This window comes from Bacillus sp. SJ-10, assembly GCF_002843505.1.
Classification (GTDB): domain Bacteria; phylum Bacillota; class Bacilli; order Bacillales; family Bacillaceae; genus Bacillus; species Bacillus velezensis.
The window spans coordinates 2,418,483-2,475,072 of record NZ_CP025258.1 but is presented as its reverse complement, the minus strand read 5'-3'; the positions used below and the strand labels follow the sequence as shown (position 1 = coordinate 2,475,072).

The window sequence follows — 56,590 nt, the reverse complement described above, 5'->3', positions numbered from 1 at the left end:
CACCTTGCTGCAATGCTTTATAGATCATCGGCGCTTCTTTGCGTTCCTGCTCAGTCAGATAGACGTTGCGAGAGCTTTTGGCAAGTCCGTCTTCTTCTCTGACCGTGTCCACTGCAACCAATTCGATATCCATAAAGAAATCCTCAATCAATCCGTCCACAACCGCTGCCTGCTGGGCATCTTTCAGGCCGAAGTAGGCGCGGGTCGGTTTAACGAGATTGAAAAACTTCGTCAGCACAGTGGCCACTCCGTCAAAATGGCCGACGCGGGAGGCGCCGCACAACACGTCAGTTCTCCTTTTCACTTGCACGGCAACATTTTGCTCGCCTTTATACATGTCACTTGGAGACGGCGTAAACAAAACATCTGCCCCCGCCTGTTCTGCAAGCCGGGCATCGCGCTTTAAATCCCGCGGATATGCTTCGTAATCCTCGCCCGGTCCGAATTGAGTCGGATTGACAAAGATGCTCATCACGACAATATCGTTTTCTTTGCTTGCTTTTTCAACCAGCGTCAGATGTCCTTCATGAAGAAAACCCATTGTCGGGACGAATCCGATCGTCCGGCCTTCTGAGCGGTATTGTGCAATTAATTCTTTCAGCTGTTGAGTTTCTGTCAGTTGTTTCATCGCTTACTTTCCTCCGTACAAGCCTTGCAGCACAGTTTGGTTTATCTGAAAGGAATGCTTTTCTTCCGGGAAAACCCGTTCTTTCACATCACGGACATAATCACTGAGGGCCGACTCAATCGTGCCGTCGATTTTGGCGTATTGCTTCACGAACTTGGGTGTTCTGTCCACGCCGTGGCCGACGACGTCATGATAAACAAGGACTTGGCCGTCCGCTTTTGAACCGGCTCCGATTCCGATGACGGGAATGGATACTTCTTCTTTTATTTTAGCAGTCAGTTCAGCAGGCACGCATTCAAGCACGAGCATCATCGCTCCTGCCTGCTCGCATTTGATGCTGTCTTCAATGAGCTTTTTCGCGCTTTGCTCATCTTTTCCCTGCACTTTATATCCGCCTAATACGCCGACAGACTGCGGTGTGAGGCCTAAATGGCTGACGACGGGAATTCCGCCGAGAGTCAGCGCACGGATGGATTCGAAAACGCCGTCTCCGCCTTCCAGCTTTAACGCGTCCGCGCCGCTTTCCTGAATAATGGCCGCGGCGTTTTTCAATGTATCTTCTTTTGAAAGGTGGTAAGACATAAACGGCATGTCAGTTACGATAAACGTATTTTTCGCACCGCGTTTTACCGCTTTTGTATGGTGAATCATGTCACTGACCGTTACGCCGACTGTTGAATCGAGTCCGAGCACGACCATTCCGAGCGAATCCCCGACTAAAATCATGTCGACTCCCGCCTGTTCCGCAAGCTTTGCCTGCGGATAATCGTAAGCGGTCAGCATCACGATCGGCTCTCCGTTTTCCTTCATTTTCATGAAATCCAGTTTTGTTTTCATTCTGTTTCTCCTCCTCTAAACGGTGAGGAGATGAGCCGCCAATTCTTCGCAAGCAAAAAAGCCTTCTGTAAAATAAGAAGGATTCCCACTTGTTTAACGTTCGGCGAATGTCATCCCTCTGTCCCAGTCCTTTTTTGGATCAAGGCAGACTTTTCGTAATCTCTGTTCTGCTGATCAGGTGCAGTTCATTATGATACTGCCCATAGGAAGTATACCAAATTCACGAGGCTTGTACCAACTAAGATTAATTGAGCTCAATATCGGCAGAATAGATCTTCTTTATACCGTCTCTCGTTTCCAGGAGAAGAACTCCCTCATCATCAATGCCGAGCGATTTCCCGTAAAACGTTCCTTGCAGCGTTCTCGCTCTGAGCTCGTTCCCCAGTCCGACCGCATAGCTTTCCCATAGCAGCTTGATCGGTGTAAAGCCGTGGTTCAAGTAATCCTGATAGCGTTTTTCAAAAGTCAGCAAAATCTCTTGTATCAGACCCGCTCTGTCAATTTTTTCGCCAGCTTCCATGCTCAGGCTCGTCGCAATGTCCTGAAGCTCGCCGGGAAAATCGGCTTCCTGCTGGTTCACGTTGATGCCGATCCCGAGAATAACCGAACGGACACGGTCTTCTTCCGCCTGCAGCTCAGTTAAAATCCCGACGGCTTTTTTGCCGTGAATCATTAAATCATTCGGCCATTTAATGGCGGGCTGTATACCTGTAAAAGCCTCGATGGCCTGAACGACCGCAACGGCGGATAACAGGGTGAGCTGCGGCGTTTTTTGCAAAGGAACGTCGGGTCTCAGAATGAGGCTCATCCAAATCCCGTTTCCCTCCTGTGAATGCCACACTCTGGCCATTCTTCCTCTGCCTGCCGTTTGTTTATCGGCGACTACGAGCGTCCCTTCCGGCGCACCGTCATTGGCAAGTTCATGAGCGGTTTTTTGGGTGGACGGCAGGACGTCCCGGTAATGAAGCTGTTTGCCCAAAACCTCTGTTTTCAGCCCGAAACGGATTTCGGATTCACTGAGTTTCCCCGGTTTTTTAATGAGCCTGTACCCTTTTCGTCTGACCGCCTCAACCTCATAGCCCTCTTTGCGGAGCTCCTCTATATGTTTCCAAACTGCGGTTCTCGAGCAGCCGAGCGCGTCACTTATTTTCTGCCCGGAGATAAAGCCGTCACCCGCCTCAGAAAATAAATCAATTAATCGGGTTCTTAATGTTGATCCCATGATGCGAGCCACTCCTTTATGTCATGTTTTCGGTTAGGGAGCTTCCCTGCCAATACCGCTTCTTCAATCCGGCGAAGTTCTTCGGCCACCCATTTACCCGCGCGGCGGTTTCTGAGCTCCATCAGATCAGCGCCTGAAATGTCGAGGTCTCGAAGGCTTTTGATCGGCAACTGCTCATACAGGCTCTGAACCTCTTTCAGCTTTTGTTCATCAATCGTCTTATGCTTTTTCAGCATCCCGATTTTAACGGCTGAAAACAGCGCCTCTCCCGCCCGGTACATCGCTTCCGCTTCCAGCTGCGCCGGATAAACGCTTATGATCTGCACCGCTTTTTTTATGACTTTTCCCGGCAGTTTCCACTGTTTTAAAAACGCCTCGGCGCTTTTCGGACAAAGACCGAGAAACAATAACAGCGCTGCCCAGCGTTCTTCGCGTGCATCTAAAGAAGAAAACGGAAATCCGCTCGCTTCAAGCATTTGCTGCTCATAACCGGAAAGGCCGGGCAGCTCTTGTATCAGACCTGTTTGCACCATCGTTTGGATCGCTTCTTGTGAGGAAGCGCCCTGCAGCAGCTTTTCAAATTCGACGGTCTTTCGTTCTACTGATACATGTGCCAAAAGCTCCCTGTCTTTTATGACGGCCTCTCTTGTTTCTTTTTCTAACAGAAAGCCGAGCTGACTCATAAAGCGGACGGTTCTCATCATCCGCAGAGCGTCTTCCCGAAAACGGTCTTCAGGATTACCCACCGTACGGATCAGCTTTTGACCGATATCATGCGCGCCTCCGAAATAATCAAGCAGCTCTCCCTCGGCAGACATCGCCATCGCATTTATCGTTAAGTCTCTCCGCTTTAAGTCTTCTGATAAAGAAGTAATGAACCGCACAGCTTCAGGGCGCCGGTAGTCCTTATATTCTGATTCGGCGCGAAAAGTGGTGACTTCATAGGTTTCATCTTCCCACAAGACGATTACGGTGCCGTGCTCTTTTCCTACATCGACAGTCCGCTTAAAGAGGCGCTCCACCTCATTCGGCGAAGCGCTGGTTGCGATGTCCACATCACCTATTTTCCGTTTCATATAGCTGTCTCTGACGGCTCCCCCGACAAAGTACGCCTGATGACCCGCCTTCATCAGATGATGAAGGATGGGGAGAGCTTTGACAAATTCCTGTTCCATAAGATCACTCCGGTCCTGCCAATTCGTCATAAATCCGTTCATACTGACTGACGATTCTTTGCGAAGAAAAGGCGGTCTCCACCATTTTCAGCGCATGGTCAGTCAATCGTTTGCTGAGCTGTTTATCTTCTAAAACGGCAAGCGCTTTTTCAGATGCCGCCTGAATATCGCCGACTTCCACCAGAAAACCGCTTACTTGATCTTTAATCACTTCCGGGATTCCGCCGATATTTGTTCCGATGCACGGCACGCCGCAGGCCATCGCTTCAAGGAGGACGAGTCCGAAACTTTCTTTTTCAGACAGAAGAAGCTTAAGGTCGCTGATGGAATACAGCTCTTCCACCCTGTCCTGATTTCCGAGGAGCAGCACTTGATCCTGCAGTCCGTATTTTTCGACAAGCTGCCAAGCGACGCACTTTTCCGGCCCGTCGCCGACAAGCAGGAGCTTCGCCTTTGTTTTGGCTGCGATATTACGGAAAACACGGATGACATCTTTAACACGTTTTACTTTTCTGAAGTTCGAAACATGGATGACGACCTTTTCATCCGGCAAAATGCCATGTTTCTCTTTTATACTCTCTGTATTTTTCTTAAGATAAACACGTTCATCAATAAAGTTGTAGATGGTCTCAATTTTTTTATCCGGCTTGATTAAGTCATATGTTTCTCCGGCAAGCGCGGTTGATACCGCCGTCACTCTGTCGGACGCTTCGATGGCAAAACGGATTAAATCCTTTAATGACGGATCATATCCTAAAACGGTGATGTCCGTACCGTGAAGCGTCGTCACGATGCCGATGTCGCGCTTGAGCATCTGCTTGGCGAGATAAGCGCATACCGCATGCGGCAGCGCATAATGCGCGTGAATGATATCAAGATTTTCCCTCGCGGCAACCTCGGCGATTTTGCTCGCCAGCGTAAGGTCATAAGGCGGATATTTAAATACCGCGTATTGGTTGACTTCCACCTCATGAAAATGAATATTCGGATGATATGTATTTAATCTGAACGGGATGCTTGATGTGATGAAATGAACCTGGTGCCCTTTTTCCGCAAGCAGCTTGCCGAGTTCCGTCGCAATAATACCCGAGCCTCCGACACTCGGGTAGCATGTAATCCCTATTTTTAATGGTCTCATTGTCCGCCCCCAAAAACATCATCATTCAAAACGGGAAGCTGTTTTGAAAAGAAGCCTTCGGCATACCCCGTCCCGGCTTCTTTGCCATACAGTCTTTCCCTCGCTTCCACCATTTCGATATAACCGTTGGTCAGCGGTGTGTTCACTGACTGCGCCGTAGGAATAAACTGGCTTTGATAGGCGTGCAGGCTTTCTTTTTTCAGATCGATGGTTTCCGTTATGTCGATTACAAAGTCCGGACGGTGAAACCCGTTGATCATATAATAGTATACGCGCTGAGCCTTATGAGCCGGCAGTTCCTGGTGATCTCTGTATTTATGAATTCCCGCCGAGAACACCGCTTCTTCGACCAAAGCCGCCGCATTGCCGTGGTCAGGATGGCGGTCTTTCGGATAAGGCATGAAAACGGTTTTCGGCCGGCAGGCTCTGATGACACTGACAATCCGGCGGATGCCGTCCTCACTTTTCAAAAGCCCGCGGTCGGGAAGCGTAAGCTGGATTCTCTCTTTTACGCCAAGAATTCGGGCCGCCTTTGCCGCTTCTTCTTTTCTTATCCCTACCGTTCCGTTAGATGATAGTTCGGCCTCGGTCAAATCGCATATCACCGCGGTTTTTCCTTGAGCCGTAAATTTTGCGATCGTGCCGCCCATACCGATCTCGACATCATCACTATGGGCGCCGAACGCCAGAATATCAACGTGTTCAGACATTCGGCTCTCCTCCGCGCACAAGATTGCGGAAATCAAATGCCCCGCCATCCAGCGTCCGGACGAGGATTTCCGCTGTTCCCATATTTGTGGCGAGCGGGATCGCGTATACGTCACACAGCCGGATCAGCGCCGAGACATCCGGTTCGTGAGGCTGCGCAGTTAACGGATCGCGCAGAAAAATGACGAGATCCAGGGCATTTGCTGCAATCAATGCGCCGATTTGCTGATCTCCGCCGAGCGGGCCGGATTGAAAACGTTCAACAGACAATCCGGTCGCTTCCTGGATTTTCAGGCCCGTCGTACCTGTCGCGTATAACTCATGATGGCTCAGTATATCTTTATATGCGGTCGTAAACTGAACCATATCCTGCTTTTTTTTATCGTGAGCAATCAAAGCAATTTTCATTTGATGTTCTCCCCCTTGCCGATTCAGTCGATAATATTTTCGAGTCCGTATACAAGCTGGTCGATTTTCATCACTTGCTCCACTGACAGCTTCACTCCTGACATAAAGGAAGCCCGGTTATAGGAGTCATGGCGCAGTTTCAGCGTCTGGCCGTCCATGCCGAACATGACTTCCTGGTGGGCGATAAGGCCCGGCAGACGCACGCTGTGAAGGCGGATGCCGTTTAATTCAGCACCGCGGGCGCCCGGCAGAATTTCTTTTTCATCAGGATGGCCCTGCTGCTTTTCTGTACGGACGCTTGAGATCATTTCCGCTGTTTTCAGCGCCGTTCCGCTCGGGGCATCCAGCTTTTGATCATGATGAAGCTCAATGATTTCTACATCTTCAAAATAGTTGGCGGCCATTTGTGAGAACTTCATCATCAGCACCGCGCCCAATGCAAAGTTCGGAGCGATGATGGCGCCGATTCCTTTTTCTTCAGTCAAGGCTTGAAGCTCCTCTAAATCCGCTTCAGAAAATCCGGTCGTTCCCACAACGGGGCGGACGCCGTGTTCAAGAGCGGCTTTCGTATGTTTTTTGCCGATTTCAGGCGTTGTCAAATCGATCAGCACATCCGGTTTTGTTACTTGGAAACATGTGCGGATATCCGTATAAATAAGAGCGTCTGAATCAGCTGACATCACTTCCCGCAATGTTTGCTGATCGTATGTATGGTCAATGGCGCCGACAAGCTCAAAATGAGGCGTGCGGACGGCAAGTTTTACGGCCTCCTGGCCCATTCTGCCTCTCGGTCCGGCAATGACGACTTTAATGGTTTCATTTGACATGGTTTCTCCTACTTTCCTTCTTCTTTTCTAGTCCAGCGGTCTTTATCACGTGTATTAAATTTATGCATGACGCGGTTATGAGCTTCCTCCAATGAAATATCAAGGGAGTTGGCGAGGCAGATCAGGACGAACAGCACATCGCCCATTTCCTCTTCCATGCTTTTCTCATTTTCCGTCGTTTTCTTCGGCTTTTCCCCATAATAATGGTTGACTTCTCTTGCAAGTTCGCCCAGTTCTTCCGTGAGACGGGCCATCATGGCAAGCGGGCTGAAATAGCCTTCTTTGAATTGGCCGATATATTCATCGACCTCAGCTTGTAAGTCTTTCATCGTTTTGTCACTCACTGTGCGAATACCTCCTGTCATCTCTTCCATGTTAGCTAATTCAAGTACATTTGACAAATGTTAAAAACGGCAGTTTGCTGTTTTCTTTTGTATCCACTATAATATTTACGCAATCTTATGGAAGGAAAAGGGGTTTGATGCAATGCTTGGAGAAATCAGAATCAAAAACATTTGCTTTATTTTAATCGGCGCCGCTGTTTTTTCATTCGGACTGGTTCACTTTAATATGCAGAACAATTTGGCGGAAGGCGGATTTACCGGCATTACGCTGCTTTTATATGCGTTATTCCACATCAGCCCTTCTATTTCCAACCTGGTATTGAACATTCCTATCTTTTTCATCGGCTGGCGTATGCTCGGCCGGACGATGTTTGTCTATACCCTGATCGGCACCGTCTCTCTTTCTGTTTTTCTGAGTGTTTTTCAGCGCTACGAAATTCATATGCCGCTGTCCCATGATTTAGCGCTGGCCGCCTTGTTCGCCGGTGTATTTATCGGCGCGGGTCTCGGCATTATTTTTAAATACGGCGGCACGACGGGCGGGGTCGATATCATCGCCAGGCTGATCAACAAATTTTTCGGAATCCCGATGGGCCGGACGATGTTTGCCTTTGACGCCTGTGTCATTCTTCTTTCTTTGTTTACGTATCTTTCTTACAAGGAAGCGATGTACACGCTTGTAGCCGTTTTTGTCGCTGCGAGATTGATTGATTTTATACAGGAAGGCGGCTATGCCGCAAAAGGGGCAACGATTATTTCTTCGAAAAACGATTTGATCCAGCAAAAAATCATTGAAGAGATGGAGCGCGGCGTCACCGTTTTGAAAGGACAGGGATCATATACAAAAGAAGACAGGGACGTTCTTTACTGCGTCGTTCCGAAAAACGAAATTGTGCTTTTGAAAAGCGTCATCACTTCCGTTGACCCGCACGCCTTTGTTGCAGTAAGCGACGTCCATGATGTGCTCGGCGAAGGATTTACGCTTGATGAAAATAAAAATCCGATCAGACGATAATAAAAAGGCGGCTTTTGCCGCCTTTACTGTTCGTGTTTCCATTTGACAACCGGTGATTTTTTCTTTTTCAATCGGCGGGCGAATGCCGGACTGACATTGAGCGTCTGCTCGACGAAGCGCTGCGGCGTCAGTGCCAGCCATTGGTTTAAAGAGACGTCTTCGAAACGGTCGCTTTTGAAGATTTCCAGAAAGCGAAGCACGGTGTCACCGGTATTCTGAACATAATGTCCCATTGCAAAAGGAACATATCCTACGTCACCCGCTTGATAGTTAAATGTCCGCGCTCTTCCTTCCGCCGCAAACACCGTCATTTTCGCTTCTCCTGAAAGATAATACTGCCACTCGTCCGTATTCGGATGCCAATGCAATTCTCTCATGCCCCCGGGTTCGACCTCCACAAGAGCTGCGGCAATCGTTTTTGACACCTTAAACGTTTTTGAATCGACAATCTTTACTCTTCCCCCGCTGGTAACAAGGGGCTCCTGCCGGGAAAGCTTGTAGCTGAACGGCTCCAAAACGGTGCCTTCCGGGGAAGAAACTGCTGCCTGCTCGATAGGTGGAGGAGGTTCCAACTGGAACATGTAACGCTCTTTCTTGTGAATATAAGCCAACTCATATCCGGGAACACCGAAGTTCGCCTCCAGCACGCTGCGCGGGGTATGGGCAAACCAGTCCGTTACTGAAAAGGTGCTGTTTTCTGAAAAAGAGCCGTCATCAAAGACGAGCAAAAACTCACTTCCCTGCTCTAATCCTTGAATGGAATGAGGAATGCCGGAAGGAAAATACCACAGATCCCCTTCACTGACATTATCAATAAAATTCCGCCCATTTTGATCGACCGCAGTTAAACGGACTCCTCCGTTAATCACATATCCCCATTCGGCTTCTTTATGCCAATGAAGCTCCCGCACAGCTCCCGGCTTCAGTCTCATGTTCACCGCCGCGATGTTTTTGGATACCGGCAGTTCCCTGACCGTCACCTCTCTGGACCATCCTCCGTCTTCAAGCCTCATATGCGTATCAGAAAATGAGAATTTCAAATTTTGAACCGTTCCTGCATCCGTTGAAGGCGGAACGAGCATGTCAGGATTCTGGAAGTCACGCGGGAGGTTTCGCGGTCCTTCGTCAGTCGCCCCTTTTCTGCCTCTGATCGGCTGCGGGAGGTGTTTTGAAGCCAATTGCTGGATGAGTTTTTTCACTGGCTTAGCTCCTTTACAGCAATTTGTGTTTATTTAGACTTAGGATACTCACGCTTTTTCTCTTTCTTTTTTTCCGCTCTGTATTTTCGGTAGCCGACATATGTCAGCGCAGTAATAATGATACCGCCTGTTGTCAGAATGACCCAGAGCAGCGAAGGATCAGCGTCATCCCGCTCCACCTTGTCAAAAACCCGCTTTAAATCCTGCTGCAGGAGCGTCAGACGCTCAAGCTTTGTTCCTTTTGTCATCTGCTGAAACCCTTCCTGCTCAATTACCTCGATATGTTTCGCCACCGTCTCAAGCTGGCCGGCCGACACATCCATTGTCAGGCTGGGATAAATTAAATCATATAATGATATAAATTCATTCCACTTTTCATTGAAATTTTCACTTCCGTTTCCGCTGACATCTTCTTTTAAGGCGCTGAATGTCGCCATAATCGGTCTTTCAAGCGAACCCCACAGCGGATCGGAGTGGTCTTCCATCGCATCCATTACCAACCTGAACTGGGCGGCTGCCCGGATTTTTTCGTTATCTGAGGCGTCTGCCTGTTTCAGAACGCGCACTAAATCATTGAAACCCAGAGTCACCTGCCTGACTTCGGCGCCGTTCAGTGAGTTTACGTGTGTCATTTTTTTCTTAAAGTAGCCAAGCACTTGCAGAGCCTCATCATACTGCGAATGCCGCGTCATTTGGAAAACGGTATCCGAAAGGTCGTTCAGTTCCTTGAGACCGCCCTCATCTTCAGCTTTGGCAGTTGTGATGAAACACATAAGAGCAAGTAAAAGACAGATCGTCAGCTTTCGTTTCATAGAGGTCCCTCCCACTCCTTCTCTTTACAGAATATGAGGAGCGGGACAAGGTTAGACCAAGATTCTATCAGTGTAAGTCAAGCTTTATCCGTCTTTTGGAAATCACCAAATAGTATGCAAGGCTGAGTGAAAATATGCTCAGCCAGAATGTAGCATAGCCGATCTCTTGCATATAGTCATTGAGCATTGAGTAGCGGGGCATCATGCCGAAAAGATAATCAATGACATCATTATGAAGCGTCCAAACAGCGGCAGCGGCAAGATGCCATAACCGGAACCGAAAATACGGGCTGTATAAAACGCCTTGAACGGCCATGGCAAAATGTGAAGCAATCAGCATGTACCCTTCCCAAGGCATCTGCCCCATTTTGGCCAACACAAAGACATTCATTCCGACCGCCCACAGCCCGTATTTTACAAGAGTTACAAGAGCCAGCGCTTCAAACAGCGGCGCGTTTCTTTTCATGAGAAATGCCAGAAGCACGAACAGGAAGAAAAACGTCGCCGTCGGGCTGTCAGGCACAAATATCAGAAATCGGAACGGCGTGTCCGCAAGCTGAGGCACATACCAATAATAGCCGTACACCGTACCGATAAAATTAACGGCAAGAACAAGCAGAAGCATGCCGCGCAACCCTAAAAGATAAGAAATCCACCTCATACCATCAACTCTCAGTCCGTAAAAAGTATGTATCATGCAAAAAAAGCTGACATCCGGTCAGCTCTTTTCATAAAAGTATATCCTGCTATTATCTGCTTCACAATACGTTATTTCGCTGTCGTTTCAGAAATGAACTTCGCCAGCTGATCAAGCTGTTTGTCATTCCCTTTAAAAATGCCGGCTGGCATCTGCCCTTTCCCTTTGACGGCGATTTTTTTAATTTCTTCCGGGCTCAGCCCGTTATCGACCAGGGACGGACCGGCGCTTCCGCCTTGAAGATTATCCCCGTGACAGGAAATACAGCCTTGTTCTTTAAATACCTTATAACCGTCTGATTCAGTATCAATGGCGGCTTCTTTTTTGATTTTCCCTTGCTCCTCCGCCTTCGCCCAGTCATGCGTCGCGACTGACTGCCACGTTAAAAAGACCGTAGCGCAAAGCGCTAAAAGCATCATGCCGACCGCAACCGGACGCTTCCACGGCCTTCTTTCAGACCCCCTGTCGAGAAACGGAGCCAAAAGCAGCGACCCGAAGGCAAGACCCGGTATAATCATCGCGCCGATAACGGTGTAGCTCCCTGCGGCATATTCATATTTTAATAGCTGGTATAAAAATAGAAAATACCAATCCGGCAGCGGAATATACCCTGTATCCGTCGGGTCCGCCACCCGTTCCAAAGGCGGCTCGTGCACAATCGTTAAAACGAGAAATCCGACGAGGAAAACGGCCCCGACCATCCATTCTTTCAGCAGGAAGTTCGGCCAAAACGCCTCTGTCTTTCCAGGATACTCTGAATAGTCTTTCGGTATATTCGGTTTTTTTTCAGCCGGTATCCTTGAATCTCCTACAAACTTCATTCCTTTCCCCCGGTGCATGTCATCCCCTCCCTTTTATATCAGATTAGTATTAAAGCGGTCCTGAAATTCCCTGCTTGCGGATCATGACAAAGTGGGCGCCCATGAGCGCAAACAAAGCGGCAGGGAGAAAAAATACGTGAATCGCAAAAAATCTCGTCAGCGTTTGGGCGCCGACAATATCGTGGTGGCCGGCAAGAAGAGTTTTCACCTGCGCTCCGATCAATGGCGTCGCCTCCGCAATCTGAAGACCTACCTTTGTCGCAAACAGCGCCTTCATATCCCACGGAAGCAGATACCCTGTAAAACCGAGACCGAGCATCACAAAAAAGATCAGAACACCGACGATCCAGTTCAATTCCCGAGGCTTTTTATAAGCTCCCTGAAAGAAAACCCGCAGCGTATGTAAAAACATCATCACAATGACTAAACTTGCGCCCCAATGGTGCATACCCCTTACAATCTGCCCGAAAGCGACTTCATTCTGCAAATAATACACAGATTCCCACGCGTTTTTTATATCCGGCACATAATACATCGTTAAAAACATCCCGGACAGCACTTGGATAACGGTTACAAAAAACGTCAAACCGCCGAAACAATAGACAAAAGCCGAGAAATGGTGAGCGGGATTTACATGTTCCGGCACTTCATGGTCGGCGATATCCCGCCACATCGGCGTAATATCGAGACGTTCATCCACCCAGTCATAAATTTTATTCAGCATGTCACCCTTCCCCCCTAGGCTTTGCTTTTCCAAGATACAAAAAGCCGTCCTTTACTTTTTGCTCATAACGGTCAAGAGGCGCGAGCGGCGGCGTGCCCGGAACGTTCGTGCCGTCTTTTTCATACAGCCCGTAATGGCAGGGACAAAAGAACTTGTTCGGATTTTTAGGATCATTGTTCCAGTTTACGGTGCAGCCCAAATGCTTACAGATCGGAGAAAGCGCTATAATTTCATCCCCGTGCTTGTAAACCCAGGCTGACCTGGATTCTTCCGATTCGTACCAGGCGTCGACTTGATGAATTTTAAAGTCAAACCGCTTTGGCTCCTTCGTCAGCTCATCCACACTGACAACCTGCACCATTTTTTGATCTCCCGTCGGTTTTAATACCGGGTCCAGCGCAAAACGGACCATGGGCATAAGCGCACTGGCGGCCATAAATCCCCCACGCCGGTGAGCGCATAGTTTAAAAATTGTCTTCTTGATATATCTTGTTTTCCGCCCATCTCTTCCCCCCCTAAAGATTGACCAAAAATTAACTAAAATAGAAAATAATTCAGAGATTTGACACCCTCATAATATATGAATCTTTCAGCAAGGTCAACAGAGGCAAAACGGGTGTTTTGCGGGATGTATGGAGTTTTTAAGAATTGTTCCACTTCTGTAACAAAACGTTCAAAATTTCTCCGCACTTGTCATCCGCTATTTTTCTCTTTAAAGAGTCTTTCATATGTTCAAACGGAACGGCAGGTATGTATATGACATCAGACCCTATTTCAGAATCCTTCCATTTTTCGTCTGCCGTCAGGAACAAGGCGTGCCGGAAGTTGGTCATCACCTCTTCTTTAAGTTTTTGAAGCAGGGCGATTTGTGATTGGTCTATATCAACATATGTATAAGAGGGGAATAAATATACCCGTCCCTTCAATTGGCGCTCAAGCTCTTCAGAAAGCAATTGGGTGCTTTCCCCCTGTTCAACGGCCTCTTTTAAGCCTCCTGAAGATGTTATGGAAATTAACGGAATGACAGCGGTATCAATGTAATCCGCAGATTGTAAATAGGCATCGGCATCAGCGGCCCTCCATCTCATGTCTCGTTCCTCCTCTTTACGCAACAAGCCTTGCATACTCTGCAAGGCTGTCATTTATGTGAGCTGATTCAATTGGCGGGAAAGCTTTTCAAATGTTTCTTTGTCGTGGCGGTCCAGCGCCTCGTCGATATCTTTAAGCAGCTTTTCCCGCTGGAAAGTGGAAATGGCATGTTCTAATATTTTTTCAGCCATCCCCTGATCCTGTTTATTTTCAAACAGGTCTTTCGGCAGATGCGGATTTGATTCAAGAACAGCGGCATATTCCGGTGAGCTGTAGGCCGAACGGAAATTCAGCTGGATAAATAAATCCTGCTGTTTATTTAACCGGATGTCGTGAAAAGATTTTTCCGCGTCCGTAGTCATGACATTTTCTTTGTAAAACCTAAACGGCACCTCATCAACGCAATGAGTAGACATGATAATGCCTCGCGGGCAAAATTCGGCTTGTTCTACAAAATGGACTTTTTCCATTAATGAATCATGACTCATTAAATAATTTAAAATCCAGACGCACTCCCGGCGTTTAAGCTGATAATGATTTAAAAACCAACGGATAAAATCCTTTTTTTCATTGACAGAAACAGGGGTCTGCATGTAATTCCCTCCTCTATCGATCGTATAATCTGACATCACTTATACATTCAGCAAGCATGGTCCAAAATCCTGCTTATCTTAAAAATTCATCCTCTATCCGTAAGATTGTTTCTTCAAGCTCTTCGTTTGTTCCATCCATTGAAAGCACTTGTTTTAAAAGCGGCAGCGCTTCTTTCTGGAGGCCCTCTTCCAATAAGAAGTGAGCGTATTCATATAAGAAATCCCGATCATCCTGATAATGGAGATACGCAGCTTCGAAGCTTTTTTTCGCTTCAGCGTATTGCTCAAGGCCTGTATAGGCACCCGCCAAATACCAATTGTATTTCGGATCTTCTTCTCCGTAGCCGCGGACTTCCTGAATCAGATCAATAATCTCTTCAAAGCTTTCTTCTTTATGATAGACGGCTAAAAGCGTATGGAGCGCTTCCACGTAACCCGGATCGAGCGCCAGCGCTTCCTGAAGAAGCTTTTTGCCTTCCTCTTCGTTGCCGAGCTTTAACGCCATTTTCGCCGCATAGAGAAAAAGCTCTTTATTGTATTCATCGTAAGTAATACCTTCTTTAGCGGTTTTTAATGCATCTTCATACATGCCTTCTGCCTCATAGCTTTTTGCAAGCGGCATATAAAGCGATGAATAGGAAGGGTCAAGCCCTTTTAAATCAGACAGCTGCTTGATGGCTGTTTTGACCATTCCCGCCTGATAGGCTGTGAACCCGTATCCGAAAATCGTATTCGGTTCTGTATGTTCTGCCGCCGCTTTTTCATACCATGAAATCGCTTCCTCAAATTCGCCCGCCGCGCTCAATGACTCAGCCAGCCTCTGATGAACATTTACGCCGCCGATTTCGTGCCGTTCTTTTGCCGTCTCTTCATAGTACGGAACGGCTTTTGCGTATGACCCCTGAGTGAAGTATAATTCCCCCAGAGCGAAATCAATAACAGGTTCATCTTGTAACATCGCTTTCGCCTGTAACAGCTTTTGCTCACTTACTTCAAATAAGCCCTGCATCTGATACAGATCAGCCATTAAAAGAAGGCTTTCCGCGTAAGACGGGTCTTCCGGAGAAATCGTCTCCAGCACCTCAAGAGCTTTTTCTTCTTCATCAATATCTATTAACAATTCGGCGTAAAAATTCGTCAGCTCAGACTCATCCGGATAAAGGTCATGCAGATCACTGATCAGCGCTAACGCTTTTTCGGCGTTTCCCCATTCATAGTAGAGCTGGGCTGCAATGGCTTTGTCTTCGTCATGAAGCTGCGTTTCAGCTTTTGAAAGCGCTTTGAGTCCCTTTTCGGTTTCACCTGCTTCAACTAATTTTATGGCTTCTTGAATCAATGTATTCAAATCAGACCGGTCCTTTCTTTTCCTATACCTCATCAACCAATGAAAAGGGTTTTTATTCGGGTTATTCTTATCATAATTCAGACAGGGCCTGCCCGCAAATAAGATGCTTCACCCGGCATTATAGTTTATCAGAAAATGGTTAAGAGGAAAACGGCAAAAAAGGGGACGGCATCTTTATACGCAAACAGCGCAATTTGTTCCGGCTGTTTCTGTAACGAAAACGCATTCCCCCTTTCTTTTATTTTTCTGTTTAAGACAAGCTATGTCAAAGCCCAAGATTTTATGACTCATGAAGAAAAAAGCCCGAAGAATCGTCTTCAGGCTTTTTTGGCTAATTGATCTAAATGCTCAAAAAATGACGGATATGAGACATGGATCGCCTCAGTATCACGGATGTCAATCGGCTCTTCTGTCAGGCATGAAGCGATACCGAGCATCATGCCGATGCGGTGGTCGCCGTGGCTTGACACATCGGCTCCGCCCGCAAGCATTTTTTTGCCGTGTATTTTCATGCCGTCTTCAGTCGGTTCAATGTCTGCGCCGATTTTCCGGAGCTCTGATACGACGGTGTCGATCCGGTTCGTTTCCTTCACCTTCAGCTCCGCAGCGTCTTTAATGACAGTTGTGCCTTCAGCCTGCGTTGCCAAAAGGGCGATAATCGGGATCTCGTCAATTAAACGGGGAATGATTTCTCCGCCGATTTCTGCCGCTTTCAGATCTGAAGACTCAATAACCAGGTCTCCGTAAGGCTCCGCGCTGTCCGCTTCTGAACGAATCACTTCAAGTGAAGCCCCCATTTGCTTTAAGACATCAATCATTCCCGTGCGTGTCGGATTCAGGCCGACATTTTTCAGCACAATCCGGCTTCCGGGAACGACAGCGCCTGCGGCGAGGAAAAAGGCCGCTGAAGAAATATCGCCGGGCACGAAAATATCAGCTCCCCGAAGCTTCTGACCGCCCGTTACGGAAGCGCTCGTCTCCGTTTCCGCAAGCTCGGCGCCAAAAGCGTTCAGCATCCGTTCCGTATGGTCTCTTGATTTATGAGGCTCAGTGACGGTCGTCGTCCCTTCAGCCTGCAATCCGGCAAGCAGCACGGCGGATTTGATCTGCGCGCTTGCAACAGGGGAGACGTAATCAATGCCTTTCAATTGTCCGCCTCTTACGGATAAAGGCGTAAATCCTCCGTCCGCTCTTCCGTCAATCGCGGCTCCCATCTGTTTTAAAGGCTCCGTCACCCTCTTCATCGGGCGCTTTGCAATACTTTCGTCGCCCGCTACCGTACTGTGAAATGGGCGTCCGGCTAAAATGCCGAGCATCAGGCGGATGGTCGTGCCGGAATTTCCGACATCAAGAAGGCTGTCAGGCTCACAAAGTGCGTCAATGCCCTTCCCGTATATCGTTACATCACTTCCGTTTTGTTCAATGGAGACACCCATTTTTCTGAAGCAGGCAATGGTGCTCAGACAATCGGCTCCGGGCAAAAAGTTTTTTACCGTTGTCGTTCCTTCCGCAAGCGCTCCGAACATAACAGAACGGTGGGAGATGGATTTATCCCCCGGAATATGAATTTCACCGTTTAAAGACATCACTTTTTCTCTTTTCAATGTTTTCCACCTCAGTCAGCGTAAAATGTGTCATATTTAGCGCGGGATTGAATGCAGGTTTCCGCCCGCTTCCTGTCATCATCAGTCTGGAAACTGATTCTGAGAATTCCGTTAATATCTTCTCTTGTTTCGATAATGCGGATGTTGGTGATACTGATTTTTTCTTCTGCCAATATCGCCGTAATTTCCGAAATGACCCCCGGATGATCGGGAACATCGACATAAAGGTCATAAAAGGACGGGATCGCTCCTTTTTGACGGAGCGGCAGACCGTCGCGATAATCTTTCGCTTTTTTAAAATATCCGAACAGGCTGTCCGCATCTTCATTTTCTACATAAGATTCGATCGTGTCAATCTCCCGTTTCCATTCTTTGAAGCGGTCAAGCAGTTTATCTTTGTTATGAAGAAGTATGTCCCTCCACATCGCCGGACTGCTTGAGGCGATCCTGGTGATGTCCCGAAAACCGCCGGCTGCGAAACGTTTCAAAAACGGATAATCTTCTTCAGCATGATGAGCCTGATGTACGAGGCTTGCAGCAACGATATGAGGGAAATGGCTGATGACGCTCGTTACGCCGTCATGCTCCTCGGGAGTCATCTCCACAAAGTGGGCGTTTGCCGCTTTCAAGAGTTCCTTCAGATGCGTTACTGACTCTTTAGAAGTTGATTTTCCGGGTGTTAAAATGTAAAACGCATTTTCGAATAAAAATTCTTTCGCGGCAGCGGCCCCGGATTTATGAGATCCCGCCATCGGATGGCCGCCGACAAATTGATAGTGAGCCGGAAGCACTTTGTCGGCGTAGCTGACGACTTTCTGTTTCGTGCTGCCGACATCCGTAATCAGGAGTTCATGGGTGATGTCTGATTCGGCCAGCACATCGAGCATTTTCAGCGTTTGGGCGACAGGCGTGGCGATAATGACAACAGACGCTTGCTGCGCCCCTTCCGTAAATGAGCCGGCCCGCTCGTCAATAATTCCGAGCTTCAGCGCGGCAGTGAGCTGTTCTTCCGAAATATCCACACCGATAATCCGTTTATGCGGATGCTCCTTTTTGATGGCCAATGCGATCGATCCGCCGATCAGCCCGATCCCCGCAAGCAATATAGTATCCTTCATTTCACTCATTTCCTTTTTCAACTATTTTAATAGAGCAAAGAGGTGATGCCTGATCACCTCTTATAATATTGCAGCTAAAATTGTGAGAATTTCCTCATTCTGCTCTTTCGTACCGACCGTAATCCTTAACGCTGTCGGAAATCCGAGCGCCTGTCCTGAGCGGACGATATATCCTTTTTCCAACAGGGCTTGGAACAGTTCATCCGCCGGGCGGTTAAAATCAATGAGCACAAAGTTGGTTTGTGAAGGATAACAAGTTAATCCGTGAGTTTCTGCAAAATCATAATACTGCTTAAGGCCTGCTTTATTTTTCTCGACGCATTCCTGAATAAATGTCTGGTCATCAAGCGCTGCCAGTGCCGAAGCCTGACCGATTCTGCTCGTATTGAACGGCTCTCTCGCCGGTTCAATCTGGCGGATCAGCGCTTCGTCCGCAATGCCGTATCCGACGCGCAGCGCGGCAAGTCCGTACGCTTTAGAGAAGGTGCGGAGGATCATGACATTCGCATATTGCTTTAAAAGCGGAATGCTTTCTGGGTAATCTTCCGCCGTAACATACTCGTAGTACGCTTCATCAAGTACAACGAGTATATGCTCGGGAACTCTGTTTAAAAAGGCGATTAGCTCTTGCTCAGAAGTATATGTCCCCGTCGGATTATTGGGGTTGCATACCCATATGACTTTCGTCTTGCCGTCAATTGCTTCCAGCATCCGGTCCAAATCATGAGCGCCGTCGCTGCGGAGCGGCACCTCGCGCACCTCAGCGCCTTCAATCACCGCATTGTGTCTGTATTGCGGGAAAGTCGGGGCGGCGGTAATCGTGTTTGCCTGATCATTTAATAAAGAACGGCAGATAATCTGCACAAGCTCATCAGAGCCGTTGCCGAAAATAATAGAAGATTCACTGACCTGCAGATGCTCACTGAGCCGCGTTCTCAAAGCGGCACTGTAACCGTCGGGATACAGCGCAAGCTGCTCAATCTCCTGATGCAGCGCATCTTTAGCGGCCTGTGAACAGCCGAACGGATTTTCGTTAGAAGCGAGTTTTACTACTTTCTCAAGCCCGTATTCCATTTTCACTTCTTCTATTGGTTTGCCCGGCTGATACGGTTTCAGCTGCCGCAGCTGTTCTTTAATCTGCAAATCCAGTCACCTCATTTTACACTGTACAGTCGTCCGAACGTCTTTGCGTATTCTTCAAATTCAAGAAGCGCATCAGCTCTTGTTCCGGGATTCACAAGCTTTGTTTTAAGCTCTTCAACTTTTTTGACAAGCGCGCTGCCGACAACGACACCGTCAGATATTTCATTCATCCCGTCAACCTGTTTGCGGTTTGAAATGCCAAAACCGACCGCCACCGGAACAGAGCTGAATTCTTTCACCTTACGAATGAAAGAGTATACAGACGGATCGAATTCGCTGCGTACGCCCGTCACTCCTAAAGAGGATACACAATACACAAAGCCGCTGGCCTGTTCAGTAATTATTTTCAAACGGTCTTCACTTGTCGGCGCAACCAGTGAGATATAAGCGATGTTCTCCTTTTTGCATGTCATTTGCAAAAGGGCGCTTTCCTCTAATGGAAGGTCGGGTACAAGCAGACCGTCTATGTCGTTTTCCCGCAGTAAAGCGAAAAAGTATTCTTTTTCTAATTGTAACACAGGATTATAATACGTAAAGAGGATAATTGGAATATGAACGCCGTTTTTTTTCATTTTGCCGCCAAGTTCAATTGCTTTTACGATATTCATTCCGTTTTCCAGAGCCCGTTTTGAAGCCCGTTGTATGACGGGTCCGTCCGCGAGCGGATCTGTGTAAGGAACGCCGATCTCAAGGGCAGAAGCGCCTGCATTCTGCAATGATATTGCCAGCTCAACAGAAATGTCAGGAAGCGGATCGCCAGCTGTAATAAAAGGGATAAATAATTTTTCAGAATCTCGCAGATTAAACATGTGTCTCCACCCCGTTTTCCAAAACATTCATCAGCGTATGAACATCTTTATCTCCTCTTCCCGACAAACTGACGAGAATGATTTTATCTTTATCCATGTCTTTTGCCATTTCAAACGCTTTTGCCAGGGCGTGGGCAGATTCAATAGCCGGAAGAATACCTTCTGTTTCAGAAAGCAGACGTAACGCGGCAATCGCTTCATCGTCTGTCACGCTTTCGTACGTTACACGGCCGCTTTTATGCAGATAGGCGTGCTCAGGGCCGATCCCCGGGTAATCAAGGCCTGCTGAAATGGAGTACGGTTCGATAATCTGCCCGTATTCATCTTGTATTAAATAGGTCATTGAACCGTGAATCACCCCGAGCGTCCCTTTTGCGATCGTTGCCGCATGCAGCGGCGTATCAATTCCTTTTCCGGCCGCCTCGGCGCCGATCAGCTCAGTATCTTCGTCTAAAAAGGCCTGAAAAATGCCCATCGCATTGCTTCCGCCGCCGACACATGCAACAACCTTATCCGGGAGCGTTCCTTCAACCCGGCGGAGCTGTTCTTTCGCTTCCTCGCCGATGATTTTCTGGAATTCGCGAACGATATACGGATACGGGTGCGGCCCCACTACAGAACCGATAAGGTAGAAATGATCTTCACAATGCTGGACCCAATACCTGATTGCCTCATTCGTCGCATCTTTCAGCGTGCCGTTGCCGCTTGTGACCGGCACCACTTCCGCGCCGAGCAGTTTCATCCGGAATACGTTCAGCGACTGGCGCGCAACGTCTTCTTCACCCATAAAAACCGTACACTTAAAACCGAATTTTGCGGCGGCTGTCGCGGCAGCCACACCGTGCTGTCCCGCACCGGTTTCGGCGATGATTTTCGTTTTGCCCATCTTTTTGGCAAGCAGAATCTGGCCTAGCGCGTTGTTAATTTTATGAGAGCCGGTATGGTTTAAATCTTCTCTTTTCAGATAGATTTTCGCCCCTCCCAAATACTCCGACACCCTGTCTGCGAACGTTAATGCGGTCGGTCTTCCGGAGTAATCAAACAATAGTTTTTTATATTCGGCATGAAAAACGGGATCATTCCTTAATTCTGTGAAAGCCGTTTCGATTTCCTCAAGGGGCCGCATCAATGTTTCAGGGACAAATTTGCCGCCGAATTCGCCGTATCTTCCGATTTCATTTGGATATGGATACATAGTGGTTCATCCTTTCTTCTAAAATCCGGATCAGTGTTTGATCCTTTTGTCCGTTTTTTTCAATTCCGCTGGCAAGATCTATACCGCACGGACGCGATCTCAGTAAGCCGGTAATCGTTTCAGGATTAACGCCGCCCGCGATAAAACAGCGCTTGTTTGCATTTTGAGCCTGCTTTCGGTACAAGGGGACACGGGCCCATGAAAACGCGATTCCCGTGCCGCCTCTCATTCCTTTTACTGAAGAATCAATGACATAGCCGTCGACAGCAGGTGCAAATTGAGCCATCTGACGGAGCGTCCCTTCCCCGTGATGGAGCGCTTTCCATATCTCCGAGCGTACAAGCGGGCGGAGGCGGAGGGCATCCTCAGGCGATTCATCACCGTGAAGCTGGATGACGTCAAGTGCCAGATCAGAGGCGATTTGCGCGATGTTTTCTATCGTTTCATTTACAAATACTCCGACATGTTTCTTGTCTGTCCGGACCTGCTCTTTCCATTTCCGGACCTCATCCGGCGTTACTCTCCGTTTGCTTGCGGCAAAAATAAATCCCAGATAATCCGCTTCTGAAGCTGCCGCAAGTTCATAATCACGCTTCGATCGTATTCCGCAGTACTTTAACTCAGGCTTTTTCATATCGTCACTCCCCGAACAGTCCGCGGATCGCTTTTTGCTGCGAATCCTCTCTCATTAAGGATTCTCCGGCCAATACAGCCTGCGCCCCGTGCTTGTTGACGAATTGCAGGTCAGCCAAAGAACCGATTCCGCTTTCGCTGACCAGCAGGCAGCCGTCCGGTACAAGCTGCGCTATTTTTTCCGTTTGCGAAACAGAAGTACGGAACGTTTTTAAGTCCCGGTTGTTTATGCCGAGAATGTCCGGCTGAAACACTTGTAAAATCCGTTCAAGCACAGTTTCATCATGGACTTCAACGAGAACGTCCATGCCCTTCTCGCGGGCTTCCAGATAAAGCTCATGAAGCTCTGAAGGTTCCAGCGCTTCCCCGATCAGCAAAATGGCATCGGCGCCGATCCTGAACGATTCCTCCACCTGAAGGGAATCAATAATAAAATCTTTTCTCAGCACGGGAAGAGACACGGTTTGTTTAACATCTGTCAGAAATTGATTTCTCCCCTGAAAAAAACGGGTATCCGTGAGAACTGAAAGGGCGTCGGCTTTAGCCGCTTCATAATCCGCCGCAATCGTTTCCGGAACAAAATGCTCTTTAATCAATCCTTTAGACGGCGAAGCTTTTTTCACTTCGGCAATCAGCCCGATAAAACGGTTCGGGTTCAGGAGCGCTTTTTTAAAGGATCTCCGTTCAATTTGACAGGTTTCCGGCAGCACGATGGATTTTATTTCTTCTTTTTTCTGCTGAATGATTTGATCAAGCATACATTTCTTCCTCTTTCTGTTTCAGACGTTCGAGCTGCCTTTTAGCATCTCCGTTTTGAATCGCTTCTAAGGCGGTTTTCGTTCCTTCTTCCAGATCGTTTGCAAGACCTGCCGTATAAATGGCCGCGCCCGCATTTAAGGCGGTAATATGCAGAGCGGATGACGGAGCTTTATTTGCAAAAATATTCTGAATGAGGAGCGCGCTTTCTTCCGATGAACTCACTTGAATATCCTTTAGTGAACCTTCTGTAAAACCGAATTGTTCAGGTGAAACGGAATATTCCAGACGTTCACCGTTTTTCAGTTCAATGATATCGGTCGGTGCTGAGATGGACAATTCATCTAATCCGTCACGGGCAGAGACAAGCATGACGTGTCTGACATCAAATTGTTCCAAAGCGCTTGCCATCAGGCGCGCTTTATCAAATGAATAGACGCCGATCACCTGCCGCTTCACCTGCAGCGGGTTGCTGAGCGGGCCCAGCAGATTAAATACGGTTCGGAAGCCAAGCTCTTTTCTTGCGGCGGCGACGTACTTCATTGACGAATGAAACAGCGGCGCAAACAAAAACCCCATTTGTTTCGTTTCAATGCTGCGTTTGACGCTGTCTGGTGTGGCTTGAATGGAAACACCCAGTTTTTCCAGCACATCCGCGCTGCCGCTTTTAGACGAAACGGAGCGATTTCCGTGCTTGGCAACTTTAGCTCCGGCGGCAGAAGCTGTAATCGCCGCTGCCGTGGATATGTTAAACGTAGAAATCCCGTCTCCGCCTGTTCCGCACGTATCAACGACATCCGCCAAGCCACCTGATGTCTGTGCCCGCGCCCGCATCACTTTTACAAATCCGGCAAGCTCCTCCGCCGTTTCACCCCGGTGGGCTAATACCGATAAAATCCCGCCGATCTCAGACTGCGACATGTCCCCGTTCATCATCATCTCCATCAGCTTTTCGGCTTCTCCAATTTTCAGCGTACGGCCATTAACGCACGATTGCAGAAATTTGTTCATCCGTCTTCTCCTCCCCGCCAGAAAAGATGTCTTCTGCGATTTGAATCGTTTTTAAAAGCGCCCCCGCTTTGTTACAGCTTTCTTCATATTCGGCTTCCGGGACGGAATCGGCGACTATTCCCGCGCCCGCCTGCACCGACGCCGTACCGTTTTTGACACTCATGGTGCGGATGGTAATACACGAATCAATTGACCCGTCAAATCCGATATAAGCGATACATCCGCCGTAGGTTTCTCTGGAAGTCGGTTCTAATTCATTTAAAAGCTGCATCGCGCGGATTTTCGGAGCGCCCGTGAGTGTTCCTGCCGGGAATGCCGACATCAGCGCGTCAACGGGATGGACGCCCTGTTTTAAACGGCCGGTTACAACAGAGATGATGTGCATCACATGTGAAAAAGAAACGACCTTTGTGAATTCCGGAACGGCTACGGAACCGTACTCCGCAACTCTGCCGATGTCATTGCGCGCAAGATCGACGAGCATGAAATGTTCAGCTTTTTCTTTTTCGTCATTCATCAGCTCTTTTTTCAGGCGTTCATCTTCTTTTTTTCCGGCGCCCCTTCTTCTCGTTCCGGCAATCGGATGAATTTCCAGGTGCCTGTCATGCACGCGGATCAGACGTTCAGGCGAACTCCCGACAATGTCTCTGTCAGGCAGTTTGATATAGTACATATAGGGTGAAGGATTGATGATGCGGAGCACCCTGTACAGTTCAAATGAATGTCTGGATACCGGAATGTCAAACTTTTGCGAAAGCACCCCTTGAAAAATGTCTCCCGCTTTTATATATTCTTTCAGTTTATTAACGCCGGCCATAAACTCTTCTTTCGTATAATTGGATGTCACATCGGCAAAACTTGGCGTGTCAAACGTTTCTTTAGAAAAAAACGGCTCTTTCATATCTTTCGATTCTGTCAAAATACCGATAAGCTTACGAAGCTCCGCGCAATTTTCTTTAAAAACGGCCCGCTTTTCTTCCTCCGTCTCCCGGCCGTTAAGCTCCGCATATTGAATGAAATGCACTTGTTTCGTTTCGTGGTCGTACGCGATGATTTTCCGGCAGACAAACAGCATGCATTTTTCGAAATCTGTTTCTTTCGCGTGGCTTGGCACGGAAGGCTCAATCAAAGGAATCATGTCATAGCTCAGATAACCGACCGCCCCTCCCGAAAATGGGATATCAAGCTCGGGTGTTTTAATGCGGAAGCTCTCATTCATCCAGTCAAGCACGGCTTTTAATTCTCCGCCTTCAAACAGCGTATGCCCGTTTGGATCAGCGGCAGTGAATGTGTTATGACTTTCTTTAATGGTGATAAAAGGATCGAGGCCGATAAAAGAGTATCTCGACCAGCTTGACGACTCATCCTTGCTTTCTAAAAGATACGTAATGTTTCTGTCCAGTTTTTCAACCATCTGAATGGGTGTGATCGTGTCGACCGTAAAAGTCTCTGCGATTGGAATGGTGCGGTGTGTCAGACTGTCCTTTAAAAATAAAGAAACATCCGATTGTAAATTCATGATTCTCCTCCTTACGGTAAGGAGAATGAGATGAAGAGTGAGAGGAGTCTTGCGTATAAGAAATAAACCCAAAAGAAAGGATTCTTTTGGGCAGAATAAAAACGTGTTTATCTCAGCTCAGCTAAACTCATTCTCTGCTACCCTATTCTAAACTCAACTGTTCAATATCTTACTTACCAGCTCTATACACACTCTTGTGTATTTCTAAGCTTTGTTTATCGTATTACATGTCAGTATTTTTTGTCAATGATAAATCCGGCCTTAACACAACGGCTTTTTCTAAATAGACATGCTTGATTTCATCCTGAGGCGCATCCGTCTGAACCGTCATCAGGACACGGATACACTTTTGCAGAGCGCCGGTGACATCCATTTCCTGCATGCACGTCACCGGGACGTACTGCCACCCGGAAAGGCGGCGGACCGCTTTTGCCGGAAATACGGAATGGATATCAGGCGTGGCGGATAACAGGATCTGTACAACGTCTTCCGGCTTGCATCCATTTTGTTCAATGATTTTTTCAAGCAGCTGCTGTGTTTTTTCTAAAATTTCTTGTTCGGTGTCTTGTTCCACCGTTGTTGCTCCGCGAATGCCGCGTATCATCATGCTGTTTCCTCCATTCGCCATTTGTTCAGCAAATTTTCGAGCTCATCTTTTGAAAGCATGCAGTCCCGCGCTTCGCCTAATTCCTTTAACACGATGAACTGTGTCATGCCTCCGCGCGTTTTTTTATCATTCATCATCCGGGCGGAGAGAACCGGCGTTTCAATATCTTGTCTGATGCTTCCCGGGTAGCCGAGCCCAATCAGCCATTGCGTGAGTTCTTTTCTGTTCATCTTGCATCCAGCAACCTGTTCACTCACGTAAAGGGCAAACTGCATGCCGAGGGCGACCGCATCTCCATGTGTAATCCGGCCGTAGCCGTATTCCGCCTCAACGGCATGGCCGAGCGTATGGCCGAAATTCAGAAAAGCTCTTATCCCCTCTTCCTTTTCGTCCTCACGCACGACGGCCGATTTGATTGAAATTCCTTTATAAATCATTTCATTCAGCTCAGCGCTTGTCAGTCCTTGCAACGTGTCAAACGTGAGAAGTTTTTCTAAAAAAGCATGATCGGCGATAAACGCATGTTTAATCACTTCAGCCATACCCGATCTCAGCTCTTGTTCCGGCAGGGTTTTCAGTAGCTCCGTATCGTAAATCACCGCTTTCGGCTGATAAAACGCGCCGATTAAGTTCTTTCCGAGTTTATGGTTGACGGCCACCTTGCCGCCGACCGCGCTGTCATGGGCAAGCAGTGTCGTCGGCATTTGAATGAAATCAATTCCGCGCATAAAAGTTGCTGCGCAAAAGCCGGCCAAATCACCCGTCACGCCGCCTCCGAAGGCGATCATACATGAGGAGCGGTCCATATTGAAAGCGATCGCTTCCGTTTGAATCCGTTCATACTCTTTCAGAGACTTCGCTTCTTCTCCGCTTGGAGCGATCACTTTTTTCACGGGCCATGTTTCGTGTAAAAGCCGGAACATCTCATCACCGTATAGCCGGTCAACTTCAGCATCGATGACGAGAAGGATCTTTGTCAGCGGCCTGTTCAGTGAAGACAAAAGGGCAGCGGCCTGTTTCCTTATGCCTTCACCGATATACACGGGATATGCGGAGGAAGCTGTCCGAACCTCAAGCTCTTTCATCAGAATTCCCTCGATAGTTTTTTCATGTTTTCAACATTTTCTTTAATGCGGTCGATCTGGTCAAGCCCGAATTGTTCTACGACGGCATTTGCGATTTCCCAGGCCACTGCTGCTTCAGCCACTACACTTGCTGCCGGAACCGCGCAGCTGTCTGAACGTTCAATGCTCGCTGTAAACGGTTCTTTCGTTTCAATGTCGACGCTTTTCAGCGGCTTGTACAAAGTAGGGATCGGTTTCATAACGCCGCGGACGACAATCGGCATTCCCGTCGTCATACCGCCTTCTAATCCTCCGAGCCTGTTTGTGGCGCGTGTATAGCCTTTCTCTTCATCCCATACGATTTCATCATGAACTTCACTGCCGTTTTTGCCGGCCGCTTCAAAACCGATGCCGAACTCTACGCCTTTAAACGCGTTAATCGACAGAACGGCAGCAGCGAGCTTGCTGTCCAGCTTACGGTCATAGTGGACATAGCTTCCGACACCGACCGGCATACCTTCGACGATCACTTCAACGATTCCGCCGATCGAGTCGCCGTTTGCCTTCGCTTCATCAATGGCTGCCATCATTTGACGGCCAGCTTCTTCATCGTAGCATCTGACCGGTGATTCTTCCGTTACCCGTTTGAGATCCTCAATGGATGTGTAATTGGTTTTCTCTGCTTTTACGCTGCCGATTTGCAGGACATGCCCGGCGACTTTAATGCCAAGCTCCGCTAAAATCTTTTTAGCGACGGCTCCGGCAGCCACGCGAACCGTTGTCTCACGCGCGGAAGATCGTTCTAACACATTTCTCATATCGCGGTGATTATACTTAATAGCACCGTTCAAATCTGCGTGTCCCGGTCTCGGTCTTGAAATCTGGCGTTTCATTTCACTTTCTTCTTCTTCTGTAATCGGTGCGGCGCCCATAATTTTTGTCCAGTGGGTCCAATCTTTATTCTCTACAACGAGCGCGATGGGTGAACCGAGTGTCCGGGCATGCCGCACGCCGCTTGTGATCTTCGCTCTGTCCGTTTCAATCTGCATGCGGCGTCCGCGGCCGTGCCCTTTTTGACGTCTGGCAAGCTCAAAATTAATGTCTTCTTCAGTTATATAAAGCCCCGCAGGCACACCTTCTATAATTGTCGTCAGCTGCGGACCGTGTGATTCTCCGGCTGTTAAGTATCTCATTTCTTTTTTCTCCCTTCATCGCATTAACGCTTTTAAGTAAAACTATAACACAAGTTTTCATTAAATGTCTTCTATCTTTTTTGATAAAAAAATGTATCAGTGCTCTCAAGGCCGAATTTTTCCGGGCTGAAAATTTGTTCTGTACTGCCGACAAACAGAATTCCGTTCTTTTTCAGACTGCCCGCCATTTTCACATACAGCTCTTCTTTTGCTTTTTCAGTAAAATAAATAAAGACGTTGCGGCAGACGATCAGGTCAAAATCCTGTTCATAGCTGTCGGCAAGCAGGTTGTGCCGCTTAAACCGGATGTTTTTCTGAATCTCTTGTTTTACTTGATAGCTGTTGTCAGCCTGCTTGGTGAAATAACGGCTTTTCACGGAAGCCGGCACCTCTTGCAGCGAGCGTTCCTGATAGATGCCCCGCTTGGCTTTGCTGAGCGCCTTTTCATCAATATCTGTCGCCAATATATCAAATCCGGCCAATTCCGTCTGCTGATTGAGAATCATAGCCAAAGTATAGGGTTCCTCTCCCGTTGAACAGGCCGCACTCCATATTTTTAACGGTTTGTTATGCTTTATTAACGGAAGAATTGAGGTTTCAAGAACTTCCCACCGTTTATAATTTCGGTAAAATTCAGAAACATTGATCGTCATTCTGTCCAATGTTTCGTTTAATAAAAGCTTGTCCTTTTCCAAAGCGGCGGCAAATTCCTGAAAATCTCTGAACCCCTTCTTTTCATAAAGGGACGTAAGCCGCCTTTTCATCTGTGCTTCTTTGTATAGAGATAAATCAACACCGGTTATTTGTTTCCACTTGGTGATAAAAATGTCGTAATGCTCCATTGCTTCTCTCCCAATCTCGCTGTCTTTTGTCCTAGTATAGCCTGTTTTCTTTCGAAATTGTACGATTTCAATAAAAAAATCAGCCCGCGGGCTGATTTGTGAGAAATGAAAAGACAGGGCAGCGCAGCCTCTGTCTTTTTTAAAATATGTAAACCTTTTCATAACAAGAGAAAAAGAAAGGCTGACGGCTTAGTACACCCAGTCGGCCATTAATTTTTGATACGGTACAAGCTCCTCCTGTTTGAAGAAAATGTCAATTTCCCGCTCAGCGCTTTCTAAGGAGTCTGAACCGTGAATGATATTTTTGCCGACAAACATGCCGTAGTCACCGCGGATCGTGCCCGGCAGTGCATCTTTCGGGTTCGTTTTTCCGATCAGCTGTCTTGTGATCTCTACTACATTTTCCCCTTCCCATACCATTGCAAATACGGGTCCTGATGTAATGAATTCCACAAGCTCGCCGAAAAACGGCTTCCCTTTATGTTCAGCATAATGGTTTTCAGCCATCTGTTCTGAAACTTGCATTAGCTTGGCTCCTGCCAATTGTAAGCCCTTACGCTCAAATCTGGATAAAATCTCTCCGATCAGCTGGCGCTGTACGCCGTCCGGTTTTACCATGATAAAAGTTTTTTCCATAAGATTCTCCACCCCATCATTATGTATAGGCTTTCAAGTTGCACACCGAAATCGTAACATCTTTCTGACAATTAATCAATCCAGGGCGGAGAATGTTCACATCTTGTTCGTAAAAGGAATTTAAAATTTCCGTTTGCCGATATATTTGGCGATGGCGGCCAATGATGAGCGCGCCCGTCCTCTCGGCAGTGTATTCAGTTTTTCAAACGCTTTTTTTAAGTACCTGTCACTGACGGCCATTGATTTTTCAATCGCGTCTGTGCGTTTAATATTTTCAATAATGGGGGCGAGCTTCTCCTGTGTTGTTTCACTGTTAATTAATTTCAGCTGATTTTTCAATTCAGGCTGACGGAGCGCGTACAAAACGGGCAGAGTGACATTTCCTTGCAGCAGATCCCCTCCGACCGGTTTTCCCAGTTCCTCTTCCGTTGAAGTGAAATCAAGAATGTCGTCAATAATCTGGTAGGACATGCCCACGTAATAGCCGAACCAATATAATGCTTTGTGAATCTTCTCATCAGCTCCCGAAGCGATGGCGCCGAGCTGGCAGCTGACGGCAATGAGAAGAGCCGTTTTCCGTTTGATGCGGCGCAAATAGGTTCTGAGGTTTTGTTCCATATTGTATTTATCTCTGATCTGTTCAATTTCTCCGAGGCATACTTCTACGATGGTTTTGGACAGGATCCGGTGGGCTTTCGGCTCATCCAATCTCGTCATCATCTCCAGTGAGCCCGCAAGCATATAATCACCGGTATACATGGCGATACGGTTGTCCCACTTGGCTTTGATGGTCGGTTTTCCCCTCCGCAGCTCGGCGTCATCAATGACGTCGTCATGCACGAGGGACGCCATATGAATCATTTCCAGCGTCACCGCAACATATTTTATTTTATTAATGTCATAGTCGCCGAACATGCCGGAAAGCAATACGAAAACAGGGCGGATCCGCTTGCCTCCCGCCTGGAGCAGATGGAGCCCGGCTTCACTCAGCAAGGGATAGTCTGACCGCACCGTTTGCTCAAGTTCCCTTTCGATCACATCAATATCGTCATTTAAAAAAGAATAGGCCATTTTAAATTTCATATCATTCACCCAAACATCTGTATATTCATCATTTCCAACCGATATGCGTAGCGGCCACTCCGCCGGTAAACGAATGGTATTTGACATTCGTCAGGCCCGCTTCTTCAAACAGACGCGCAAGTTCTTTCATACCGGGAAATTCTCTTGCCGATTCTTGAAGCCAAGAATATTCTTTATAGCTCTTCGCAAACATTTTTCCGAAGAAAGGCATGATGTATTTAAAATATAGAAAATATGCCTGTCTGAATCCGAACATTTCCGGTTGGGATGTTTCCAGACATACGACCTGCCCGCCCGGTTTGACGACCCGCCGCATTTCTTTCAGCACGGTCAGATAGTCGGGAACGTTCCGCAGCCCGAAGCCGATGGTGACAAAATCAAAAGAATCATCAGCGAAAGGAAGCTCCATCGCATTTCCGTGCAAAAGTTCAATTTGGCTGTAACCGCCCTCTTTCACTTTTTTCTCGCCGATGCTCAGCATATTTTTGCTGAAATCCAGTCCTTTGATTTCACCGCTTTTTCCGGCCGCTTCTGCGAGGGCAATCGTCCAGTCAGCCGTTCCGCAGCAGACATCAAGCGCTTTTGCGCCTTCTTTAACATTCATGATCTGCATCGTTTTATCGCGCCATTTTTTATGCTGCTGAAAACTGATAACAGAGTTCATTTGGTCATAATTTTTATAGATTTTTTCAAACACGCCGTGTACGCGCTGTTCTTTTGACTCCTGCATGTTGATTACCCTTCTTCCACTTTCTGATGATATGTTTTGTCCTGGCTGATCGCCTTAAGCCGGTTCAGCATTAGGTTTTGGATTGGTGAATTGAGCGGCAGCAGCGTTTCAATGCTTTGCTTTGCCTTTCGGAAGCTATCTTCCATTATGTCAGCCTTTGATTTCCCTGACTTTACAATATTGCCGATGACATCGAGAAATATAGCATTGCCGTTCATCAGCCGCTTATATACAAAAAAATCACTCGCCAGCTCTTTCCAGCGCGGAAGATTAAAGTGGTCTGACACTCTGTGAAACAGGGCCGCTTCCACAATCGCCATGCTTTCGATCAATTGATTCAAGTCATTGACAGACCGATCGTACAGACGGATTTTATGCTCATTGATTTCTTTAATTGCCGTAGCGAGCGTCCGTATCATATAGATATCCTTCATTTCAGATAAAAGCGAATAATACAGTCCGCTGAAATAGTCGCCGGCAAGCACGGTGAGCTGCCGGTTTTTATTTTCGTCTCGCTTTAACGCTCTGGCTGTTGTCACTTCATCGTGGGTATCAAGGGCGCTTTGGACAAGCATCGCAGTTACTATGTAATTTTCTCTGTCGTTGTTCTTAATGTCCGCCTCTTCAAACAAAGCGTGAAAAAGAAGAAGCTTATCCTCATCGATTTTAGGCGCAGAAATATGTTTCGCTAAATAAGGATGAGACAGCTTTTGTTTTAATTTCGTATTTAGATTCGCTAAAGTTCCGTAGATGTCTTGCAAAAATATCACCCTTGTCCCCAAATTCACATTTATTCTAATATGTATGAGATTTACTCGTCATTATTATACGCAGGTATCATTATAGCATAAAAAAAAGAAATTGGCTGTATTCTCCCGCCGTTTGCGGGCATTTGGCAAAAGCGGGAAACAGCCGGCTTATTTTTTTTCGCTGTTCATTTCTCCGTAAGCGGTCTGGATGAGGGCGTTGCCTCTCACTTTGATGGCAGAGGTATGCTCAGTAAACTGAGCGATAATTACTTCGCCTTTGTCCAGTTTTTCGGAATGGTGAAATTTCGTATCCGTTCCTCTCGTTAAACCGATGACGTTCACGCCGTCCTCGACCGCTTTAATGACGACAAAATCACTTGAATGCTTTGAATTCATATCTGCACCCTCTATCATTATTAATCCGCACGTTTAATATGTTCTAACACTTCGGAACGCGCCGCTGCGTCATCTTTAAAAATACCTCTTACAGCGGAAGTCACTGTTTTTGCACCCGGCTTTCTTACGCCCCTCATCGTCATGCACATATGCTCAGCTTCGACGACAACCATGACGCCGTGGGGATCTAAGGTCTCTACGATGCTTTCTGCAATCGTTGAAGTGATGCGCTCCTGCAGCTGCGGGCGTTTTGAGACGGCTTCCACTGCCCGCGCCAATTTACTCAGGCCCGTCACTTTGCCGCCGCGCGGAATGTAGGCAATATGCGCTTTTCCGTAAAAAGGAACAAGGTGATGTTCACACATGGAATGAAACGCGATATCTTTTACAAGAACAAGCTCCTCATGGTCTTCTCCGAAAACGGTTTTAAAGTGTTCTTTCGGGTCTTCATTTAATCCCGAGAATACTTCCGCGTACATTTTTGCCACGCGTTTCGGCGTATCTAAAAGCCCTTCCCGGTCCGGGTCTTCTCCAATCGCCTCTAAAATCTGGCGAACCGCCTGTTCAATCTGTTCTTTATTAACTTCTTTCATTGTCTGTGTCCTCCACCATTGAATACATTTAATTTCGATTCTAGCACATTTGCCGCGCCAAAAGCAAAACGAAAGTCCTGCCCGGTGACCAAGGCTGCTTAAATATGAAAAGCCCCTTTATCAAGGGGCTTTTCTGTGAAGAAACAAAGTGTATGTATCAGATGCATACACGATCTATATTCACAATTATTTTCCTGCAACAGCGTCTTTAAGAGCTTTACCTGGTTTGAAAGCAGGTACCTTGCTTGCAGGGATTTCGATTTCTTCACCTGTTTGCGGGTTACGTCCTTTACGTGCAGAGCGCTCGCGCACCTCAAAGTTACCGAAACCGATCAGTTGGATTTTATCACCGTTTTTAAGTGCATCTAAAATCGTATCAAAAACAGAATCAACTGCTTTTGTAGCGTCTTTTTTAGACAATTCGCTTGCTTCAGCAACCGCATTGATTAGTTCTGTCTTGTTCATGCCTTTCACCTCCTCCCAAAAGGGTATCAAATCAGCAGTTTATTATCATTTCTTCACAGTTCAGCCTGATTCTAAACCTGTCTGATAAAAAATCAAAGCAGGGAAGAACAGACAAGTAAACGGCTTTTCATAAGAAAACAGACACTTTGAGGAATGTTTGTCCAACAAAGTGAAGATTTTCTGTATGTAGAGTAACACATATAAAAAGCCATATCAAGCATTTTAAAGCCTCAATCCCTTGCTCGTCAAGGTTTTCACGTGTTTTACCGAACAAATATTCCTTTTTTTGCTTTTTTCCTCCTAATCCTTGATTGATTTCCAGTATCTAAAAAGAATAAAAAAAGACCCCCCGTTTCAGGAAGAGGTCCTTCAGCTTACAAAATAATGGCGATCAGGCCGCCTGAGCCTTCGTTAATAATTCTCTCCAGCGTTTCTTTCAGTTTATATCTCGCATTTTCCGGCATGAGTGACAGTTTTGCGGAGATTCCTTCTCTTACGATAGAGCTCAATGATCTGCCGAAAATATCGGAGTTCCAGATAGAAAGCGGATCATCTTCAAAGTCCTGCATTAAGTAGCGGACAAGTTCTTCACTTTGTTTTTCCGTCCCGATGATCGGCGCGAATTCACTTTCCACATCCACTTTGATCATATGAATGGACGGAGCGACCGCTTTGAGCCTTACTCCGAACCTTGATCCCTGTCTGATGATTTCCGGTTCATCAAGGCTCATATCGGTTAAGGCCGGGGCGGCAATGCCGTAGCCGGTCTGTTTCACCATTTTCAGCGCATCTGATACCTGATCATATTCTTTTTTCGCGTGGGCGAAGTCCTGCATTAATTCAAGCAGGTGGTCTTTCCCGCGGATTTCAACGCCGACCACTTCTTTTAAAATCTGGTCATATAAATGATCCGGCGCATACAAATCAATTTCTGCGACACCCTGGCCAAGTTCGATTCCGGCCAGACCGGCGCTTTCAATAAACTCAAATTCACTGAAGTGGCCGACAACCCGGTCGACATCACGCAGGCGTTTAATATCTTTTACGGTTTCTTTCACTGATTCCTGGTAGCTCTCTCTGAGCCAGTGATTTTCCTTCAGCACCATGACCCAGCTCGGAAGGTTGACATTGACTTCCAGCACAGGGAACTCGTAAAGCGCTTCTCTGAGGACGCTTAACACATCTGTTTCCCGCATGCTTTCAACACTCATGGCGAGGACGGGAATATCATATTTCGCGCTTAATTCAGCTCTGAGCGCTTCTGTTTCCGGGTGGTACGGTTTTACCGAGTTGATGACCATAATAAACGGTTTGCCGACTTCCTTCAGCTCGTCGATGACTCTTTCTTCCGCTTCCACGTAATCGCCCCGCGCAATATCGCCGATTGAGCCGTCTGTCGTAATGACGACCCCGATTGTGGAGTGTTCCTGGATGACTTTTCTCGTACCGATTTCCGCTGCCTCATGAAAGGGAATCGGTTCTTCGTACCAAGGTGTATTGATCATTCTCGGGCCGTTTTCATCCTCATATCCCTTCGCCCCGGGAACCGTATATCCCACACAATCCACAAGACGGATGTTGACATCAAGTCCTTCCGCGACATGAACGGACATGGCTTGATTCGGGACAAATTTTGGTTCTGTGGTCATTATCGTTTTTCCTGCTGCGCTTTGCGGAAGCTCATCCTGCGCCCGCGCTCGATCGGCCTCATTGCTGATATTCGGGAGCACCACGAGCTCCATAAATTTTTTAATGAATGTAGATTTCCCTGTACGGACAGCGCCAACGACTCCTAAGTATATATCGCCCCCTGTTCGTTCAGCGATATCCTTGAAAATATCGACCTTTTCCAAGTGATCCCCTCCCGGACTTCCTATCCTTATCATTTTTCATTCACCATTCTCCAATCAAATACAGGACACTATATGTGTATGACGTTGTCCTATTTCAATATGACATCTTTAGAAAATTTTCAGGCAGTCTTTTCTATCAAAATCAAAAAAACCTTTCTCCCTATTTGTATGCGCGGGAAAAAGGTTCATTCCTGTTTCGTTTGACTTTCTAAAAAAACGGGTTCCTGTTTTTCATTTACGGTGTATGTGACTGAAAAGGCCGGGACGAAAGGAGTCTCTTTCCATAAAATATCCTGAATTTCCGCGCCCGGTTTGATTTTCTTTTTGTTTTCCTTCAGGCAGCGGGCGAGATCGACGCGATAGTCGGCATAGATTTCTCCGTCAGCGCCGATTAAAAGCGGCAGAGACGTGCCTGAAACCGGACTTTTGACTGAAGGAGAGTCTTTCATGCCGAGCTTTTTTTTATTTAAAGTGAACAGCCCTTTTGAAACGGCGTCCTCATAGGGAGGATATGTATGCTTTTCCTGATACATTTTGACACGCAGCTTCATGTCGCGGATTGCTTCCGCCATTTGGAGATCGACCAGCTTGACGGTCGGCTTATTTTCCACATCGACAAGCACGTATTGGTACATTCCTCCGCTTTCATAAGCTGAGGCCGGCGGCTCCTCTATGTATCTGGGCGCGAGCCGCTTAAAATCTATCGGATATTTTTGATAGAGCGGTGTTTTCATATCTTTTGTCTGAATCGGCAGAAGTCCGCCGTTCGCCTTTTTAAATTCATCCACTGCCGCTTGCACCTGCTGAAGCTGATGTTTGTAAGATACTTTATTTTCAGTTTTTTCCGCTTCAGGGTACAGACAGCCGGACAGCAGAAGCACCGCCATTGCCGTTATGACGGCCATTTTAAACTTATGCATTCCGCGCCCCCTTTTTGCTTTATTCATTGACAGGCCCGCTGAAAACGACCATTAACACGATCAATCCCGAGATGACCATGCAGGCATAAGCGAGTGAAGAAACCGCTGCTTTTATCAGTTTGTTTTTCACTTTGTACCTGCTGACATAAATAGAGGCCACCGCAACAAACATTAATCCCATAGCACCAAGCGCAAACCACATTTTCATCAATGCCACACTCACGTTCGTGCCCCCCGTCCCATCATTGTAAGCGTTATATTTCATTTTAATATACAAATGTTGAAAAGATCAACAGGTTTTCCATCTATTGAAAAAACAAAAAAACTGAAGCAAAGAGGGGGACTTTGCTTCAGTCAAGTTGACTATATTCACCTGTACGTCTGAGATACACTCTCTTGGACTTCGATGCTATAGTATGCGTAGATGCGTACGTCTGCATCCTCTTCTGCCTAAATCAGCAAATGTTTTAAGCGATTTCAGCCGGAGAGTTCTGCGTTTTGGACTTTCGTCACTTCAGAATATGCTGACGGCATGTTATTGTCACTTCACCCGGTTTTCGAATGTGTTGACCAAGTCTTCCATCTCATGGGTTTTCACTCTGGCCATTAAGGATTCTACGGCCGTTTCTACCTTCTGCCCGTTAAATAATACTTGGTGAAGCGCCTCTGTGATCGGCATTTTCACTTGGTATTTTTGAGACAGCTGATACGCAGCTTTCGTCGTCCGCACGCCTTCAACAACCATCCCCATCTTATCCAGGACAGCTTCCAGCTTATATCCTTTGCCGAGCAGGTTGCCGGCGCGCCAGTTTCGGGAATGAACGCTTGTACACGTCACGATCAAATCGCCTACGCCGGTCAGGCCGGAAAAGGTGAGCGGATTTCCGCCCATCTTTGTGCCGAGTCTGGCGATTTCAGCAAGACCTCGGGTGATTAAGGCCGCTTTTGCATTATCTCCGTATCCCAATCCGTCTGTAATCCCCGCTGCAAGAGCGATGATATTCTTTAACGCTCCCCCTATTTCAACACCGATCATATCCGGATTGGTATAGACGCGGAAATGCTGGTTCATGAATAAATCCTGAACCGCTTCTGCAGCCTTGATATTTTTTGAAGATGATGTAACAGTCGTCGGGTGTCTTAATCCGACTTCCTCAGCGTGGCTCGGCCCTGAAAGCACGACGATGTCTTTTCTGTACTCCTCAGGCAGCTCCTCTTCCATTAATTCTGAAATACGGAGAAGCGAATCCGGCTCAATTCCCTTGCTGACATGAACAAAAATCGATTGTTTCGGGATGTACGGCAGAGCCTTTTTCAGCACTTCCCGAATGGCTTTTGTCGGAACTGCCACAATGATAAAGTCCGCTCCTTTTAAAGCCTCGTTTAAATCAGCTGTACCGATGATAGAACTTGATAGCTCCACCCCCGGCAGGTAATCTTTGTTTTCATGCAGGTCGTTGATTTGATCGATCAATTCGGCACGGTGTCCCCACATCATAACTTGATGTCCGTTATCAGCCAGCACTAAAGAAAGTGCAGTGCCCCAGCTTCCCGCTCCAAGCATTGCCACTTTTTTCATCTCTGTATCACACCTTTTTATTTTCTTGCTCTTGCAAATATTTTAATTGGCGTACCTTCAAATCCGAAAGCGTCCCGGATTCGGTTTTCTAAAAAGCGTTCATAAGAAAAATGCATCAGTTCCGGATCGTTGACAAAAACAACGAAGCTCGGCGGCTTAACAGCGACTTGAGTCGCATAATAAATTTTCAGACGGGAGCCGTTGTGCGTCGGAGTCGGATTCATGGCGACCGCATCCATGATGACATCATTTAAGACATTTGTCTGCACGCGGAGAGAGTGGTTTTCACTCGCTTTAATAATCGCAGGCATGAGTGTATGAATCCGCTTTGTCGTCAGTGCCGACATAAACAGCACCGGCGCATAATCAAGAAATTGGAAATGTTCCCGAATATTTTGTTCAAATTCTTTCATCGTGCGCTCGTCTTTATCAACGGCATCCCATTTGTTTACGATAATGACGACGGCTTTCCCGGCTTCATGGGCGTATCCGGCGATCCGCTTGTCCTGCTCAAGGATGCCTTCTTCTGCATTCAGCACAACCCCGACGACGTCTGAGCGGTCAATGGCTTTTAACGCCCGAAGCACACTGTATTTTTCTGTTGTTTCATATACTTTACCCTTTTTTCTCATTCCCGCCGTGTCAACGATTACAAATTCCTGCTGATTGTAGGTGAACGCCGTATCCACAGCGTCTCTAGTCGTTCCGGCTACGTTGCTCACGATAACCCGCTCTTCGCCGAGCATCGCATTGACAAGGGATGATTTTCCGACATTCGGGCGGCCGATCAGGCAGAATTGAACGACATCATCACTGTACTTCGTCTCCGGAATGTTTTTAAAATGCTCGGCACAAGCATCGAGCAAATCTCCCAATCCTAAACCGTGTGTGCCCGAAATCGGATACGGTTCTCCAAAGCCGAGCGCATAAAAGTCATAGATGTTCGCTCTCATTTCGGTATTATCTAATTTATTAACGGCTAATACGACCGGTTTTTTCGTCCGGTACAGTATTTTTGCCACTTCTTCATCCGCAGACGTCACACCTTCGCGGCCGTTCACCATAAAGATGATCACATCAGCCTCGTCCATGGCGATTTCAGCCTGCTGGCGGATCTGTGTCAGAAACGGTTCGTCTCCGATATCAATTCCGCCCGTATCAATCAGGTTAAAATCATAATTCAGCCATTCCGCCGAACTGTATATCCGGTCCCGCGTCACTCCGGGGGTATCTTCTACTATTGAAATTCTTTCACCCGCAATCCGGTTAAAGATTGTGGATTTTCCCACATTCGGTCTTCCGACAATGGCTACGACAGGTTTACCCATAGTACCCTTCCTTTCAATCCAGCCGCTTACATTTTCACAAAAAATTGTTCAACCGGTTATTAAAAATCATCTTCGCTATGAAAAGAACCCTTCAAACAGAAGGGCTTAACTCATTTATTATATCAGTTTTCACTGAGATCACAATGTATTCTTCAAAATGTTTCGCATTCATGTAACAGTCTTCGTCTGTTTTCAAGACATTTTTGTCGCTCCTTTGCCCTGCTTTTTGCTTTTTTGGCTGATGCGCGCCGCAAGCTGTTCATATGTAGTCAGTCCGACGAGAAGAATCACTCCCGCCGAACATCCTGAAAGCCATTGATAATCACCGACGGCTGCCGCACCCGCAATATTGCGGATGACCGCAGCATACAATAGTTCCCCCTGGCACATGCCGAGAACAAAAAGACAAAGCCTCTCAGGGAACCGCCCCTCAACGGAAAGCGTAATAACGGTAAGCAGTATAACCGCCGCCCATTCAGGTTTTATGATAAACCAAACAGGGTCATATAATGCAAAAAGAAAAATAAAGCCGTACGCCGCAGACGCCGTCAGATGAATCACAATATTACGGAGCCGTTTATGCATGCCGAGGCTTCCCGCATAAACAAATGCCGCAGTAAAAAACATGACATATGCCGCATTCAGCGTAAAATAAGCCGTAATCTGATGTATGCTTGCCATCATATTAGTCAAAATAAAGACTGATACGTAAAAACGGCTTTTCGTCTTGGCAAAAATAAAAGTCGCAAGTATCCATAAAAACCACATTGACCAGTAATAATAAAACGGTTCCATAATCGCTCCTCCTCTGATCAGTATGGAGCGGGAGCGCATTTTTTAAACCAATTATGCCTGAAAGGAGCGGATAAGGATGGGAAAAGACAGACAGGAGAAAAAACTGAAAGCCTCCCGACGAGTGGAATCTGATCGCGATGATTCGATTCACCATAAAGGAGCGACAAGCCTTGAGCAAAACGGGGAATTCCGAAAAAGAAAATCGTAAAAAACAGAAAAAGGCATGCGGGTCCGCATGCCTTTTAACGTCTGCTGAAACGGGATGTGTCAATTCCCCGTTCAGAAAGCCAGTGATGTGTGTCACCTTTTATGACCAAAGGCGCCTTTTGCAATTGGGCAACCGATTGGCATCCGAGGGCGGTCATAATCATTTTCAGCTCTTGCAAAAGCGCCGTCATCTCGTCAAACAGGCCCTCTTCTCCTTTAGAAGTGAGAGCTTTCAGGAAAGTGCCCGCCATTCCCGCGCTGGAAGCGCCGAGGGCAATCGATTTGGCGACATCCAGGGCGCTTTGCAGCCCGCCGGATGCGATAATTGATTGATCAGCGGAGAGCGAGTGGATTTCCGCTAAGCTTGCGGCAGTGGAAATTCCCCACGTATTAAAAAATTGAAGCGCCTTCTCTCTGCGCATATTTTCGATCTTAGAGAAATTTGTACCGCCGTATCCGCCGGCATCAACTGCTGCTGCGCCGGCATCAAATAACTGCCGTGCCGATTCCCTGCTCATTCCGAAGCCGACTTCTTTGACAAAAACGGGCACTCCCGCTTCCGCCGCAATCCGCTCAATACGGCCGAGAGCGCCAGTAAAGCTTCTGTCACCCTCTGGCATGACGATCTCCTGAATCACATTTAAATGAATCTGCAGGGCATCTGCTTGAATCATATCAACTGCCCTTTTCGCCTGCTCGGCATCCGCCTCGCTGCCTAAATTGGCAAATATCAGCCCGTCCGGATTCTCTTTTCTGACGATCTCGTAAGAATACCGTTCGGAGGGATCTTTTAAAGCTGACATTTGCGAACCGACAGCCAGCGGCATGCCGGCTTTGCGCGCGGCTCTTGCCAGCGATCTGTTAATTTCGTATGTAAGCTGTCCGCCGCCGCCTGTCATCGCATTGATAAAAATCGGCGAACTGCTTGTGAGTCCGCCGATTTTCGTTGAGATATCCACTTTTTCCAATGCTAGGTTCGGTAGGCTGACATGAACAAACGCAATATCATCAAGCCCTGTTTCCCGGTTTTGGCCGGTAGACAGCGCATGATTTATATGTTCTCTTTTTCGTTCTGCTCGTGTCACGTTTTATCACCAATTTATTTTAATTTATTAAGCTTGTCTCCGATTAAATCGCCAAGCTGGAAGCCGGTGCTCGGCTCTTCTTTCGCCTGGTATTGGCGGAAGTCCTCCTGATCGGCTTTCGGCGCTTCTTCAAGCTCACGCATGCTTAAGGAAATGCGCTCTTCGCTTTCGTTCACGTCAAGCACTTTCACTTTAACAGTCTGTCCTTCTTCAAGCACTTCATGCGGCGTTCCGATATGTTTATTGGAAATTTGCGAAATGTGCACAAGTCCTTCCACGCCCGGAAGAATTTCAACGAAGGCGCCGAAGCTTACAAGGCGCTGCACTTTTCCTTCAAGCACATCTCCCTGTTTTACCTTTTCGCCGATCTGGCTCCAAGGTCCCGGCAGCGTTTCTTTAATAGATAAAGAAATACGCTCGTTATCGCGGTCTACGGACAGTACTTTCACTTTTACGTCCTGACCTTCTTCCACCACGTCAGACGGTTTTTCGACGTGTGAATGAGACAGCTGCGAAATATGAACAAGCCCGTCAATTCCGCCGATGTCGACAAATGCGCCGAAATCAGTCAGACGCTGCACTTTTCCTTCAAGCACGCTTCCAACCTCAAGCGTTTGGAGAAAATCATGCTTTTTGGCTGTCTGTTCTTTTTCCACTACAGCCCGGTGTGACAGAATCACCCGGTTTTTATCACGGTCGAGTTCAACGACGATAAGAGAGAGGGTTTTCCCTTTATAGTCAGTGAAATCCTCGACGAAATGAGCTTCGACAAGTGATGCGGGAATGAAGCCGCGAACGCCGATATCAACGACGAGACCGCCTTTCACCACATCTTTCACTTCAGCTTCAAACACTTCTTTTGTGTCGAATTTTTTTTCAAGGTCTTCCCAAGCGCGGTCAGCATCAACGGCACGTTTAGATAAAATCAAAGCATCGTCTTCCACTTTTGTTACTTTCAGGTCAAGCTCATCGTCAACTTTTACGACATCCGATGCTTTCTCTACATGAAGACTTGATAATTCACTGATTGGAATGATTCCGGACTGTTTGACATTGACAATTTCGACATCTACATGCTTGTCCTCTACCTTTGTCACAATCCCTTTTACTACATCTCCAACCTCTGGCACTTGAACATCAATTTGATTCATTTCCTCTGTCATTTGAATAACCTCCTTGGTCCAAACCTACACAGCTTAATTAATACGGTTTGAAAGCTGAACATGTGAATGTCCGCTTTTCAGCCGAATATGTATTAAAGAATCATCCAAAAAAGATTTTGAATGATCAATAAAAAGTTTTATTAGTATTAACTTCTAATAAATGGACTGGTTTGTCAAGCAATAACATCTTGTCTTTCGAAAAAAATTATAAAGCGCTCCGCCCGGGCTTAACGTGATTTCTGATCGACGATCTCCAGAATTTTTCCTGCGACTTCGGCAATGCTTAGTGACGTCGTATCGATTTCAATCGCGTCTTCCGCTTTGCGCAGCGGGGAAACTTCCCTCTCTGAATCGAGTTTGTCGCGTCTGGCAATTTCTTCAATGAGCGTCTCGTAATTCACGTCATAGCCTTTTTTCTTATTCTCTTCATATCGGCGCTTCGCTCTTTCCTCTACGGACGCGAGCAGAAAAATTTTCACTTCGGCATCAGGCAGCACGTGAGTACCGATATCACGGCCGTCCATGACGACACCGCCTTTTTCTCCGAGCTGCTGCTGTCTTTTGACCATTTCTTCTCTGACGCCTTTATGCTTGGCGGCGATTGATACTTGGTTGCTGACTTCGTCTTTTCGGATTTCTTCTGTCACATCTTCTCCGTTTACCAGAACGATTTGTCCTTCCGGAGCGGATACAAGCTCAATTTCCGTATGCTTCAGCAGCTCTGTAAGCGCGGCTTCATCGGTTAAATCGGCATTCTGCTTGAGCGCCGTATATGTAATGGCACGATACATCGCTCCTGTATCAATGTACACATATGATTTTTTCTCAGCCACTATTTTAGCAACGGTGCTTTTTCCGGCAGCGGCCGGCCCGTCGATCGCAATTGATAATTTCTTGTCCATAATCTCTCTCCTTGCTCTTTACTCCTCTATGGATTGTATCATGAACTGCCGGAAAAGGGGCGAAAAAATTGAGCTGATTTACCGCTTTACCGTTTCAATCCATTCTTTTTTCTCCATTTTATCAACTCCCTCATATTTCACAGCTTTCGAAATATAAGGTTCAATAGGCTGATAATGAAGCAAAAACTGCACCGCGCCCAAAATGATAAGCTGAATGCAGACCAATTTGACCAGCAGACGTTCAAACGTTTTCATACACGCGCACCTCCATTAGGATTAGTATGGAAAAGTGCGCTGCTGTTTATTCCGACAGACTGTTTCTTCTCTGCTGCAGCTGTGCGCGCATACAATATTGGAGTAAAAGCTGCTGTGAAGCGGGAGCGATTTCTGCAAATTCAAGCGTCATTTTTTGTTTATCCGCCTTTTCATCATAAAAAATCCGCTGGATAACAGCCTCGGCCGTAATATCCGCCGTATTTCCCTTGCCGGGAAGAGAAAATGAGACATACAGCTTTTCACCTGGTTCCGCGGAAATATGCTCAGGCATCACAACAGCGATTCCGCCGGCGCTGATATTAGAGGAAACCGTTTGGAAAGCGGTTTTTTTCGCTTCCATTTTGACGGATACATCCAATACTGCGTCTGCACGGACGTATCGGCGTCTTTGAATCCGCTTCATTTCCTCCTGAGGGGGGATGTCCAATCCGATCATCGGGATGGGGTCTTTTTTCTTTCCTTTGATTATGCTTTTAAATTGATACGGCACTTGGCCATTCCCCATAAATTCCGCTGTTATTTCCAATCCTTTATGCAAAAAGACCGTCCGTCCCGAATCCAGATCGACGGGATATGAGATGTGCAGTTCGCCGTTTTCAACGCTTACTGCTTTGCTCCTCGCTTTTTTGGGCTCATTGTTCTCTATGTATTCAATCCAAATATAATCTCCGACAGCTATCATGGGCCTTCACTCTTTCATTATTTATGCTTTTATTAAAGCATGTAACGAAAAAAAGGAAAAGACTTTTAGTCCTTTCCTCCTTTATTTTTATAGGTCTTTATATATAGGTTCTGCACTTTTTAACTTTTCTATTTTTTCCTCTTTTCCATCGTCCGCATTGATGAACATTTGATACGTGTCTTTTCCGATCGTCCCGAGCATTTCGTAGCAAAGCACTTCCTGACCGAGTTCATTTGTGATCAGCGCCTGCCGGGTCTCCCGCACTTCAACATTTTTATTCAGCTTCGCTTTCGCTTCATCAGCTGACAAAGCGGGAGCCGGAATCGTTCTCGTGCGGTGCGCCGCCAGGTAATCACGCGCGGAAAAACCGACGACTTCACCATCATCCAGCGCCACTTTCATTCGGATGGCTTCCGGATAAATGCGGACATTTTTCTCCACGGGGATAAAAGAAAAGACGCCGATGTTATTATATTGCGCGCTTTCATCAATTTCGAGGCCTTTTGTTTCATATCCATTTTTCTTTAAAAACGCGACGGCCCGGTTAGATGCTTCATTGAGGCTGATCTTTTGTTTCTTCACGGCCCGTTTTTGAATCAAATAGACCGGATGTCCGCCTTTTTGGGTAATATCCATATAGATAAAAGACTTGTTGTCGGCGTCTTTCATGCGGATGCTGTATACGTCCCGATTCGTCTTCCTGCCGCTTTTGACCACTTTAATTGAATAATTATGATCAGGCGCAAACCGTTGTGCGATTTTGACCGCTTCTTTTTCCGTAATTTGTTTTCCTTTCAGATGCGTAAAACCTTTTCGTTCTGTATTTGCTCCCGTAAATGTGGGGCTGATGCTGTCTTCAGAAAAAGCGCCTACATTTTTTTCGACTGTTTTAAAGCTGTCGACGATCGTATTATCGCTTTGTTTTTTGTCAGAAGCGAGCGCCATCTCAACATCCATCCACCGTAAATTTTTGCTCATGACGAGATGCTGAACGCTGCGGAGCTGGTTTTGAATGTTCTCCGCCTGTTTGTACAGGCTGTTCAGCGTTGTATATTCTTTCTTATCAAGCGGTTTTTGGTCTAAATCCCGGACGGATGTTTTATAGCTGAAATCTCCTATGTTGGATAAAAACTCCTCCGTCTTATTAAAAGGCATGAGAGTCAGCGGCAGCTGGCTCACATTGTTATGAGCTTCAGATGTTATTCTCCATACATCAATGAGCGCCGGAGACAGAGATTTTTTACTGTTCATCGCAAGCGTCGTCCCGATTTTGTCGTGAAGCTGATCTACATGGTACGTCAATTCATGAAAAGCCCTCTGATAATTATTTTCCGCATGCAGAAGGACCGCATCTTTTTCCTGATGCTCTTTATATCCCCAATATCCGGTTGCGGCGATCGCGACACCGAGAACAGCGATAATGATTCCTCTAATCATGTTAACACCTCATTTTGCGTACTTTTACTCACAGAAAATGTGTTTTCCGATTCTTTTTATCTGCGGACGTCCCCAAATCCATTTGCTTGTCGCCGTATCAGGATTAAAATAATAAATCGCGTTTTCAGAAGGGTCCCAGCCGTTGATCGCATCAAGAACCGCTTCTTTTGCTCTTTCATTCGGCTGCATATATATTTGGCCGTCGGCAACAGCGGTAAACGCGAGCGGTTCGAAAATGACGCCGGCCACCGTATTCGGAAATAACGGGCTTTTAATACGGTTTAAAATAACCGCGGCGATGGCAACCTGCCCTTCAAACGGCTCACCGCGCGCTTCCCCGTACACAGCCTGTGCCAAAAGATTGATGTCGTTGTTTGAGAAACCGCCAGGCATATTGGCCGCTGTCGTATTTTGCTTTTGATTTGACTGACCGCCTGTATTGTTTTGCGGTTTTTGAGCAGGCTTATTCGTTCCCGCCGGCTTCTGCGTTCCGGCTCTCGGTTTTGTTTGGTTTTCCAATGGGACGTTGCCATAATGAGTGAACGTATTCCCTTTTTGGATCTGCTCCATTACATATTCACGGTAATATTTTGATTTAGAAATCAGCACCTGTTTGGTTTTCGCGCCGACGAGGCCATCAACCGGCTTCATGCCGAATTTCTCCTGAAAATTCCTCACGGCCCAGTATGTGGTCCAACCGTAAACACCATCGATTTTCCCGTTATAAAATCCGTTATATTGAAGACGGGCCTGCAATTCTATAACATCATCACCCGTCGCGCCTCTTTGAATCACTTGATTTGAAAACGCATGAACCGTTTCATGATGATCGAAGAAAGCGGCGGCGAAAGAAAATAGAATGAGACATGCCATAAAGGCTCCTTTGCACTTCATCTCTTCAAGCCTCCTACTGCAAAATTTAAAGTGTACCCGTATTGTCTGTCACGAGGTTATTTTTATGCACGTTTCCTTCTTATCCCCTGTCAAGGCATAAAAAAGAAACCGCACGCGACGCGCGGTTTCTTCACACTTGGATCATATTGACGGAGCGTGCTTTTTTTGCCTTTCGCAGCCCGAACCACCATAAAAACAGCATAAACGGCAGCATATAATATACCCAATGATTGAGGGCGGTAAGAATAAAATCGTAAGAACCGTGCAGACATGAAGGCACGGCCAGCGAAATCACAAGCCATTTGACACGGGCTTTTTTCTGCGAAAAGCGGGCTTTTCCGAGATAAAATCCCATAATCACTCCGATCAGCGCATGGCAGGAGACCGGCAGAAGCGCCCTGATGAAAGCATGCTCAACGCCGTGGCCGAATAGATACAGAATATTTTCAAGCGTGGCAAATCCTAAAGACACACTGGCCCCGTAAACGATTCCGTCATAATGCTCATCAAAATGAGCATGCGGATACACACTGATCATCAGAACGAACCATTTCACCGATTCTTCCAGAAATCCCGAAGACAAAAACGAAACGAAAAAGCTTCCTCCCCCCACATGCTCTTTTTCAAGAACATATTGGATAAACATGGTCGGAAACACAAGGACAACCCCGAGAAAAAAAGACCTCAGCACCATATGTACGGGTTCATTGTCATACTGATCTTTTAAATAAAAATAGCTTAACAGCGCAATGCCGGGAGCAATTCCTGCAGAGATGATTGCAAACATCAGGCAACCTCTTTCCTTTATATTCCTATATCTATGGTACCATGTTGTTCATATTTTTACATCTTTCAATTTTTTTAAAAAAGAGCATATGAATGATCATATGCTCTCTCTACCCAGCCGTTTTGATATTTCGTTTGCGATCAAGCCGCCGTGAAAACGGCCGTTCTCGATAAAAATTTCATTGGCGTTATTTCCAGCCGCAATGACTCCGGCGATAAAAACACCGTCAACATTTGTTTCCATCGTTTCTTCCCGGAAAAACGGCCGGCCTGATTCAGCATCAATCCGCACACCGATTTTTTCGAGGAAACCGTGATCGGGATGGTATCCCGTCATGGCAAATACGAAATCGTTTTTCAGCCGGACCGTCTCATTTCGGCCGGAGCGGAAAATGATTTCATCTTCCGTCACTTCTTCAAGACAAGCGCCGAATTCCATCCGGATTGTGCCGTTTCTGACAAGGGCCTCAAACTCAGGCAGAATCCACGGCTTGATGCTCGGGGAGTACTCATGTCCTCTGTAGAGCACAGTGACGCGCGCACCGGACTTCACCAGTTCCAAAGCCGCGTCAACACTTGAGTTTTTCCCGCCGATCACAGCAACATCTTTATCAAAATAAGGATGGCCTTCTTTAAAGTAATGAAATACCTTAGGAAGCCCTTCACCCGGGATGTTCATATAATTCGGATGATCATAATATCCTGTCGCAATGATACAAAACGGAGTGAGGTAGCGGTCTTTTGATGTTTCTACAAGAAAACGGCCGTCTTCCTGTTTCGTTACGCGCTCCACTGTTTCAAAGGCGTTTACGCGCAGCTCTTTTCTTCTGACGACCTCTCTGTAGTAAGAGAGAGCCTGTATTCGGACCGGTTTTCTGTTTTCCGTAATAAAGGCAACATCGCCGATCTCCAATTTTTCACTTGAACTGAAAAAAGTTTGGTGGGTCGGATAGTTATAAATGCTGTTTACGACATTCCCTTTTTCGATCACAAGCGCGTTCACGCCAATTTGCTTCAGATGTATAGCCGCCGATAATCCGCAAGGACCTCCGCCTATTATAATTGCTTTTTCTTCTGTCATGTCCTTCAACTCCTGCGATTGGCATTTCCATCATAAGTTTCCACTCATATAAAAAATCTCCTATATTATCATAGGAGATTTTTTTTGTTTATGCAAACGATTGGTTTATATCCAGCCTCTGAAACGCGAAGCCTCAGCCATTTTCCGCACGCCGACCATGTAAGCCGCAAGCCTCATGTCAATCCGGCGGTTTTGGGACATTTCATAAATATTATTAAACGATTTTATCATCATATTTTCCAGTTTTTCCTCGACTTCTTCTTCACTCCAGTAGAAGCCTTGGTTGTTTTGAACCCATTCGAAATAAGAAACCGTTACACCGCCGGCGCTCGCCAGAACATCGGGAACCAGCAGCGTTCCTTTGTCTGTCAGGATTTTCGTTCCTTCCAGTGTCGTCGGTCCGTTTGCCGCTTCTACAACGATTTTCGCTTTGATGCGGTCAGCGTTTTCTTCTGTAATTTGGTTTTCGATCGCCGCCGGGACAAGTATATCACAGTCCAGCTCAAGCAGCTCCTGATTCGTAATGGTGTCATTGAAAAGCTTCGTCACCGTTCCGAAGCTGTCTCTGCGGTCAAGCAGATAATCAATATCAAGACCGTCCGGATCGTAAAGGCCTCCGTACGCGTCAGAAATTCCGACAACTTTCGCGCCGGCGTCATGCATAAACTTGGCCAGATAGCTGCCCGCATTTCCGAAACCTTGTACGACGACGCGCGCGTTCTGAATATCGAGACCTTTTTTCTTGGCCGCTTCTTTTATACAGATGGTAACGCCTTTTGCCGTAGCTGATTCCCTGCCGTGGGACCCGCCGAGTACAAGCGGTTTTCCCGTAATAAAGCCGGGTGAGTTAAATTCATCAATTCTTGAATATTCATCCATCATCCAAGCCATAATCTGCGAGTTTGTAAATACGTCAGGTGCCGGGACGTCTTTAGTCGGTCCGACAATCTGACTGATTGCTCTGACATATCCCCTGCTCAGCCTTTCAAGCTCTCTGAATGACATATTTCTCGGATCACAAACAATTCCGCCTTTACCACCGCCATAAGGAAGATCAATAATTCCGCATTTTAAACTCATCCAGATGGAAAGTGCTTTCACCTCTTTTTCAGTTACATTCGGGTGAAAACGAATGCCGCCTTTTGTCGGACCTACGGAATCATTGTGCTGCGCACGATAGCCTGTAAATATTTTCACAGACCCGTCATCCATCCGAACAGGAATTTTAACCGTTAATAATCTGAGCGGCTCTTTCAGCAGTTCATACACTTCTTCTGGATACCCCAATTTTTCCAGAGCTTTATGTATTACGGTTTGGGTTGATTTTAATACATCATGTTTGTCTTCTTCATTATGACCGGTGAATCGATCGGCTGCCATTTGAGTTAACCTCCTAAAATCTTCTGTTTCTCTCATGCTCCCTTTCAGTGACTAGTATACACCTTCAATATCTCCGTGCATAGAAGAAAGACAATGATTTTTCCATTATTTCGCTTAAAAAAAGACGGCCGCTGAAAACAGCTGCCGTTTCAAATCTTTTTTATGAAAAATGTTTCTGGATGGTCTCCACAGCATTGCCGTCCATGATGAGTTTTCCGTACTCATGGAGTCTGTAAATCGTAATCGTCGCCGGGTGTCCGTATTCAGCCAGCACCGCGATGACGCCTTCGGCGGAACGGGAGCCGAGGTCTTCAAGGCTTACATAGTATTGGTTCTCATAGTGGTAGACGGTGCCGCCGGTAATCCCGATTCGGTGAAGGCTTCCGGCAAGCTGAATGATATCTTCAAACGAATGGAACTGATAAATAATATCCGGGCTTTCGTCAAGTTTGACCTGCATCTCGATATAATCATCGTCATATTCGTCATCTTCTGCGTCCGCGTCATGATTTTTCGTTACAATCACAACCATGCCTTGTGCCTGAAGAGAATATACTTCCACCGCGATCGGACCATTCGCTTCAAAGCCGAGCTCTGTATTTGCTTCATTCATCATATCTTTAAATAACTGGTGGACTTTAAACGAGTCCTTCCAGAGGTCTTCTTTTGTCAGTCCCCGATCAGTCAAATCGTCGAGGGTTAAAAAGATTTTAATCTTATTATAGTTCAGACGCTCAAGCCGCATAATGTTCCCTCCTGCCTCTTCTTGCACACAAATCATATAACACAGTATATGAATAAATGAGTCATAGGTTCTTAATTTGTTATCAGTTTACACCGTGTACAGCGGGAAGACAAGCAGAATGCCGTTTTTTATCACCGCGGCCGGGTTTGTTTCAGGAAGACGGCTCATCCGGTCCGCACAGCGTAATCATATGCGTCTCCGGTTTCGCCCCGAGCCTCAGCGGAACTTTTGTCGTCCCGTAGCCGTTGCTGATCAGGTAATGCGCTTTTTTTACCGTTCCCGTCCCGCCCAATTCGTACGGCCCGAACCGGCCGAAACGGATTTGGCCGCCATGCGTATGGCCGCTGAACACAGCGTCAATCCCGTCTGACTCCCTCATCTGCTCATGGATGTCCGGGTTATGGCAAAGCAGGAGGTTTACTTTGTCAGCATCCGTATATCTGATTGCAGATTCGTAATCATCCATCATCATCCTGATATCATCCACCCCGCAGATCGTAACGGTTTCCCCTTTATAAGCAAACTGAACCGATTCATTTCTCAGCGGGATCACTTTATATGCCCGTAAAAGAGAGAGCAGTTTTTGCTGGCTGACCTCGTAATCGTTATTTCCCCACACATACATGACAGGCGCAAGAACCGTCAGACGTTTGATGTTTTCTTCAATTCTGGCGTAAGGAACTCCGCCCTCCGCCAAATCACCGCCGAGCAAAACGGCATCCGGCTTATGAACTGCCGCTTCGCGGAGAAGCTTTTCATCAATTAAACGGCGGTGCACGTCAGATATAAAGAAGATGGTGAGCGGCTTCATCCCCTTCATTTTATCAAGCGTAAATGTATGTGTTTTCAGATGGCTGCCGTTTGCCGTTTTGTACATAACGGCCGCCATAACCGCAGCCGCTCCCGCCAATGAGCCGAGAATTCCCGCTGTAAGCTTCATAAACGCACTCTCCATTCTGTCATTGTCTTATATTAGACGGACAAACAAAAAAAGACGTTTCTATCCTTTCCGGAAAACGCCTCATTTTATTTGCTTTCAAAATAAAGATTGATATCATACCGATGTTTCATCAAGTGAAAAACAGATTCTCTCGCCCTCCATTTTTCAGGCTGGGGCCATAAATCCGTGCTTTTTTGGATAATTTCACATCTCAGTTTATGAAATTCACCCTCAGCTTTTTCTTCCTTTTTTTTAAAATAATAAGAAGTGCAATACGCAAAAGCGGAAGCCATAATCCAGCACAAGTAAACCGTATGGCCTAATATTTCCTGCAGAATCAGCTGCGGAGAGGCTTGGGGGGCATTAAAGCTTTTAAACATCAGCAGTATGCACATCAGGGAAAAACAAACGAGGGACGCCCACTGCCATCTTCGGCATTGTGCGGCATAATTTTCGTATTTTAATTTCCGTTTCACCAGCGCCTGAAGCATTTGTTTCGTCGGTCCGTCAGCAAATCGGTCTAATTGCTTCCATAAAGAATCCATGCGCTTCACACCTTGTCCGTTTTCATTGGTACACTATATGAAAAACACGGTGAAAACATGCATTTATTTTAATCAGACAGCGGAATGTTCAGAACCTGGCCGGTGTACACGTCGTTTCCGTTTAATCCGTTGTAGCTGCGGATTTTTTCTTCGCCCGCCCGGCTTTTATAATATTTCATTGAAATGCGGTAAAGCGTTTCTTTCGGCTGTACAGTATGCTGTACGGTCCGCACTTTTTTCGGGACAGTCCCGGCTTGATCACTCGCGGAAGCCGGAGCCGCTTTTTCACGGACAGCCGGCGGAGACTGCTGTTTTGTCTCCGCGTATTCGGTGTCTGTCGGCTTTACTTGTTTTTCTGAGGGCGTTTCCGTTTTTTCAGGTGTTTTTTCACTTGGTTTTTCTTTCGTTTTTTCAGATGCAGCCGCTTCTTTCTTATCTTTGTCGTCAGACTTTTTTTTCTGTTGTTCTAAAAGAGCGGTTTCTGATGTTTCTTTCTGAGCGCCTTTCGGAATAACGGCAGGCGCGCTTTCACTGTGGTCTATGAAGACATCTTCATAGTCCTTCGGGTCAAATCTGCTGCTGTTCGTCATATAAAGAAGACCGAAAAAGACACCGATTGTTACGATAATGAACAGGACGGTCAGAAAAGTGAACAGCGGCGTTTTTGTTTTGGTTTTTTCCTTTACCTGCTCTTCCTTTTTTTTACGCTCCTCTTTTACAGATTGTCTTGTCGGGAGGCTGTCTTCAAGATATTCAATTTGTTCATCCGCGGCCGCGGCAACCTGCTGCTCGGCACGCAGCTGAGCTTTTCTTCTTTCAACTCTTGACATTTCCGTCATGCAAACCCCTCCTAACATATTGAAAACGGATCTGACAGGCAAATACCGCATCAATAATAAAATGCGCTGTAACCGGAACGAATAAATTGCCGGTCCATTCATAGATAAGCCCCAGCAAAAGACTGATGCCCGCAACCATCATAAACAGAAGCCACTTCGCCAAGTATCTGAAATGAAGCACGGTAAAAATGAAGCTGGCGGCCCATAAGCCGATATGTGTCTGCAGAACACCTCTGAACAAAATCTCTTCGCTGAACGAAATGAGAAGCGTCAAAAACAAAATGTGCAAAACCGGCCTGTTCTTAAAAAGCAATACATTAATGCCGCCGTCATCATATAAATGCGAAGGACACCATTTCATCACCGCAAGATCGGCAAAAATGACAAGGACGGCAAGAGTTACACCGTACCATATGATATTATCGTCACGTATATGCCACAGCTTTAAAAAATCGTGAATGTCGGTGAAAAAGAAAAAGCCAATAACAGCTGAAACCGCCAATATGAGCAATTGGGTGGCATACAGCTGCATCACAATCTCCCGGTCTGAGAGCTGCCGGATCAATTCGCTTTGCCGTCTCAGCTGAACTCACCCGCAGACTCTGAACCGAAAATCCGGCCTAATTCCAGCTTCCAATCTTCAAACCGTTCCATGTTTTTACGTTCTCCTTTTTGCTCGTACGGAGCCAGATCAAGTCCGCAGCTGCTGCAGCATTGTCCGGTTTGACCATCAGGCTCATACGGTTCATCAAAATAAGACAGCAGCGCTTCTCTTATACATTCTTTCCGCTCTAATAACGCCGAAAAACGATTCATTTTACGCAGCTTTTTTTCCACGCGGTATGTCAGTTCTTCCTGCAGCTGCTCTTTTGTGGTTTTTCCTTGCAGATACAGATGGACGGCCGTTCGCGCCTGTGTTTCCTGGACGCCCTTATTGATCAGAACGTCCCGAAGCTTTCGCTCATCACCCGTACCGGCATCCCGTATGACGGCCAGAATGGCTTCCAGGTCATAATCAGACAGGCTTTCTGTCTGAATAATCTGCTGCTGAAGCTCGGTATCGCCGGGCGCCCTCAGCAAAATACTGACACTCGGGCTGCCGTCGCGTCCCGCTCTGCCGATTTCCTGCATAAAGGCCTCGGCCGTTTGGGGAGGATAAAAGTGAATGACAAAGCGGATATCTGACTTATCCACACCCATGCCGAACGCATTGGTGCAGCAGATGCAATCAAGCTGGTTATGGATAAATTGCTGCTGGATCAAGATTCTGTCCCCTGTATCCATTCCGCCGTGATAATAATCCGTCCGCTTTCCCGTTTTTTCATTCAGCTCAGCCGCAAGCTCTTCCGCCCATTTTCTGGTCGGACAATATATGATACCCGGGCCTTCAAGCTTTTCGGCAAGCTCCGTGAGCCTGCTTATTTTCTCGGCATTATCCGCCAAATGTTCTGCCGCCAGGAGAATATTCGGCCGGTTGACTGAATAAAGATGACGCACCGCATGCTCAAGGCCGAGCACATCCGTCACGTCTCTGAGCGTTTCTTTTGTCGCTGTTGCGGTCAGCGCCAATACAGGCGGCTTTCCGAGTGCCTGCCTGAAAGGTCCGAGCTTCGAATAATCAGGCCTGAAATCATGTCCCCATTCTGATATGCAATGAGCCTCATCAATAACAAATAAACTGACCGGGACATTTTTCAAACGGTTCAGCACATAAGGTGAAGAAAGGGCTTCAGGAGACATATAGAGAAATTTATACCGGCTGATGTTGCTGAGGATAAAATGCCGCTCTGCGGAATTCAGCATGCTGTTTAATGCCGCAACCCGCTTTTCCCCTTTCGCTTTCAGCTGCTGCACCTGATCTTCCATTAATGAAAGAAGCGGTGAAATAATCAGCACCAGCCCGTCCATCATGTAACCCGGGAGCTGATAGCATAATGATTTTCCCCCGCCGGTCGGAAGCATGGCGATCGTATCTTTTTTTTGGAGCACACTAGTCATAATCTCTTCCTGCCCTTTTTTAAAGGAATGCAAACCAAAATACCTGGATAAAGCTTTATGCAGCTCAGTCATGCTGATTCACCGTCTTTGCCAGCGCCAGCCTGATCTGAAAATAGCTGAAGCGCATCTGCATTCCTTCGCGAATCCGTTTAATTTTATTCGTTTGATGCTGTTTTGCAAATGCCGTTATCATACGCTGTTCCTCTTCAGAAAGATACTGTTCTATAAAAAATGCAGGCTGGTGCAATGATATTTCTACGATATGATCTTCGATTGTGGCGGTTTTTAAATTTCTGACCGCGGCGATCCGTTCAATCGGAAACCCTTTTTCCAACAGCTCAAAGGTTTTTCTGGCAGACTGTGTCAGCGCGCTTTCCGCCTGCAGATCGGACAGCAGCTCGCGCAGAGCGGGATATGCACATTGCGGAAGCGATTGAATAACATAATGTACCGCTCCCCAAAACTGGACGGACACATACCATTCATCTTCGTTCAGCTGGAGAGCGAGCTGCTTATTCGTTTTGCCGATTCTGTTGAATGAAGTTAAAGAATAGACAAAAATAAGCGCCTGCCGTTCACTTACGCCTTGCAGAAGCTGAAACAGCGCGTCATGCATTTGGACGGAAAGCTCTTTAGCATCTCTGTTTTTCCGCATGAACCGTTTGACCCATCTCAGCGTCTGCACATCGTTGGTAACCGGGATATATTGACTGCATTGATGCTCTTTGTTTGACAGGACTTGAATGAGCAGGGAAAGCCGCCTCCACAGGGTGCCAGCAGGCGTTTGATAATTCGCGCCGTGGCAGTGCTTCGGCCAAGGCCGCTCGGCAAACGCCCGTTCAAGCTTTTGAACGCCGCGCGCAGTCACTTTCCACGTCCCCTCTTCTTTTCCGGCTGTGATGTATGAGCTCTCGGTGAGTTTATGCAAAGAAGCAGCAATATCGCCGCGTTCACACTGTGAAGCCATGCCGAAATATTTAGCGATCTGAAATAAGCCGGCATCCTGAATGGTTTGAGACGACTTTTTTCCTTTTAATAAATGAAACACAGCACTCGGAGTCCGTTCGCCGTCTATTTTGTCCAGACAGTCGAGAACCACGGTATCAAAGAAGTTTATCGCCAATCTAAACACACCTACATTTCTTCTGTGACAAGTTTCGTTTTTTGGTTCTTTTTATTTTAACAGATTTTCATATAAATTTGACGTTTAAAGTCATCTTTTAGGGGGAAGTGCTAAAGAGAATCCCTTATGTGATAAGCATTCTCAATCATTTTTCTGTTGAAATTTGACACTAACATCATTACAATAAGTAAGAGGAATAGGTGTTATATTTAAAAATATATAAGGTAAACCATTTGTTCCAACACGAACAATCTGGGAGGTTTTATTCATGGCAAAGTACACAATTGTAGATAAAGATACGTGT

Annotated in this window: 63 protein-coding genes and 1 pseudogene (2 of these 64 only partly in view); 3 read left to right on the top strand and 61 right to left on the bottom strand. The window is 46.8% G+C overall.

The window, feature by feature from the left end:
- The 9 genes from panC to CXL14_RS12510 all read right to left on the bottom strand — a co-directional run.
- Positions 1-628 carry the 5' portion of a pantoate--beta-alanine ligase gene (gene panC / locus CXL14_RS12550; RefSeq protein WP_029973653.1) on the bottom strand. The gene continues 233 nt to the left of window position 1, outside the view, so 628 of the gene's 861 nt are visible here — the first part of the coding sequence; the start codon lies at positions 626-628; its stop codon lies off the left edge, out of view.
- Between the two features lie 3 nt (positions 629-631).
- A complete protein-coding gene (gene panB / locus CXL14_RS12545) occupies positions 632-1,465 on the bottom strand; it encodes a 3-methyl-2-oxobutanoate hydroxymethyltransferase (protein WP_007409480.1) in 834 nt (277 codons plus the stop codon).
- A 244-nt stretch (positions 1,466-1,709) separates the two neighbouring features.
- Positions 1,710-2,687, bottom strand: a complete 978-nt coding sequence (locus CXL14_RS12540; RefSeq protein ID WP_014418241.1) for a bifunctional biotin--[acetyl-CoA-carboxylase] synthetase/biotin operon repressor — start codon at positions 2,685-2,687, stop codon at positions 1,710-1,712.
- Complete coding sequence (locus CXL14_RS12535) at positions 2,672-3,862, bottom strand: CCA tRNA nucleotidyltransferase (protein WP_101287834.1); 1,191 nt, start codon at positions 3,860-3,862, stop codon at positions 2,672-2,674. The genes CXL14_RS12540 and CXL14_RS12535 overlap by 16 nt, the downstream gene beginning before the upstream one ends.
- A gap of 4 nt (positions 3,863-3,866) precedes the next feature.
- Complete coding sequence (gene bshA / locus CXL14_RS12530; protein WP_015240093.1) at positions 3,867-5,000, bottom strand: N-acetyl-alpha-D-glucosaminyl L-malate synthase BshA; 1,134 nt, start codon at positions 4,998-5,000, stop codon at positions 3,867-3,869.
- On the bottom strand, positions 4,997-5,710 hold the full coding sequence (gene bshB1, locus CXL14_RS12525) for a bacillithiol biosynthesis deacetylase BshB1 (RefSeq protein ID WP_014418244.1): 714 nt from the start codon (positions 5,708-5,710) through the stop codon (positions 4,997-4,999). Before bshB1 ends, bshA begins: the two co-directional genes overlap by 4 nt.
- On the bottom strand, positions 5,703-6,116 hold the full coding sequence (gene mgsA / locus CXL14_RS12520; RefSeq protein WP_003153499.1) for a methylglyoxal synthase: 414 nt from the start codon (positions 6,114-6,116) through the stop codon (positions 5,703-5,705). The genes bshB1 and mgsA overlap by 8 nt, the downstream gene beginning before the upstream one ends.
- A gap of 23 nt (positions 6,117-6,139) precedes the next feature.
- On the bottom strand, positions 6,140-6,943 hold the full coding sequence (gene dapB, locus CXL14_RS12515; RefSeq protein WP_014418245.1) for a 4-hydroxy-tetrahydrodipicolinate reductase: 804 nt from the start codon (positions 6,941-6,943) through the stop codon (positions 6,140-6,142).
- An 8-nt stretch (positions 6,944-6,951) separates the two neighbouring features.
- The gene (locus CXL14_RS12510; RefSeq protein WP_003153495.1) at positions 6,952-7,287 is read right to left on the bottom strand and encodes a nucleotide pyrophosphohydrolase; all 336 of its coding nucleotides are present in this window, start codon (positions 7,285-7,287) and stop codon (positions 6,952-6,954) included.
- A 142-nt stretch (positions 7,288-7,429) separates the two neighbouring features.
- Between CXL14_RS12510 and CXL14_RS12505 the strand changes: the two genes are divergently transcribed.
- Positions 7,430-8,302: a YitT family protein gene (locus CXL14_RS12505; protein ID WP_003153493.1), complete on the top strand. Its 873-nt coding sequence runs from the start codon at positions 7,430-7,432 to the stop codon at positions 8,300-8,302.
- Between the two features lie 23 nt (positions 8,303-8,325).
- Here the strand turns inward: CXL14_RS12505 and CXL14_RS12500 are convergent, their stop codons facing one another.
- The 35 genes and pseudogenes from CXL14_RS12500 to CXL14_RS12330 form a co-directional block, all read right to left on the bottom strand.
- Positions 8,326-9,501, bottom strand: a complete 1,176-nt coding sequence (locus CXL14_RS12500; protein ID WP_014418246.1) for an oxalate decarboxylase family bicupin — start codon at positions 9,499-9,501, stop codon at positions 8,326-8,328.
- Between the two features lie 29 nt (positions 9,502-9,530).
- Positions 9,531-10,313 carry a sporulation protein YpjB gene (gene ypjB / locus CXL14_RS12495; protein ID WP_014418247.1) on the bottom strand — a complete coding sequence of 261 codons (783 nt, stop codon included), beginning with the start codon at positions 10,311-10,313 and terminating at the stop codon, positions 9,531-9,533.
- Positions 10,314-10,380: 67 nt separating this feature from the next.
- On the bottom strand, positions 10,381-10,974 hold the full coding sequence (locus CXL14_RS12490; protein ID WP_014721418.1) for a lipoprotein heptaprenylglyceryl N-acetyltransferase LhaT: 594 nt from the start codon (positions 10,972-10,974) through the stop codon (positions 10,381-10,383).
- Between the two features lie 107 nt (positions 10,975-11,081).
- Positions 11,082-11,849, bottom strand: coding sequence for a menaquinol-cytochrome c reductase cytochrome b/c subunit (locus tag CXL14_RS12485; RefSeq protein WP_007409471.1), 768 nt, complete (start codon positions 11,847-11,849; stop codon positions 11,082-11,084).
- A 31-nt stretch (positions 11,850-11,880) separates the two neighbouring features.
- The gene (gene qcrB / locus CXL14_RS12480) at positions 11,881-12,555 is read right to left on the bottom strand and encodes a menaquinol-cytochrome c reductase cytochrome b subunit (RefSeq protein WP_003153485.1); all 675 of its coding nucleotides are present in this window, start codon (positions 12,553-12,555) and stop codon (positions 11,881-11,883) included.
- A 1-nt stretch (position 12,556) separates the two neighbouring features.
- A pseudogene (locus CXL14_RS12475) lies at positions 12,557-13,059 on the bottom strand (ubiquinol-cytochrome c reductase iron-sulfur subunit).
- Positions 13,060-13,196: 137 nt separating this feature from the next.
- Positions 13,197-13,643, bottom strand: coding sequence for a YpiF family protein (locus CXL14_RS12470; RefSeq protein ID WP_003153483.1), 447 nt, complete (start codon positions 13,641-13,643; stop codon positions 13,197-13,199).
- 54 nt (positions 13,644-13,697) lie between these two features.
- Entirely contained in the window at positions 13,698-14,237 is a 540-nt protein-coding gene (locus tag CXL14_RS12465; protein ID WP_003153482.1) for a ReoY family proteolytic degradation factor, read from the bottom strand.
- A gap of 73 nt (positions 14,238-14,310) precedes the next feature.
- Positions 14,311-15,582 (bottom strand): tetratricopeptide repeat protein, encoded by a 1,272-nt coding sequence (locus CXL14_RS12460; RefSeq protein WP_014418250.1) that lies wholly within the window; start codon positions 15,580-15,582, stop codon positions 14,311-14,313.
- A 317-nt stretch (positions 15,583-15,899) separates the two neighbouring features.
- Positions 15,900-17,186 (bottom strand): 3-phosphoshikimate 1-carboxyvinyltransferase, encoded by a 1,287-nt coding sequence (aroA, locus tag CXL14_RS12455; protein ID WP_032863584.1) that lies wholly within the window; start codon positions 17,184-17,186, stop codon positions 15,900-15,902.
- A gap of 11 nt (positions 17,187-17,197) precedes the next feature.
- Entirely contained in the window at positions 17,198-18,313 is a 1,116-nt protein-coding gene (locus tag CXL14_RS12450) for a prephenate dehydrogenase (RefSeq protein WP_025649795.1), read from the bottom strand.
- A 51-nt stretch (positions 18,314-18,364) separates the two neighbouring features.
- Positions 18,365-19,447 carry a histidinol-phosphate transaminase gene (gene hisC, locus CXL14_RS12445; RefSeq protein ID WP_014418253.1) on the bottom strand — a complete coding sequence of 361 codons (1,083 nt, stop codon included), beginning with the start codon at positions 19,445-19,447 and terminating at the stop codon, positions 18,365-18,367.
- A gap of 11 nt (positions 19,448-19,458) precedes the next feature.
- The gene (trpA, locus tag CXL14_RS12440; RefSeq protein ID WP_014418254.1) at positions 19,459-20,256 is read right to left on the bottom strand and encodes a tryptophan synthase subunit alpha; all 798 of its coding nucleotides are present in this window, start codon (positions 20,254-20,256) and stop codon (positions 19,459-19,461) included.
- Positions 20,249-21,451, bottom strand: coding sequence for a tryptophan synthase subunit beta (trpB, locus tag CXL14_RS12435; RefSeq protein WP_101287830.1), 1,203 nt, complete (start codon positions 21,449-21,451; stop codon positions 20,249-20,251). The genes trpA and trpB overlap by 8 nt, the downstream gene beginning before the upstream one ends.
- On the bottom strand, positions 21,432-22,085 hold the full coding sequence (locus CXL14_RS12430) for a phosphoribosylanthranilate isomerase (RefSeq protein ID WP_101287828.1): 654 nt from the start codon (positions 22,083-22,085) through the stop codon (positions 21,432-21,434). Before CXL14_RS12430 ends, trpB begins: the two co-directional genes overlap by 20 nt.
- 4 nt (positions 22,086-22,089) lie before the next feature.
- Positions 22,090-22,842, bottom strand: a complete 753-nt coding sequence (trpC, locus tag CXL14_RS12425) for an indole-3-glycerol phosphate synthase TrpC (RefSeq protein WP_017418037.1) — start codon at positions 22,840-22,842, stop codon at positions 22,090-22,092.
- Complete coding sequence (gene trpD, locus CXL14_RS12420; protein WP_101287826.1) at positions 22,835-23,851, bottom strand: anthranilate phosphoribosyltransferase; 1,017 nt, start codon at positions 23,849-23,851, stop codon at positions 22,835-22,837. The genes trpC and trpD overlap by 8 nt, the downstream gene beginning before the upstream one ends.
- The gene (gene trpE / locus CXL14_RS12415; protein ID WP_101287825.1) at positions 23,823-25,370 is read right to left on the bottom strand and encodes an anthranilate synthase component I; all 1,548 of its coding nucleotides are present in this window, start codon (positions 25,368-25,370) and stop codon (positions 23,823-23,825) included. Before trpE ends, trpD begins: the two co-directional genes overlap by 29 nt.
- A gap of 223 nt (positions 25,371-25,593) precedes the next feature.
- Positions 25,594-25,977: a chorismate mutase gene (aroH, locus tag CXL14_RS12410; RefSeq protein WP_061862332.1), complete on the bottom strand. Its 384-nt coding sequence runs from the start codon at positions 25,975-25,977 to the stop codon at positions 25,594-25,596.
- Entirely contained in the window at positions 25,974-27,062 is a 1,089-nt protein-coding gene (gene aroB / locus CXL14_RS12405; RefSeq protein WP_101287823.1) for a 3-dehydroquinate synthase, read from the bottom strand. The genes aroH and aroB overlap by 4 nt, the downstream gene beginning before the upstream one ends.
- Complete coding sequence (aroC, locus tag CXL14_RS12400; RefSeq protein ID WP_101287821.1) at positions 27,062-28,234, bottom strand: chorismate synthase; 1,173 nt, start codon at positions 28,232-28,234, stop codon at positions 27,062-27,064. Before aroC ends, aroB begins: the two co-directional genes overlap by 1 nt.
- A 71-nt stretch (positions 28,235-28,305) precedes the next feature.
- A complete protein-coding gene (locus CXL14_RS12395; protein ID WP_101287942.1) occupies positions 28,306-29,076 on the bottom strand; it encodes a protein-glutamate O-methyltransferase in 771 nt (256 codons plus the stop codon).
- Between the two features lie 189 nt (positions 29,077-29,265).
- Positions 29,266-29,712, bottom strand: coding sequence for a nucleoside-diphosphate kinase (ndk, locus tag CXL14_RS12390; RefSeq protein ID WP_003153455.1), 447 nt, complete (start codon positions 29,710-29,712; stop codon positions 29,266-29,268).
- A gap of 120 nt (positions 29,713-29,832) precedes the next feature.
- On the bottom strand, positions 29,833-30,795 hold the full coding sequence (gene hepT, locus CXL14_RS12385) for a heptaprenyl diphosphate synthase component II (protein ID WP_198555338.1): 963 nt from the start codon (positions 30,793-30,795) through the stop codon (positions 29,833-29,835).
- A gap of 28 nt (positions 30,796-30,823) precedes the next feature.
- Positions 30,824-31,525: a demethylmenaquinone methyltransferase gene (gene menG / locus CXL14_RS12380; RefSeq protein WP_003153453.1), complete on the bottom strand. Its 702-nt coding sequence runs from the start codon at positions 31,523-31,525 to the stop codon at positions 30,824-30,826.
- Positions 31,526-31,530: 5 nt separating this feature from the next.
- Positions 31,531-32,286 carry a heptaprenyl diphosphate synthase component 1 gene (gene hepS, locus CXL14_RS12375; RefSeq protein WP_007409455.1) on the bottom strand — a complete coding sequence of 252 codons (756 nt, stop codon included), beginning with the start codon at positions 32,284-32,286 and terminating at the stop codon, positions 31,531-31,533.
- Positions 32,287-32,442: 156 nt separating this feature from the next.
- Positions 32,443-32,670, bottom strand: a complete 228-nt coding sequence (mtrB, locus tag CXL14_RS12370) for a trp RNA-binding attenuation protein MtrB (RefSeq protein ID WP_003153449.1) — start codon at positions 32,668-32,670, stop codon at positions 32,443-32,445.
- Positions 32,671-32,690: 20 nt separating this feature from the next.
- Positions 32,691-33,263, bottom strand: a complete 573-nt coding sequence (gene folE / locus CXL14_RS12365) for a GTP cyclohydrolase I FolE (RefSeq protein ID WP_003153448.1) — start codon at positions 33,261-33,263, stop codon at positions 32,691-32,693.
- 186 nt (positions 33,264-33,449) lie between these two features.
- Complete coding sequence (gene hbs, locus CXL14_RS12360) at positions 33,450-33,728, bottom strand: non-specific DNA-binding protein Hbs (protein WP_003153447.1); 279 nt, start codon at positions 33,726-33,728, stop codon at positions 33,450-33,452.
- A gap of 374 nt (positions 33,729-34,102) precedes the next feature.
- A complete protein-coding gene (gene spoIVA / locus CXL14_RS12355; RefSeq protein WP_003153438.1) occupies positions 34,103-35,581 on the bottom strand; it encodes a stage IV sporulation protein A in 1,479 nt (492 codons plus the stop codon).
- A gap of 185 nt (positions 35,582-35,766) precedes the next feature.
- Complete coding sequence (locus CXL14_RS12350; RefSeq protein ID WP_014418263.1) at positions 35,767-36,501, bottom strand: hypothetical protein; 735 nt, start codon at positions 36,499-36,501, stop codon at positions 35,767-35,769.
- A gap of 19 nt (positions 36,502-36,520) precedes the next feature.
- Entirely contained in the window at positions 36,521-36,724 is a 204-nt protein-coding gene (locus CXL14_RS12345) for a DUF2768 domain-containing protein (protein WP_003153435.1), read from the bottom strand.
- 318 nt (positions 36,725-37,042) lie between these two features.
- Positions 37,043-38,080, bottom strand: a complete 1,038-nt coding sequence (locus tag CXL14_RS12340) for an NAD(P)H-dependent glycerol-3-phosphate dehydrogenase (protein ID WP_029973642.1) — start codon at positions 38,078-38,080, stop codon at positions 37,043-37,045.
- Positions 38,081-38,097: 17 nt separating this feature from the next.
- The gene (gene der / locus CXL14_RS12335; protein ID WP_003153433.1) at positions 38,098-39,408 is read right to left on the bottom strand and encodes a ribosome biogenesis GTPase Der; all 1,311 of its coding nucleotides are present in this window, start codon (positions 39,406-39,408) and stop codon (positions 38,098-38,100) included.
- 192 nt (positions 39,409-39,600) lie between these two features.
- Positions 39,601-40,203, bottom strand: coding sequence for a YphA family membrane protein (locus CXL14_RS12330; RefSeq protein WP_014418265.1), 603 nt, complete (start codon positions 40,201-40,203; stop codon positions 39,601-39,603).
- A 76-nt stretch (positions 40,204-40,279) separates the two neighbouring features.
- Here CXL14_RS12330 and CXL14_RS12325 point away from each other — a divergent pair, with 76 nt between their 5' ends.
- Entirely contained in the window at positions 40,280-40,411 is a 132-nt protein-coding gene (locus tag CXL14_RS12325) for a YpzI family protein (protein WP_003153429.1), read from the top strand.
- Between the two features lie 34 nt (positions 40,412-40,445).
- Here the strand turns inward: CXL14_RS12325 and fni are convergent, their stop codons facing one another.
- The 17 genes from fni to CXL14_RS12245 all read right to left on the bottom strand — a co-directional run bounded on the left by fni (position 40,446) and on the right by CXL14_RS12245 (position 56,286).
- On the bottom strand, positions 40,446-41,495 hold the full coding sequence (gene fni, locus CXL14_RS12320; RefSeq protein WP_053284899.1) for a type 2 isopentenyl-diphosphate Delta-isomerase: 1,050 nt from the start codon (positions 41,493-41,495) through the stop codon (positions 40,446-40,448).
- Between the two features lie 14 nt (positions 41,496-41,509).
- Positions 41,510-42,658 carry a 30S ribosomal protein S1 gene (rpsA, locus tag CXL14_RS12315; protein ID WP_003153426.1) on the bottom strand — a complete coding sequence of 383 codons (1,149 nt, stop codon included), beginning with the start codon at positions 42,656-42,658 and terminating at the stop codon, positions 41,510-41,512.
- Between the two features lie 227 nt (positions 42,659-42,885).
- A complete protein-coding gene (cmk, locus tag CXL14_RS12310) occupies positions 42,886-43,560 on the bottom strand; it encodes a (d)CMP kinase (protein ID WP_014418267.1) in 675 nt (224 codons plus the stop codon).
- Positions 43,561-43,638: 78 nt separating this feature from the next.
- A complete protein-coding gene (locus CXL14_RS20085) occupies positions 43,639-43,815 on the bottom strand; it encodes a YpfB family protein (protein ID WP_003153420.1) in 177 nt (58 codons plus the stop codon).
- 46 nt (positions 43,816-43,861) lie between these two features.
- Positions 43,862-44,518, bottom strand: a complete 657-nt coding sequence (locus CXL14_RS12305) for a flagellar brake protein (protein WP_022553026.1) — start codon at positions 44,516-44,518, stop codon at positions 43,862-43,864.
- 87 nt (positions 44,519-44,605) lie between these two features.
- Positions 44,606-45,955, bottom strand: coding sequence for a germination protein YpeB (ypeB, locus tag CXL14_RS12300; protein ID WP_007409448.1), 1,350 nt, complete (start codon positions 45,953-45,955; stop codon positions 44,606-44,608).
- Between the two features lie 24 nt (positions 45,956-45,979).
- Positions 45,980-46,849 carry a spore cortex-lytic enzyme gene (gene sleB / locus CXL14_RS12295; protein ID WP_007409447.1) on the bottom strand — a complete coding sequence of 290 codons (870 nt, stop codon included), beginning with the start codon at positions 46,847-46,849 and terminating at the stop codon, positions 45,980-45,982.
- A 130-nt stretch (positions 46,850-46,979) separates the two neighbouring features.
- Entirely contained in the window at positions 46,980-47,636 is a 657-nt protein-coding gene (gene prsW / locus CXL14_RS12290; protein ID WP_003153415.1) for a glutamic-type intramembrane protease PrsW, read from the bottom strand.
- 96 nt (positions 47,637-47,732) lie between these two features.
- Positions 47,733-48,716: a YpdA family putative bacillithiol disulfide reductase gene (locus CXL14_RS12285; protein WP_014418270.1), complete on the bottom strand. Its 984-nt coding sequence runs from the start codon at positions 48,714-48,716 to the stop codon at positions 47,733-47,735.
- 105 nt (positions 48,717-48,821) lie between these two features.
- Entirely contained in the window at positions 48,822-50,096 is a 1,275-nt protein-coding gene (gene gudB / locus CXL14_RS12280) for an NAD-specific glutamate dehydrogenase (protein ID WP_003153413.1), read from the bottom strand.
- A gap of 160 nt (positions 50,097-50,256) precedes the next feature.
- Positions 50,257-50,841: a genetic competence negative regulator gene (locus tag CXL14_RS12275; RefSeq protein ID WP_003153412.1), complete on the bottom strand. Its 585-nt coding sequence runs from the start codon at positions 50,839-50,841 to the stop codon at positions 50,257-50,259.
- Between the two features lie 151 nt (positions 50,842-50,992).
- Positions 50,993-51,781, bottom strand: a complete 789-nt coding sequence (locus CXL14_RS12270) for a metallophosphoesterase (RefSeq protein ID WP_014418271.1) — start codon at positions 51,779-51,781, stop codon at positions 50,993-50,995.
- A gap of 86 nt (positions 51,782-51,867) precedes the next feature.
- Positions 51,868-52,326, bottom strand: a complete 459-nt coding sequence (locus CXL14_RS12265) for a YpbF family protein (RefSeq protein ID WP_007409443.1) — start codon at positions 52,324-52,326, stop codon at positions 51,868-51,870.
- A gap of 68 nt (positions 52,327-52,394) precedes the next feature.
- Entirely contained in the window at positions 52,395-53,165 is a 771-nt protein-coding gene (locus CXL14_RS12260; protein ID WP_014418272.1) for a LysM peptidoglycan-binding domain-containing protein, read from the bottom strand.
- Positions 53,143-53,730 carry a CPBP family intramembrane glutamic endopeptidase gene (locus tag CXL14_RS12255; protein WP_007409441.1) on the bottom strand — a complete coding sequence of 196 codons (588 nt, stop codon included), beginning with the start codon at positions 53,728-53,730 and terminating at the stop codon, positions 53,143-53,145. Before CXL14_RS12255 ends, CXL14_RS12260 begins: the two co-directional genes overlap by 23 nt.
- A gap of 14 nt (positions 53,731-53,744) precedes the next feature.
- Positions 53,745-55,235, bottom strand: a complete 1,491-nt coding sequence (locus CXL14_RS12250) for a RecQ family ATP-dependent DNA helicase (protein ID WP_014418273.1) — start codon at positions 55,233-55,235, stop codon at positions 53,745-53,747.
- Positions 55,228-56,286: a YpbB family protein gene (locus tag CXL14_RS12245; RefSeq protein WP_014418274.1), complete on the bottom strand. Its 1,059-nt coding sequence runs from the start codon at positions 56,284-56,286 to the stop codon at positions 55,228-55,230. Before CXL14_RS12245 ends, CXL14_RS12250 begins: the two co-directional genes overlap by 8 nt.
- 268 nt (positions 56,287-56,554) lie before the next feature.
- On the opposite strand from CXL14_RS12245, the gene CXL14_RS12240 reads away from it, so the two are divergent.
- Positions 56,555-56,590 carry the 5' portion of a ferredoxin gene (locus CXL14_RS12240; RefSeq protein WP_003153403.1) on the top strand. The gene runs 213 nt beyond the window's last position, so the window shows 36 of its 249 coding nt (coding positions 1-36); it begins with the start codon at positions 56,555-56,557; its stop codon lies beyond the right edge, outside the window.

What these genes read in the sequence shown, in the direction of transcription:
- trpB (WP_101287830.1), bottom strand. Translation starts at nt 21,451, where the DNA reads ATGTATCCATATCCAAATGAAATCGGAAGATACGGCGAATTCGGCGGC.
- CXL14_RS12305 (WP_022553026.1), bottom strand. Translation starts at nt 44,518, where the DNA reads ATGATAGCTGTCGGAGATTATATTTGGATTGAATACATAGAGAACAAT.
- der (WP_003153433.1), bottom strand. Translation starts at nt 39,408, where the DNA reads ATGGGTAAACCTGTCGTAGCCATTGTCGGAAGACCGAATGTGGGAAAA.
- hepT (WP_198555338.1), bottom strand. Translation starts at nt 30,795, where the DNA reads ATGAAATTTAAAATGGCCTATTCTTTTTTAAATGACGATATTGATGTG.
- CXL14_RS12265 (WP_007409443.1), bottom strand. Translation starts at nt 52,326, where the DNA reads ATGGATTCTTTATGGAAGCAATTAGACCGATTTGCTGACGGACCGACG.
- CXL14_RS12430 (WP_101287828.1), bottom strand. Translation starts at nt 22,085, where the DNA reads ATGAAAAAGCCTGAGTTAAAGTACTGCGGAATACGATCGAAGCGTGAT.
- aroB (WP_101287823.1), bottom strand. Translation starts at nt 27,062, where the DNA reads ATGAAAGAGCTTGAGGTTCGGACAGCTTCCTCCGCATATCCCGTGTAT.
- menG (WP_003153453.1), bottom strand. Translation starts at nt 31,525, where the DNA reads ATGCAGGAGTCAAAAGAACAGCGCGTACACGGCGTGTTTGAAAAAATC.
- qcrB (WP_003153485.1), bottom strand. Translation starts at nt 12,555, where the DNA reads ATGCTGAATAAAATTTATGACTGGGTGGATGAACGTCTCGATATTACG.
- CXL14_RS12250 (WP_014418273.1), bottom strand. Translation starts at nt 55,235, where the DNA reads ATGACTGAGCTGCATAAAGCTTTATCCAGGTATTTTGGTTTGCATTCC.
- gudB (WP_003153413.1), bottom strand. Translation starts at nt 50,096, where the DNA reads ATGGCAGCCGATCGATTCACCGGTCATAATGAAGAAGACAAACATGAT.
- dapB (WP_014418245.1), bottom strand. Translation starts at nt 6,943, where the DNA reads ATGTCAAATGAAACCATTAAAGTCGTCATTGCCGGACCGAGAGGCAGA.
- CXL14_RS12270 (WP_014418271.1), bottom strand. Translation starts at nt 51,781, where the DNA reads ATGAAGCTTACAGCGGGAATTCTCGGCTCATTGGCGGGAGCGGCTGCG.
- trpE (WP_101287825.1), bottom strand. Translation starts at nt 25,370, where the DNA reads ATGAATTTACAATCGGATGTTTCTTTATTTTTAAAGGACAGTCTGACA.
- folE (WP_003153448.1), bottom strand. Translation starts at nt 33,263, where the DNA reads ATGAAAGAAGTTAATAAAGAACAGATTGAACAGGCGGTTCGCCAGATT.
- mtrB (WP_003153449.1), bottom strand. Translation starts at nt 32,670, where the DNA reads ATGAATTCAAAGCATTCAAGTGATTTTGTCGTCATTAAAGCGGTCGAG.
- hbs (WP_003153447.1), bottom strand. Translation starts at nt 33,728, where the DNA reads ATGAACAAGACAGAACTAATCAATGCGGTTGCTGAAGCAAGCGAATTG.
- CXL14_RS12505 (WP_003153493.1), top strand. Translation starts at nt 7,430, where the DNA reads ATGCTTGGAGAAATCAGAATCAAAAACATTTGCTTTATTTTAATCGGC.
- CXL14_RS12485 (WP_007409471.1), bottom strand. Translation starts at nt 11,849, where the DNA reads ATGCACCGGGGGAAAGGAATGAAGTTTGTAGGAGATTCAAGGATACCG.
- prsW (WP_003153415.1), bottom strand. Translation starts at nt 47,636, where the DNA reads ATGTTTGCAATCATCTCTGCAGGAATTGCTCCCGGCATTGCGCTGTTA.
- trpD (WP_101287826.1), bottom strand. Translation starts at nt 23,851, where the DNA reads ATGAACAAATTTCTGCAATCGTGCGTTAATGGCCGTACGCTGAAAATT.
- rpsA (WP_003153426.1), bottom strand. Translation starts at nt 42,658, where the DNA reads ATGACAGAGGAAATGAATCAAATTGATGTTCAAGTGCCAGAGGTTGGA.
- CXL14_RS12540 (WP_014418241.1), bottom strand. Translation starts at nt 2,687, where the DNA reads ATGGGATCAACATTAAGAACCCGATTAATTGATTTATTTTCTGAGGCG.
- CXL14_RS12260 (WP_014418272.1), bottom strand. Translation starts at nt 53,165, where the DNA reads ATGACGGAAATGTCAAGAGTTGAAAGAAGAAAAGCTCAGCTGCGTGCC.
- bshB1 (WP_014418244.1), bottom strand. Translation starts at nt 5,710, where the DNA reads ATGTCTGAACACGTTGATATTCTGGCGTTCGGCGCCCATAGTGATGAT.
- CXL14_RS12350 (WP_014418263.1), bottom strand. Translation starts at nt 36,501, where the DNA reads ATGCATAAGTTTAAAATGGCCGTCATAACGGCAATGGCGGTGCTTCTG.
- CXL14_RS12325 (WP_003153429.1), top strand. Translation starts at nt 40,280, where the DNA reads ATGGGAAAAGACAGACAGGAGAAAAAACTGAAAGCCTCCCGACGAGTG.
- CXL14_RS12340 (WP_029973642.1), bottom strand. Translation starts at nt 38,080, where the DNA reads ATGAAAAAAGTGGCAATGCTTGGAGCGGGAAGCTGGGGCACTGCACTT.
- CXL14_RS12490 (WP_014721418.1), bottom strand. Translation starts at nt 10,974, where the DNA reads ATGAGGTGGATTTCTTATCTTTTAGGGTTGCGCGGCATGCTTCTGCTT.
- cmk (WP_014418267.1), bottom strand. Translation starts at nt 43,560, where the DNA reads ATGGACAAGAAATTATCAATTGCGATCGACGGGCCGGCCGCTGCCGGA.
- CXL14_RS12470 (WP_003153483.1), bottom strand. Translation starts at nt 13,643, where the DNA reads ATGAGATGGAGGGCCGCTGATGCCGATGCCTATTTACAATCTGCGGAT.
- trpC (WP_017418037.1), bottom strand. Translation starts at nt 22,842, where the DNA reads ATGCTTGATCAAATCATTCAGCAGAAAAAAGAAGAAATAAAATCCATC.
- trpA (WP_014418254.1), bottom strand. Translation starts at nt 20,256, where the DNA reads ATGTTTAATCTGCGAGATTCTGAAAAATTATTTATCCCTTTTATTACA.
- CXL14_RS12465 (WP_003153482.1), bottom strand. Translation starts at nt 14,237, where the DNA reads ATGCAGACCCCTGTTTCTGTCAATGAAAAAAAGGATTTTATCCGTTGG.
- ypeB (WP_007409448.1), bottom strand. Translation starts at nt 45,955, where the DNA reads ATGATTAGAGGAATCATTATCGCTGTTCTCGGTGTCGCGATCGCCGCA.
- panB (WP_007409480.1), bottom strand. Translation starts at nt 1,465, where the DNA reads ATGAAAACAAAACTGGATTTCATGAAAATGAAGGAAAACGGAGAGCCG.
- aroC (WP_101287821.1), bottom strand. Translation starts at nt 28,234, where the DNA reads ATGAGATACTTAACAGCCGGAGAATCACACGGTCCGCAGCTGACGACA.
- mgsA (WP_003153499.1), bottom strand. Translation starts at nt 6,116, where the DNA reads ATGAAAATTGCTTTGATTGCTCACGATAAAAAAAAGCAGGATATGGTT.
- CXL14_RS12285 (WP_014418270.1), bottom strand. Translation starts at nt 48,716, where the DNA reads ATGACAGAAGAAAAAGCAATTATAATAGGCGGAGGTCCTTGCGGATTA.
- CXL14_RS20085 (WP_003153420.1), bottom strand. Translation starts at nt 43,815, where the DNA reads ATGAAAACGTTTGAACGTCTGCTGGTCAAATTGGTCTGCATTCAGCTT.
- ypjB (WP_014418247.1), bottom strand. Translation starts at nt 10,313, where the DNA reads ATGAAACGAAAGCTGACGATCTGTCTTTTACTTGCTCTTATGTGTTTC.
- CXL14_RS12395 (WP_101287942.1), bottom strand. Translation starts at nt 29,076, where the DNA reads ATGGAGCATTACGACATTTTTATCACCAAGTGGAAACAAATAACCGGT.
- CXL14_RS12450 (WP_025649795.1), bottom strand. Translation starts at nt 18,313, where the DNA reads ATGAGTGAAATGAAGGATACTATATTGCTTGCGGGGATCGGGCTGATC.
- CXL14_RS12275 (WP_003153412.1), bottom strand. Translation starts at nt 50,841, where the DNA reads ATGCGGCTTGAGCGTCTGAACTATAATAAGATTAAAATCTTTTTAACC.
- ndk (WP_003153455.1), bottom strand. Translation starts at nt 29,712, where the DNA reads ATGGAAAAAACTTTTATCATGGTAAAACCGGACGGCGTACAGCGCCAG.
- aroH (WP_061862332.1), bottom strand. Translation starts at nt 25,977, where the DNA reads ATGATGATACGCGGCATTCGCGGAGCAACAACGGTGGAACAAGACACC.
- CXL14_RS12535 (WP_101287834.1), bottom strand. Translation starts at nt 3,862, where the DNA reads ATGGAACAGGAATTTGTCAAAGCTCTCCCCATCCTTCATCATCTGATG.
- CXL14_RS12330 (WP_014418265.1), bottom strand. Translation starts at nt 40,203, where the DNA reads ATGGAACCGTTTTATTATTACTGGTCAATGTGGTTTTTATGGATACTT.
- sleB (WP_007409447.1), bottom strand. Translation starts at nt 46,849, where the DNA reads ATGAAGTGCAAAGGAGCCTTTATGGCATGTCTCATTCTATTTTCTTTC.
- bshA (WP_015240093.1), bottom strand. Translation starts at nt 5,000, where the DNA reads ATGAGACCATTAAAAATAGGGATTACATGCTACCCGAGTGTCGGAGGC.